The organism is Pontibacter ummariensis, from assembly GCF_900188175.1.
GTDB classification, from domain to species: Bacteria; Bacteroidota; Bacteroidia; order Cytophagales; family Hymenobacteraceae; genus Pontibacter; species Pontibacter ummariensis.
Genome location: NZ_FZOQ01000002.1, coordinates 287,643 through 345,313 on the forward strand (window position 1 = coordinate 287,643; position 57,671 = coordinate 345,313).

Below are 57,671 nucleotides of genomic sequence, written 5' to 3' on the forward strand. Positions count from 1 at the left end.
TGTACGTGTTACTGGATAAAGCAGGGCTGAAGTTCTATGAGGACTACGGCAAGATGGAGCAACTGGCCAAGGCCTTTGCCGAAGGATTTGTACACAGTGGCGAGTTCGTAAAGTTCCGGAAGCGCACCTTCGGGGCCTCCTCTGCCGGCGTGCCCGGCGATTGTTTTGTGGCCTTTACCCAGAACCACGACCAGGTGGGCAACCGCATCGAGGGCGAGCGCCTCACGCAGCTTGTTGGCTTTGAGCGTTTGAAGTTAGCTGCCGCAGCCCTGCTCGTTTCCCCCTACATCCCGATGCTCTTTATGGGCGAAGAGTACGGCGAGGAAGCCCCTTTTCTCTACTTCGTAAGCCATTCAGATAAAGAGCTGGTCAAGGCCGTGCAGAAAGGGCGCAAAGAGGAGTTCGCGAATTACAAGTGGGAAGGAGACCCACCCGACCCGCAGGCGGAGCAAACGTTTAAGAAATCGAAGCTGAACTGGGAGCAGCGTGGACAAGGCAAGCATGCTCTTTTACGAGACTGGTACCAGGCGCTGATCGGCTTGCGCCGCCGGGAACCCGCGCTATCGAACTACAACAAAGCAGACGTACAGGTGCAGACCCTGGGACAGGAAGGCCTCGTACTGCTCCGTCAGGACAGAATCGATGATCAGGAGGTATTGTGTCTATTTAACTTCTCGGAGCAGACCATCCCTTTCAGCATGCCCCAGAGTAGCACCACCTGGCATAAACTGCTGTACTCAAAAGACCAACAGTGGCTGGAGCAAGAAGGTGCTGAGGCTGCCCCTGCAGAAGAGACCCTAACAGCCGGGCAGCACATAGAACTACCGGCCCTTGCTGTACTGTTGTACAGCAATTATACCAGTATGTAAACGCTTAGAGGGTTTTGGGCTGGTTTACCCGGAACCACCTGTAGCCATAGCCGTTGAGCTTGACATGGGTAGTATCCTCTTTGGTCGGCTCATACAGCTCGTCAGAGAAAAAATCGACAAACTGGCGGGGATGGATGTCCTTGGACTGCACCTCCGCTTCACAAGGCTCTCCTGATAAGTTATGCGCGAAAACCAGCATGCTCTCATCCCACTCCACGGTATGCAGTAGTACCTGCGGGGTATCTGTCGGGATAGCGTTTGCCTCACCCCAGCCGATCTCCTTGCAATGTTTGCGCATCTGGATCAGGCGCTTCATCCAGGACAGCAGGGAGTCTTCGTCTTTGTGTTGTTCCACCACATTCACCTTCTTATAGCTGAAAGGGCCTGAATCAAGCATTGGCCACACGACTTTATCGGAGGGTGCCGTGGAGAAGCCCCCATTCTGCCCGGCATTCCACTGCATGGGCAAGCGTACGCTACCTCGTCCCTGCTGCTTCAGGTCCTCCCCCATGCCAATCTCGTCGCCGTATACCAGCATCGGCGAACCGGGCATGGTGAACATCAGGCTATACGCCATTTCAATGTGCTTCCGGTCCCCCCCCAGCATAGGTGCCAGGCGGCGCCTGATCCCACGGTTAAAGATGCGCATGTTCTCATCAGGGGCAAAGCGTTTAAAGACCTCCTGCCGCTCTCCTTCCGACAGCCGCTCCAGGTCCAATTCATCCAGGTTACGGAGGAAGTTTACCCATTGGCACTGTACTGGAGGCAAAGGTTCTTTTAACCAACTGGCAATGGACTGTGCATCCTCTCGGGCTAGTCCCAGGAAGATATAGTTGTCCAGGATAAAGTTAAACAGCATGTTTATGCGCTCTCCTTTGCCAAAGTATAAGCTGATCTTGTCCTGTGGTACATCGGCTTCGCCCAGAAGTACCGTTTCCTCACTTTTCTGAGTTATGGTATCACGCAACTCCTGGAGGAATTGAGCTGGTTTTTTAACGCGTGTTCCTTCCTTGTCCTTGCCATCCAGCAGGTGTGTGGCAGCATCTATGCGAAAGCCGTCCACGCCAAAGGCCAGCCAAAAATCAATAATAGACATAATCTCGTGCTGGACATCCGGATTGGCGATATTCAGGTCCGGTTGGAAGCTGTAGAACTTGTGATGGTAATAAGCCCCTGCGCTTTTCTCATAAGACCAAACGCTGTTTTCCTGCCCCGGGAACACGTTTTGGGCAGACGCCTCTGAAGGGCGGTCCTTGCGCCAGACGTAATAGTTAAAGAATTTAGAGGTAGGATCCGCACTGGCCGCCTGGAACCAGGGATGTTCATTAGAGGTATGGTGCACAATCAGGTCTACCAGTACCCGCATCCTACGCTGCTTTGCCGCCCTGACAAACTGGGAGAAGTCGTGCAGCGTCCCCAGCCTACCATCCACCGACATGTAGTCCTTCACATCATAGCCATTATCCCGGTTTGGTGTGGAGTAGAAAGGAAGTATCCAGATGCAGTCCACGCCCAGGTCGCGCAAGTAGTCCAACCGGTCGATCAAGCCCTGGAAGTCCCCTACCCCGTCGCCATCCGAATCCTGGAAACTCTCTACATCAACGGCATAGAAGACGGCGTCTTTGTACCAAAGTTCATTCTTATTGGGGGTGGTTCTAATGTCTTCTACGGTCATACAACGATCTTTTGTGTGCTTCAGATACTCTACAGAAGTCAAACGAAAAGACCAGTTTAGGGGTTAAAAGAACTTTATCCTTTAGGTAACCGCAACATTAAGGTAGTTAACTCGCCCTACTTCGAACTTGGTTATCGACCCATAAAAAAAAGGCGGCACAGGTGCTCCTGTACCGCCTTCTGTTCCTTTGCTAAATAAGCCTGCTAATCTGCCAGCTTTGTCTCGATATCCTCTGCTTCCAGCATTAACTCTTCCCACTCCTCCTGGGCTTTGTCCAGCTTTTGCTTGATGGCTTCAAACTCCTGCGTTTTCTCCTGAAGCAGCTCCACGTTCCCGAACACCTTCGGGTCGGCCAGCTGGGTCTCGCAGGCAGCCAGCTTTTGTTCCAGGGCCTGCACTTTTTGCTCTACCTCGCTCACCTGGCGGTTAACCTGCTTCAATTGGTTCGTAAGCTGTGAGAATTCGCTCTTATCTTTTGGCTGTTTCTGCTTCACTTCGGTTTTCTGCTCTATGGCAGCTTCCTTTTTAGCCTCCTTCTCCCGCTTCTCCTGCCAGGTCTCATACTCATGGTAAGTACCCGGGTACTCCTTCAACTCATAGTCCTCAATAAACCAGATCTTGGTGGCCACGTTCTCCACGAAGTACCGGTCGTGCGAGATCACGACAAAGGTTCCTTCGTACTGCTCCAGTGCCTGTATCAGGATGTTCACTGATTGTATGTCGAGGTGGTTGGTCGGCTCGTCGAGCATCAGGAAGTTGGCCTCCGAAATCAGTGTCTTCGCCAGGGCCACGCGGCTCTTTTCCCCTCCCGAAAGCACCTTGATCTTCTTGAACACTGTATCACCGGTAAACAGGAAGGAACCCAGCAGCGTGCGCAACTCCACCTCCGTTTTGCCCGAGCCTGCCTGCTGCAACTCCTGTAAGATCTCATTATCTACCGTCAGGGCCTCCAGCTGGTGCTGGGCGTAAAAAGACATAATCACATTATGGCCGAGCTCTCGCTTGCCTTTGATGGGCTCGGTACCGGCAATAATGCGTAGCAGCGTGGACTTACCCTTCCCGTTCGCACCGATCAGGGCAATCTTGTCACCCCGCTCGATGTGCACGTTCGTGTCTTTAAAGATCACCTTCTCACCATAGCTCTTACTCATGTGCTCGAGGCGCAGGATATGGCGTCCCGGCTGGGTATTAAAGCGGAAGCTAAAGTTTACTTTGGCTGCGTCCGGGGCAACTTCTTCGATACGGTCCATGCGGTCCAGCATCTTCTGGCGGCTCTGTGCCTGCTTGGCCTTGGTCGCCTTGGCCTTAAAGCGCTCGATAAAACGCTCTGCCTGCCGTATCTGGGCCTGCTGGTTCTCGAAAGCGCCTTGCTGTATCTCGTCGCGCAGCACTTTCTCCTCCATATAAAAGCTGTAGTTACCGGCATAAACGATCAGCTTGCTGTTAGAAACCTCCACGGTGATGTTGGTGGTGCGGTCCAGGAATTCCCGGTCGTGCGACACAATGACCACTGCCCCTTCAAAACGCTCCAGGTAAGACTCTAGCCATTTGATGGAAGGCAAGTCCAGGTGGTTGGTTGGTTCGTCTAGCAGCAGCAGGGAAGGCTTCTGTAAGAGAATCTTGGCCAGCATTACGCGCATGCGCCAGCCTCCCGAGAAAGAAGCCAGGGGTTGCTGCAGTTCTGCGGTGCTAAAGCCCAGGCCTTCCAGTATAGCCTCCGCCTCTGCCTGCATGGTATAGCCACCCAAGGCTTCAAACCGGTCCTGCAGGTGCGCCAGCTTATCTACCAGGCTGTCATGGAAGTTATTCTCAAACTCCACCAACACCTTATCAATTTCCTTTTGCAGGTTGATGGCCTCTTCAAAGGCCTGCATCGCCACAGAAAGAATGCTTTCGTGTGTCTCGTAGCTCAACAAATCCTGGTTCAGAAAGCCAATGGTCGTATCCTTGCTCATCTGCACGCTACCGCTGTCCGGCGTATACTCCCCCACAATAATGCGAAGCAAAGTAGACTTGCCTGTGCCGTTCAGACCAATCAGGCCGATCTTGTCCTTTGGTTTGATGTGCAGGTTAGCGTCGTCGTACATCGGCCGACTGCCAAAATGAAAGCTGAGGTTGTTTATGGAGATCATGTGCGCTGAAATACTATTGTCGCAAAGGTACTTATTTTTGGACGTCTCTTAAAAACACTCAGAAGCCCGAGATGGTGCACTACTTTATAAAATTATGCCACATCCACCTATAGTCTTGTTGTTGCTAAGAATATTATAATTTAAGAAAATAAAAGGATAGGGAAGCCTGTACGTGAACAATAATAAATTCCTCTCGTTTCATAGATTTACGTGTTAAACCTACGGCATCTAACCGGCAGGTAAATTTGTACTTAATACTTTCCCTATGATTGCGATTACTTCGCTTCTGGATAAGAAGACTTCAGCCCGCGTGACTGAGCTCACGGAGCACCTGGAGGAAAAGTTTGGCCTTGCCGGCGTTAAGGTTACTCCTTACCCCCACCTGACCCTGCTTACAGCCGAGATTCCCGACATGGAAGAGCTAAAGCAGTACCTGGAGTCGGTAACTTTTGAAACAGAGAACTTCACCATACGCACTACCGGTCTTGGGGTATTCCCGGGACCAAACCCGGTGGTGTACATACCCGTGCTGCGCACGGCACCCCTGAACAACCTGCACGGCACCCTGCACCGCGATATTGCTGAGATGAGCACCGAGATGGGCGTTTACTATAACCCGAACCTGTGGCTGCCTCATATTTCGCTTGCCTTGGGTGATACCTCCCCGGAAATACTGGGCCCCATGTTTACCTTTTTGTGCCAGTACAACTTCAACTGGGAAATCACCCTCGACAACCTTACCATTTTACAGAAGTGTGGCGATTACTTTTTAAAGGACGAAGAGTTTCATTTCGGGAGGCCTGAGCTGAAAACAAACCGAAAGCAATCCCTAAAAGGCGACACCATATAAATTAAAAGGCCTGCAGCTTAACACTGCAGGCCTTTTAATTTATCGTCTTCCGACACTTACATGTCTAACACCATCGCAAAGATAAGCGGCGCCACGATTGTAGCATCCGATTCGATCACGAACTTCGGCGTATCTCTGCCCAGCTTACCCCAGGTGATCTTCTCGTTCGGTACAGCACCGGAGTAAGAACCATAGCTGGTAGTAGAATCAGAGATCTGTGCAAAGTACCCCCATAGCGGCACATTCGTGCGCTGCAGGTCCTGGTGCAGCATCGGTACCACGCAGATCGGGAAGTCACCGGCAATACCGCCTCCAATCTGGAAGAAGCCAATCTTAGATTCTTCTGTTGCTGTTTCGGTATAAAAATCGGCCAGCTCTATCATGTACTGAATACCCGTTTTCATGGTATGTACGTTCTTGATGTCGCCGCTGATCACGTGGCCGGCATAAATGTTACCCAGCGTAGAATCCTCCCATCCTGGTACAAAGATCGGCAGGTTCTTCTTAGCTGCCTCCAGCATCCAGCTGTTCTTCGGGTCGATCTGGTAGTACTGCTCTAACTCACCTGATAACAGGATCTGGTAGAAGAACTCGTGCGGGAAGTAAGACTCCCCGGCTTTGTCTGCTTTCTCCCAGTATTTCAGTACCACGTGCTCTAAACGGCGCATCGCTTCTTCTTCCGGAATACAAGTATCTGTCACACGGTTGAGGTGACGGCTCAGAAGCGCCTCCTCATCAGCAGCTGAAAGTTCGCGGTAATGTGGTACGCGCTCATAGAAGTCGTGCGCTACCAGATTAAAGATATCTTCCTCCAGGTTGGCCCCTGTACAGGAAATGGCATGCACCTTATCCTGACGGATCATTTCGGCCAAAATGATGCCGAGCTCTGCTGTCGACATGGCACCTGCCAATGTGATAAGCATTTTTCCACCTGTGTCGAGGTGTGTTTTATAAGCTTCGGCAGCATCCACCAGAGAGGCTGCGTTAAAATGCTTGTAGTGTTTCTTAATAAAATCTGTTACCTGCATAGTTGATAATTTTGTCCCAATACCTGCTTTTTGTGCAGCTTGGCACGGCAATTTATTAAATTTTTACTGATTTATACCTTACGGCATATATACAGCAGCTGTTCGAACACCAGACGTATGCGGGTGGAATGATAGCCGGTTAGCTATATGACCTCCAGTTTCAGTAGCATAACATAAATTCTGCAAAAAAATTCATGTGCTATCCCCCTTTTCTATATCCGAAAAGCGTGCGAACCAGGCTTATTGTGCCGGTTTTTCTATAATCAGGTTATGGTTGGTATAGATACAAATATCGGCTGCAATGTTAAGGGCCTCGCGTACCATCTCTTCTGCAGAAAGATGCGGCGCATGCTTTTTAAGTGCCAGCGCAGCGGCATGGGCATACATACTACCAGACCCAATGGCTGCAATCTGATTATCCGGCTCCAGCACATCGCCGGTGCCTGAAATGATCAGCAACTCCTCTTTGTTAGCCACTACCATCATGGCCTCTAGCTTGCGGAGGTACTGGTCTTTGCGCCAGTCCTTGGCCAGCTCTATGGCGGCGCGCTTCATATTGCTTTGGTAAGCATTCAGCTTCTCCTCAAAACGCTCCAGCAGCGTAAAGGCATCAGCGGTGGAGCCAGCAAAACCTGTCACAATTTTGCCATCCAGCAACTTCCGGATCTTTTTGACATTGCTTTTTGCGATATGCTTGTCCATGGTCGCCTGCCCGTCGGCTCCTAAGGCCACCTCTCCGTTATGGTAGATGCCACACACAGTGGTTGATCTGATTTTCGTCATTCGTTTTATCTTTTGATTTCGCTATACGAAAAGCAAAGGTTTAGGCTCCGCTTTTCTATGAACACTTAAAGCTATGGGATCTTCAAAGAAAAAGCCAAAGGAGGTGCAGGTGACAAATTGGCTGAATAAACAGACGACGGAAAGGTCTTTTACACAGTGGCCTACTAGTCCTGTTAAGGCATACTGCAACTTCAAGCATTAGTTAACTAAGCTATCGTAGTGGCTGCTTCGCCAACGGAAAGCTGGGTAGTTTTTTTCTTCGGCTAGCAGGACAGTCCTGTTCTATCATCCACAACCACTGTATCATCTCAAACTTTTTTTCATTTGATGCTTAACGAAAAATCTATCGGTGATTCCCCAAAATTTCTCTCCCAAAGGTCGAGATGATGGGATAGCATAAGCAACTTTCTTTCTTCTGTTTTTAGCGCGTGAAGCAAAGCCTTTACAGGTTTTGCTAGCTACAGGGCAAACAGGAGGGCCAAGTGCATTTAATGACACCCCACTGTTGAAGCATCGAGTGGGAGTAAGGAACCTCTAGTGGGAGGCTCTTGATTCTTTAGCCAGCTTGGGGAGAAGGCTCCCTCGAATCTCCAGGCGGCCTCTTAGCCTATCCAGGAGAAACGCAGGCCCAGCCAGCGAGGCGAAAACATGCCAAGAACCTGAACAGCACGAACTGTAGCAAGTCTTTTTACACCCTCACATTGGCTTTTTAAAAGCATAAAAAAACCTCTCCTTTTCAGAAGAGGTTTTCCTTTTATCTATTCTCTTAGATTACACCAGTATTCTCACTGGGTTCTCCAACAGGTTCTTGAATGTTTGCAGGAAGGCGGAACCAACGGCGCCGTCCACTACTCGGTGGTCGCAAGAAAGGGTTACTTTCATCACGTTACCAACCTTGATCTCACCGTTCTTCACTACCGGCACTTGCGAAATACCGCCTACTGCGAGGATACATGCATTCGGTGGGTTAATGATGGCTGTAAACTCATCAATACCGAACATGCCTAAGTTCGAGATAGAGAAGGTGCTGCCTTCCATTTGTGCTGGCTGCAACTTCTTGCTCTTTGCTTTGCCCCCAAGGTCTTTCACCTCAGCAGAAATCGCGGAAAGAGACTTGAAGTCAGCGTTGCGTACCACCGGCACCAACAAGCCCTCCTCAACCGCTACGGCCACACCAATGTTGATGTGCTTGTTGTAACGGATCTTGTCGCCTAACCAGGATGAGTTAACCGCAGGATGCTGTCTAAGGGCAGCAGCAGCAGCTTTGATTACCAGGTCGTTGAACGAGATTTTAACCGGAGAGATCTCATTCATGCTGGCACGTGCTTCCATCGCTTTGTCCATATCAATCGACATGGTCAGGTAGAAGTGTGGTGCCGTGTAAAGGCTTTCCGACAGGCGACGTGCAATGACCTTGCGCATCTGCGAAACGTTCACTTCTTCGTATTCCTCTGTAGGAACTCCCTGGAAAGCAGCAGGAGCAGCCTGCGGCGCAGCTGTCTTGCTTGCCTGTTGCTGTGGCGCAGCGGATGGGGTGAAGTTCTCGATATCGCGCATCACGATACGGCCACCTTCGCCAGTACCTTTGATCTGGGCCAGCTTATAGCCTTTCTCCTCGGCCATTTTCTTGGCGAGCGGAGACGCTTTGATACGACCTCCGTCAGCCGAAGCACCCGTTGTGTCCTGCTCAGCGGCCGTTTGTCCGGGCACCTGTGTCTCCTCCACTTTATCAGAAGTAGCAGGATCTGCCGCGTTCTCTATAGCCTCGTCTGTCTTCGCGTTTTCCTGGCGGTTCTCCTTGTTAGAAGAAGCAGCCTTCAAGAGCGTTTCGTAGTCTGCTCCTGCTTCCCCGATGATCGCAATGATGGCATCAACGGCTACCGAATCGCCTTCTTTTACGCCAGTATACAGCAATACGCCGTCTTCATAAGACTCCAGTTCCATGGTCGCCTTATCGGTTTCTACTTCTGCCAGGATGTCCCCGGATTTCACTTTATCGCCTGTCTTCTTCTGCCAGCTCACCAGCACACCCTCTGTCATGGTGTCGCTCATTTTCGGCATTCTGATCACAGAAGCTTTGATGTTGCTCGTATCTATTGCGACATTCGCCGGTGCCTCTTCTCTGGATGCAACCGTTTTTGTCTCTTCTTCTTTTTTCTCTTCTCTAGCAGCAGGCTTCCCTCCTCCTTTTGCTTCATCCAACAGGCCAGAGATATCTTCTCCCTCCTTACCGATGATAGCTATTACGGCATCCACAGGAACAGAATCCCCTTTTTTAGGACCAATGTACAAAAGTGTACCATCCTCATAAGATTCCAGTTCCATGGTAGCTTTGTCAGTTTCTACCTCGGCCAGGATGTCGCCGGAGCTCACCTTATCGCCTGTTTTCTTAAGCCAAGATGCAATCACCCCCTCCGTCATCGTGTCGCTCATCTTGGGCATTCTTATCACTTCAGCCATAAATTTCGTCGTTGTTTTGTTCGCCCAATTGGTCTAGTATATCCGCCCAAAATTAGATTTAAAAATATTTTATTCAAACTATATGCTTCTAATTTGTTCGTATTTGCTGTGCCGCCCTTTCTCCTTCCTGCACTTGCTTCAGGTGGTCCACATCGCAGAACTTTTTCACGACAAACATGCTACCGGTATAATCCAACTGGTACAGGCACAGGTTCTCGTGCGGAAACAGGTCCATGCAGTGCAAAGGGTAGCGCAGGATGTGGCACAGCAATATACGCATGGCTCGCCCGTGCATGCAAATAAGCACATTTTTCTCCTCCGGCCGGCTTAGCATTAACTCTACAAAAGGCTTTTGGCGCTCGTATACCAGCTGCGGGCTCTCCCCCCCTTCTATGCAAATGTCAGTCCCTCCATTGTTCCAGGTTTGCAGCATGTCCCGGTAGTACTCATCTACATCGGTTGTAATACGCTTGCCTTCGCGTACGCCCCAGCTGATCTCGTTCAGGCCTGGATGCTTGTCATGTGGAATGCCTAAATCTATAAACCCCTGCACAGACTCTATGCTTCTTTGTAGGGTGGAAGTATATACCTTATCAAAAGGCACCTCCTTGTACTTCTCAAAAAAAAGAGCCGACTGGTGCTGGCCTTTTGCATTTAAGCTGGTGTCCACGCCGCTCCCCTGCATGATGCTCTGCAGGTTATAATCTGTCTGTCCGTGCCGGATGAGGTAAACTTTCTTAATACTCAAAATTCTTATACTTTTGCCTTTTCACATCAGAGAAGCCCAAATTCAGGCATCGCAATCCCATGAACAAAGATACTAATACGTTAGAGCAGGTAAAACAGTGGTGCAAAAATACCATGATGGAATACCTGGGCATTGAGATCACAGAAGTGGGCGGCGACTACCTGTGCGCCAGAATGCCTGTTGACCACCGCACGCACCAGCCCATGGGCCTGCTCCACGGAGGCGCCTCTGTGGTACTGGCAGAATCGCTGGCCAGCATGGGTGCTGCCTTACAAGTAGATCTAACCAAAAAGGCCTGTGTTGGTTTAGAAATAAATGCAAACCACATAAAGGGGGTCCGCGAAGGCTGGGTGCATGGCAATGCCAGGGCGGTGCATGTGGGCCGTAGCACACAGGTCTGGGAAACTACTATTACCACCGAAGCCGGGGACCTGGTTTGCATCAGCCGCATGACGGTAGCTGTAATCGATAAAAGATAACTTAAAGCGAAAGGCTGTTGAGCCTTAGGAGATAAAACATGGGTAACCGTACCCTCTCGTACACCATAGAAGAAGTTTTTAAAGCCGCTGTGGCCGGAAACCGGGCCGTGGCGGTGTGGAGACTACCCGAATCGGAGAAGCTACAGGTTTGTGTATCGCTTCAATCAGGCCATGAGGTGGGACAGCCGCACCTGGAGCAGAGCCCCTTTGGATTCCTGTTCTGCCCTTTTCAGCCGCAAGACCACCCGAACATCTTTATCAAGGCAGATGTGTATCTGGACGATGCCTCTGGAGCGGTGATTGCCGCCCCGGATGCCCCGCTGGCAGCATTGGAGCAGTTCTATGTGCTGCTAAGCCAGCCCCTTACCGCCCTGTGGCACTTGCCCCCTCCCATGCCCCCTGCCTCCGAACAGACAGCGGCGAATTACATCAAAGCAGTAGCTGATGCCATAGAGGCCCTGCAGCAAGGGGAAATGGAGAAAGTAGTGCTGTCGCGTAATACCAGGCAGGAGTTAACCGAAGACTTTGACCTGCTGCAGGCGTTTAAAAAGCTTCAGCAGACTTACCCTCGCGCTTTTGTCTCGCTCGTTTCGGTGCCAGGCTTAGGCACCTGGCTGGGTGCCTCTCCGGAAATCCTCGTCAGCATAGATCAGCAAAACCATTTCCGGACTGTAGCCCTGGCCGGTACACAACCCGCCGCGAATGCCGAGTCGGTGGCTTCAGCCATCTGGCGCCAAAAGGAAATTGAGGAACAGGCCATGGTGGAGCGGTATATTTTGAGCTGCTTTAAAAAGCTGCGCCTGCGCGAATATTCGGAGGTTGGGCCGCGCACGGTGGTGGCTGGCAACTTAATGCACCTGCGCACAGACTTTAAGGTAGACCTGGAGGAGGTAGACTTCCCGACGCTAGGATCGGACATGCTACAGCTGTTGCATCCCACTTCAGCAGTCTGCGGCTTGCCTAAGGAGCCTGCCCTGGCCTTTATTCTGGCCTCCGAAGGGTATGACCGCAGCTATTACAGCGGTTACCTTGGCCCGGTGAACAGCGGTGCGGGAACCCACCTTTACGTAAACCTGCGTTGCATGCAGCTGCTGGCAACAGAGGCCATCCTTTACGCCGGTGCCGGCATTACGGCTGCATCTACCCCGGAGCACGAATGGTACGAAACAGAGCATAAGATGCAGACCATGACTCATATTTTGCAACAATTCTAAACGCTTTAAATTTAAATCCCTGAGGTAGCAGGGAAAATAACTGCGTAGTGCTGTGTGCAAACAAGCAGCCATTCATTTACTTAAAATTCACAAGGTGATCCTACAACCTGTTGTTAACATCGCAGAAATTTGCGCCCAAAAAGGCGTGGAGCAAGTCGTGCTATCGCCCGGGTCGCGCTGTGCTCCGCTGACGATAGCCTTTGCCCGCCATCCTAAGCTGACGGTACGAACTGTCACAGATGAGCGCTCGTCGGCCTTTATAGCACTGGGAATGGCCCTGACAAGCGGCAAACCAACCGTGCTGGTCTGCACTTCGGGCACAGCTGCCCTGAACTATGCCCCGGCTGTTGCAGAGGCATATTTTCAGCAGGTGCCCCTACTGGTACTGACGGCAGACCGCCCGCCGGAGTGGATCGACCAGCTGGACGGCCAGACGATCCGGCAGCAGAACGTATATGGCCTGCATATCAAGCAGAGCTACTCCTTCCCTGCCGGCTTTGCGCACCCCGATGCGGCCTGGCACGCAGAGCGCATGGTATCCGAAGCACTAAACGAGGCCCTTGCTTTCCCCGCCGGGCCAGTGCACATCAACGTGCCCCTACGGGAGCCCTTCTATCCTGCTCCAGATGAGGAAGTAACGTTTGACCAGCAGGTAAAGGTCATCGAAGAAGTAGCCAATAACTTTGCCCTTAGCCAAACGCAGGCAGTGCAACTGCAAGAGGAACTACAGCAGTACAAAAAAATACTGGTAGTGGCCGGACAGGATGTCTTAAAGCCTGACTTGCTCGATAGCTTGGAGAAATTCAGTGCAAACACAGGTGCAGTAGTTGTCGGCGATATTATAAGCAATGTGCAACGAAGCCCTGGGGTAATTCGCTACCAGGATGCGATCTTCTCCTCACAGGACGAAAGCCTGCTACAGCAGTTGCAACCGGACCTGCTGCTGACGTTTGGGAAGTCGATCATCTCGAAAAGCCTGAAGCTGTACCTCCGCAAATTCAAGCCGAAGGCACAGTGGCACCTGCAGCCGGCAGGGCAAGTGGCGGACACCTTTCAAACACTCACCAAAATTATCCGCTGTGCGGCCCCGGACTTTTTCTCAAGCCTTGGGGAAAGAGAGTGGGCTGATAGGGCCTATGCTGAAATCTGGAAGCGTACCGATGGCAGGGCTGGTCGCTTCCTAAAAAGCTACACGGCAGAGGCTGGGTTTAGTGAATTAGCCGTAGTAGCGCAAGTACTACAGCAACTGCCCCAGCAAAGCCATTTACACCTGGCCAACAGCATGTCGGTACGCTATGCCAACATCCTGGCTTTGGCTCCCGGACAGCAGGTAGCGGTGTTCGCAAACAGGGGTACGAGCGGCATTGATGGCAGCAACAGCACCGCCGTAGGTTGCGCCTTAACAAGCCCGGGCATCACCACCCTCCTGACCGGTGACCTCGCTTTTTTCTATGACCGCAATGGCTTGTGGCACAATTACCTGCCGCAGAACCTGCGCATCGTGTTACTGAACAACCATGCAGGGGGGATATTCCGACTGATCGACGGGCCTAAGCAGCAGCCGGAGTTAGAGCCATTCTTCGAGACAAAGCAGGCGCTGAACGCAGCGAATACAGCCAGCGATTTTGGCCTAAACTATTGGGCCGTTCGCAACTACGAAGAACTGACAGAGGCATTGCCGAAATTCTTTGCCGCGGATGCCGGCGCGGGCATCTTAGAAATTTTTACCGATAGCAAGGAAAACGCTGCGGCTTTCGCCGCTTACAAGCAAGCGCTTGTAAAAGCCCTGAGCTGATACTTTTTGGACCAAGCAGCACAAAGCCTGGCCATGCCTCCACATGGTCAGGCTTTTTCGTGTTCAGCCCCAGGAGCAGAGGGTGATCTTCTGCTCCTGGGGCAAACAAAGAGCGTGTTTGAGCCGGGTGTGCTGAAAAAGTATTTCCCCCAATACTGTTTCCACTCTTTTGCATAGCTCCCCCGACAAGTGCTGTTCTGATCAGGAAGAGTCGCGCATACTTTCTATACTCCTCGGCTGCACCTACTTATATCCTGGTAAACTGGTCTCAATTAATGCAATTTTTTATGGCCTCTTCCGGCTCAAAGGCGTTTATATAATTATATATCAGGATGTTTCACAAAACGTAAGACTGCCATGGATATAACACATAACGCCAGCCGCTCCCGTCACAAAACCAGTGCCAGCAACCCTGTCTGGATGGACAGCCTTCGCATCCTGCTTGGCCTCTTCCTCTTTGTTAAGGGCATCTTGTTTTTAGAACATACCTCCGATGTGTTCTATATTTTTAGCCAGAGCCAGGACATCATCAGTTTGCGCAAAGCCTCGGTAATCACCAGTGGCGTGCACATTGTGGGAGGCCTTATGATTGCCTTTGGCTGCTTAACACGCCTGGCGATCCTACTGCAGATACCGGTGCTTTTAGGTGCTGTGTTGGTCGTGAACCCCCAACGCGGCGTACACCTGGAAAACACCGAGCTATGGGTGTCCTTCGTGGTATTATCACTCCTGCTGTTTTTTATGATCGTTGGTCCTGGTCGCTACTCTGTTGACAATAAGATACTCCGGCAGCGGCGGCCGAAAGCGCAAGAGGACAGGCACACCTAACTCGAGGAGCCTTTAACTGGACTAAAGCGCAGTCTTTAACGCACAACATTTTAAGTAGTTAAAACAAGACGTCAGAAGTGCCCGATTCATCACAAAACTCGTTTAAGTTATTACCTATCAGTTTGTTTCACTTAACCGTTTAAAGTTATGAACCTGACACATGACATGCACCGCATAGAGCGTTGGGCCGACACACACCACCCGCTCTGGATTGATTTTCTGCGTGTTGCCCTGGGGATCTTTCTGCTCGTTAAAGGCATCATGTTTGTACAGGACACGGAGGCACTGTATAGCATTATGCGGAAAAGCCAGTTCCCCTGGGTATCTATCGGGTTGGCCCACTATGTTGCCTTTGCCCATTTAGTAGGCGGTATTCTCATCGCTATCGGCTTAATTACCCGCGTGGCTATCCTGTTTCAACTGCCTATCCTACTGGGAGCGGTTTTCTTCGTAAACCCAGAGCGGGGATTTTATTCCGAGAACACAGAGCTATGGGCATCTGTCATTGTACTGGCACTGCTGATCTTTTTCCTGGTTTTCGGCTCGGGTCGTTTTTCAGTGGACCACAAGATGCGTGAAAAGGATGTTGTGTAATTAAGCTTAGCACACGCTCTTTACCAGCAGGACAACTGATGCAGGCCTTGCTTTACGAAAGGTAAAGCAAGGCCTATGCATTAAAGCTCCCCCTACCACAGCTTAAAAAGCAGCTCCCCCACTTTAAACAAAAGCGGCAATGCCTTACTTTTACAGGCAAAAATGGTATGTTGCCTCCGGCCTCGCCCCAACTGTTTCATAGACCACAGCTAATATCCGGAGAGTGCATACATCCGGAACGCTTAAGCAGGCAAAGGGAGTTACCTTTGCCTGCTTTGCTTATTTTAGAGTTGTGGGGGCCCCTTTTTATAGAATAGCTCGTAAATTTCCAACGTGCCGTGCCGTCAGCCGTCCTTACAGGCAGTGGCCGGGTTTAATGCTTCTTAAACATGACAGACAAGTACCTCCTCCTCAACGGAAAAAAGTTTTACTACGACGAGATTGCGAATTACTCTTTCCGCAACAGTATACCGATCAACGGCTATGAAGCCAAAACGCTGGAGTTCTGCCGCAACTGGCTAAACGGCGTGCAGGAATTCCCGATCCAGACCTCCGGTTCTACAGGGGCACCCAAGAGAATCGTGCTGACCCGCCAGCAGCTTGAGGCGAGTGCCCGCCGCACCATCCGGCTGCTGAACCTACAGCAGGGAGATACGACGCTTGTTTGCCTCAACACTGAGTATATTGCGGGCATGATGATGTTGGTGCGTGGCTTTGAGGCAGACCTGCAAATGCTCATTGTGAAGCCCATCAGCAACCCGCTGACCTTAGTGGACCGCGAAAAAGAGATTGCCTTTGCCTCGTTCGTGCCCATGCAACTGCAGACCATCTTGCAGGAAATGCCGGACGCCCTGCCACGGCTCAACAAAATGAAGGGCATTCTGGTGGGGGGTGCCCCCTTAACCCCTAGCCAGCAACGGGACATGCAACTGATCGCAGCACCTATTTATCATACTTACGGCATGACGGAGACGGCCTCTCACATCGCCCTGCGCAAACTAAACGGTGCTGACGCCGCAGACTATTACGAGGTGCTGGACAACATAGAGGTTGGCCTGGACAAGAGGGGTTGCCTGACGATCAAAGGGGACGTCACGAACAACGAGCGCCTGGTAACAAATGACATTGTAGAGCTTTTGACCGCTACCCGCTTTCGCTGGATTGGGCGTGCCGATAACACGATCAACACGGGCGGTGTGAAAGTACAGGTAGAGAAAGTGGAGCAGGGCATAGCGGAAACTTTTGTTGACTTTGCAGATTCCCCGCGCTTCTTTATCGCCCCACAGCCGGACGAGCTGCTCGGGGAAAAAATTGTGCTGATCATAGAAGGACAGCCCTTTAACACGGCAACGGAAGACGAGCTCCTCTACCGTTTACGCAGCCACCTCGATAAGTTTGAAGTACCCAAGGATGTCTACTACAGTACTGCTTTTTCAGAGACCAGCACGGGTAAAGTATCCCGTAAACGCACCTTGCAGAAGCTAGGTCTGTACACCGCCTAACCCGGGAAAAAATAACAGCAAAGCAGCCCAGCCGTAAAAAGTATAAACCAACATTCAAAATAATGCGGATTATACTTACCCGAATTTTTACACTAATGCTTATTGTTAGCCTGAGTGGCTGTGCCGGCGGGCTCTTTAGTTCCAGGCCCCCGGTAGAACTGGAACAGGCGTGGGCCTCTGACAACGTGTTCAAAACACCGGAATCTACCCTGTACGATCCACAGCGAAACATCATCTATGTCTCTAACCTGAACAAGAGCAACAAGAACAGAAAGGATGGGGATGGCTTTATCTCGAAACTGGGAACAGATGGCGAAGTAGAGGAACTGTACTGGGTAACGGGCTTAAACAACCCAAGAGGCCTGGCCCTTTACAACAACGTGCTTTACATAGCGGACATAGATGAGATCGTAGCAGTCTCGACACAGTCCGGCGCTATTCTGGGGCGCTACGCGGCAGAAGGCGCAGAGTACCTGAACGACGTCGCGATAGACGAAGAGGGCAATGTTTTTGTGACTGACACGGAGCAAAAAAGAGTTTACCAGTTGCGGAATGGCCGCGTGAGTACCTGGCTGGAGAACACGGCCCGCGAAAAGCCGAACGGCATTTTCATTAACGGCGACCGTATGCTCGTGGCCTTTATGAGCAATGGCGAAGTGCGCTACCTGGATCCTCAGACAAAAGAGTTTTATGACTGGGTGGAAGGTATTCCTTCTGCTGACGGCATTGCTAGAATGGCAAATGGGGGCTACTTTATCTCGAGTTGGGATGGCGAAGTGTTTTACGTGAACGAGGATGGCAAAAAGTGGAGCCTCCTTAATACAAAAGGGCAGAAAATAAATACCGCCGATATTAGTTATACAGACAGGCTGGACCTGCTTTTGGTACCAACCTTTAACGACAACAGGGTTGTAGCCTACGATGTATCCCTAAGGTAATTTTATCGACTAGAAGTGAGGCAGCTCATACCCTGGGTATAGCTGCCTTCATATTTTACAGTACATGCTATGAAAAAACTGCCTACCCTACACATCCTGAACGGAGATGAAACAGTGAAGGCCTTTGCGGAGGCAAGCATACCGGGTAACACCTTGGTATGGCGCGAGGTACTATCAGAAGGACCGGCAGTAAACACCATCCCCGAAAAAGAGTTCTGGGAAAAAAGGCAGGAGTTTGTAACCAATGCATATCCCGGCGCCAGCGAAGAGGATTACAGGCAAAAAGTGTTGGAGGAGCTGTCGAAACTGGAAGGACTAAGTGCTTTCTTTGAAGTAGTGCTTTGGTTCGATGCAGATTTGATGTGCCAGCTAAACCTCCTCTACCTCCTGCACCGGCTCCAGCAAAATCCTCCCAGCATGATATCAGTTTGTACGCCTGCCCCTGAGACAAACATAGCACATCTCAGCCCCTCAAAGCTAGACGAGTTGTTCCAGAAACGGCAGCAGCAAAGCGCGGAGCAGTTAAACCAGGCGCACGACCTGTGGGAACTGTACGCCGGCCCTGACCCGCTCCGCCTGCAACTGTACCTGGAGCAGTTTAAAATCATTCTCCCTCACATGGAGGCTGCACTTAAACTCCACGTCCTGCGCTTCCCTGATTGCCAGACAGGCTTAAGCTACCCGGAGCAGGCCTTGCTTGAACTGGTAAACGAGGGAGCCAACACAAAAGAGCTTTTGTTACAGGAGTTTTGGCATCAACTACCGGAATACGGCTTTGGAGACGCCCAGATACTATACCTGCTGAACCGCCTGCAACCAGACCTGATACAGGAAACAGCGCACTTAAGGCTAAGTTTCTTTGGCGACAGGGTGCTGGAGGGAATTGGCGCCTTTATGCCTAAGCCTCATTGGCTGGGTGGCGTAAAAGTGGATGCCCACACGGCCTGGTGTTATAACAAATCCACAAAAAGGCTGGCGCTTAACGGGAACAGTACGAAGCGGAAGTAGGTCTGGCCCCAAATGTGCAGTGGCTTCTGGTACTTACTTCTTACTAAAACGCACATGAAACCTAAATACGCGCAATTTGTACTAGCAAGCCTGCCCCTCGGATTGATGCTGGCCTTTACCGCTGCTGCACAAACCACTCCGCTTCCCAAACAAGAAAAAACCCATATCCTCGTCCGTGCCGATAGCCTCGAAGAGACTCTATCCGGTATTCATCTGCGCCCGGATAAAAAAGGTACCTTTTACCTGGATTTTTCGCAAGACCTAGAAGAGGATGCCACCCTGCAGGTAAAGAATAAAGCAGGTCTTGTCGTGTTTCAGCAGCCCCTTCTCCTTGCAAGCAAAAAGAACCGCTGGGGCTATCATTTGGGGCGACTAAAGCCGGACACTTACCTCGTCGAGGTCAGAACGTCTGACACCACGTATTGGACGAAGTTCAGGGTAAGCAAGTAGCTTATAAAATAAAACAAACAAAAAGGCGTAGTATAAGTCCTGTAGGTGCTTTTGCTACGCCTTTTTTTAAAGAAACGCGAAGCCATGGTTGGTGAGACGAAAGTAAAGAAGACCGACCAACTATAGTCGGCTCCACCATTTTACTGCGTGATAGATTATTCCGGCTCCTAGCTTTGCCGTATGGTTATCTATGTCCTGACCCGGGTTGAGCTCAGCGATGTCCAGGCTCAGCAGCTTGCCACTCTGTACTACTTGCTGTAATAAGCAAAGAACAATGTCGGGTTGAAGACCCAGCGCATTAACGGCACTGACGCCAGGTGCATAAGCGGCGGCAAAAACATCCAGGTCTATGGTCACGTACACCGCGTCTACCTCCTCCAGGAAGCTTTGTACGCCCTGGAGCACCTCAGCGAACTGAGCGCTCTGCATCTCCTCCGCCAGAGTATAGCGTACCCCGAGCTTCTCTGCCACCTGAAACAGCGCCTGGGTATTCCCCTGCTCCTGTACCCCGAGCACTTGGTAATGGAAGTCCCGCCCTTTCGCCTGTAGCCTGTCCGCCATTTGCAGAAAGGGAGTACCGGAACTCGCTTGCTGCGCATAACTACGCAGATCGAAATGGGCATCAAAATTCAGGATGCCTAAACGCTGTTGGGAGGTTACCTGCTCAAGGCCCAGCAAGTGGCCATAGGCTGTTTCGTGTCCGCCCCCCAGCACAAGGGTGCTATAGCCCTGTTGTTGTAGGTGGGCTACTTTCTTGCCCAGCTGCTCTTGGGCCTCCTCCAGGTGTTGCCCTGTACAAAGCACGTCCCCGGCGTCGTAGAGCGTTACGTGCGCCGGCAGATGGTAAGCAAAGGAAGCCATGGCCGCACGAAGGACTGCAGGACCTGCGATGGCCCCTACTCTCCCCTGGTTGCGCCTGACCCCTTCATCACAGCAAAAGCCGAGAAAGGCAAAGCCGCGCTCCCCCTCCGCTACTGCCGGTACCGTACCTGCCATATCTAACAAATGTACTGCCTGGTGCCAGCGTGAGCCAAGGGAGCCATCCTGTGCATCTACTCTCCCTTTCCAGTATTCTTTTGTAGCGGGTCTATACATGTATTTCTGCTTAATCTTACTGCAGTCCTTCCAAAGGCTCTAGTAAAGCCGATCTGCTTTTTGGCTTTTAACCGTGATTTTTCCTTTCTTCCAGATAACGGCTGGCTTCATCTTGCCCTGCAAGTACAGCACTTCCCGGTAATCGGAGGTAGGGAAAGCGATGAAATCCGCTAATTGCCCCTGCACAATCCGGCCTCTGTCTAATAAGTTCAGGGCCCGGGCAGCACGCACGGTGATAGCCGCCAGTGTTTCGGCAAGGGTAAGTTTTTCTGCTGCCCCTAATAAAGCGGCCTGCAATAAAAGGTCTCCCATGGGAGCTGAGCCAGGGTTCCAGTCTGTGGCAATAGCCAGGCATAACCCGCCATCCAGCATTTTACGGGCCGGGGCATAAGCCATGCCCAACCCCAAAGAGGCACCCGGCAGGACCGTCGCCACCACATCAGCCTCCTTTAACAAGGCTATTTCTTCGTCTCCGCTCGCCTCCAGGTGATCGGCACTCAGCGCCCCAGCCTCCGCTGCCACCTTACTGCCATTTGTGCTAAACTGATCGGCATGCACGGTGAGCTCAAAGCCTTGTTCTTTGGCTGCCAAAAGGTACTCCAGGGCCTCCTCCTGTTTGAAGGCCGTGTCTTCAATAAAAATATCGACCCGATTCGCCAGTCCCTGCTCTTTTACCTGGGGCAGCAGTTCTTCCAGTACGTGCTGCAAGTAGGCGTTGGCGTCAGCATGCTCGGGTGGCCGCATGTGCGCTGCCAGACAGGTTGGCACCAAGTCTATCACGTGGTGCTTGTGCACCAGATGGATCGCCTCCAGCATCTTTAACTCCTCATCCACTGATAAGCCATAGCCACTCTTTACTTCTGCCGTTGTGATGCCTTCCCGCAAGTGGCGATCACAACGCTTTTTCAGGAGGTCTACCAGTTCCACTAAGGTGGCCTCGCGTGTTTTGCGAACGCTTTCCAGTATCCCGCCTCCCTTACGGGCTATATCCAGGTATGATTTCCCGGCTACGCGCATGGCATAATCTGCCGCACGAGAGCCTGCAAAACACATGTGGGTATGCGCGTCAATTAAACCAGGCATCAGCACCATCGGCTGGTCTATCTTTTCCAGGTCGTAGCCCTCTTCGCTTGCCAGTTGAAGTAAGGCACCATAGTCACCGACCCGGACGATCTCTTCTCCCTGCACCAGCACGCCCGCATGCTCAAGTACCTGCAATTCCTCATCCTGTATAGGACCTGCCTCCGGCAGCGCCGCCATGGTAAGGAGTTGGCTGAAAGGACCAATTAAAGTATAGTCATTTTGAGTTGCTTCCATATTCTTGCTTTTGTTTATCTCCCTGTACCCGGTTTAGAAGGTAGGAGTTTTGCCAGAGGGGAAGTGCGCCAGTGCAGCTGCACTGGGACACAAGGCATGACTGGGTAGCTGCCCCAGCACTAAATTAGCCTGTCACCAGACACAGAGTACGCTTAGGTACTATCCACCCTATAAGAAAATCCCTGCCAAAGCCCAAGCTGTGCCTACCCGGCTATCGCTCTTAAGAATTGTGGTTTACCCCTCTTTCCTAATATATCTTGAACTTAGAGAACAGAACCTTGTAGTTTACCGCTACTTACAAGGTTAAGCCAAACTTCCGGGCATTTTCCTGAGCCGTTTCATATCCGGCATCCGCATGACGGTAAATTCCCATGGCTGGGTCATTGTAGAGGACCCGTTGCAGGCAGCGATCCGCCCGGTCAGTACCATCGGCCACTACCACCATACCAGCATGCTGGGAATACCCCATCCCGACACCACCGCCATGGTGGAAGGAGACCCAGGTAGCCCCACCGGCCGTGTTGGCCATCAGGTTGAGCAAAGGCCAATCAGATACCGCATCGGAACCGTCTTTCATGCCTTCTGTCTCCCGGTAGGGAGAGGCTACTGAGCCGCAGTCCAAGTGATCACGGCCAATCACGATCGGCGCTTTTACTTTCCCTTCCCGCACCAGTTGGTTAAACAGCAAGCCCGCTTTCTCGCGCTCTCCCATCCCCAGCCAGCAGATACGGCACGGAAGTCCCTGAAAAGCGACCTTTTCTTCTGCCTGCTCCAGCCAATTGATCATGTGGGTGTTCTCGGGGAACAGCTCCTTTAATGCTTCATCCGTTACCCGTATGTCCTCCGGGTCTCCTGAGAGCGCAGCCCAGCGGAAAGGGCCTTTGCCCTCACAGAACAGGGGCCGCACATACTCCGGCACAAAGCCCGGGATGTTAAAGGCATCTGCCTCCCCACCCTGCTTGGCAAACTCCCGCAGGTTGTTGCCATAATCGAAGGTACGGCTGCCACGGCGCTGCAATTCCAGCATAAAGCCCACATGCCGGGCCATGCTCTGAAGGGCCTGCACTTTATAGGCAGCAGGATCGCTCAACCGCAACAAGGCCGCTTCTTCCAGGGAGAGGCCGTTGGGCACATACCCATTGATCGGATCATGTGCAGAGGTCTGATCAGTAAGGATGTCCGGCGTGATATTGTCTTTTAGTAAGCGCTCCAGCACATCGCCGATATCTCCTACCAGTCCTACTGAAATCGCCTCACCCTGCTCCTTCGCCTCCAACACCCACTTTTTAGCCTCCTCGTAATTGTACGTCATGCGGTCGATGTAACGGGTCTCCAGGCGCTTTTTGATGCGCTCCGGATCAACGTCCACCCCCAGAAAGGTAGCACCCGCAATGGTGGCTGCTAAGGGTTGTGCGCCTCCCATCCCGCCCAGGCCTCCTGTCACCAACAGTTTGTGGCGCAAGTCCCCGTTAAAATGTATCCGCCCACAAGCCGCAAAGGTCTCGTAGGTGCCCTGCAATATCCCCTGCGTCCCGATGTATATCCAGCTACCTGCTGTCATCTGCCCATACATCATCAGTCCCCGCTCCCGCAACTCATTAAAGTGCTCCCAGGTAGCCCAATGCGGCACCAGGTTGCTGTTCGCGATCAAGACCCGCGGAGCTTCCGGGTGCGTCCGCACCTTGCCCACAGGCTTGCCAGACTGTACCAGCAGGCTCTCATCCTCCTCCAGGGTTAAGAGTACCTCTATGATCTTGCGTGCGTCTTCCGGAGTGCGGGCAGCCTGCCCGATGCCTCCATACACGACCAGCCGTTTTGGGTCTTCGGCCACTTCATCCGTTAGATTGTTCAGGAACATGCGCAGGGCCGCTTCGGCCTGCCAGTTCCTGGCATGCAGCTGGGGGCCCCTGGGCGGGATATAAGTGGGATGATTGGCGTACTTCTGAATGAACTCGTTTACAGACAGGCCTGCCTGAGCAGGTGCAGGGGTGTTGTTCATAGTTTTAGGGTTTAGGTAAGCATCTACTCAAGTATCCGAAATTTTTAGAAAAAAGTATAGAAATTCTGTTATAAATTGAAGGCGTCGCATCACAAAGCATATGCCCCATGACTGTACCCTCCCTTTCTACCTTACCCTCTCTTTTCGGTAACATAGACCTTTACCTGTTCGATCAAATATTGAAAAGGCGCATCAGCGAAGGCATGTCTGTGTTAGATGCGGGTTGTGGCACCGGAAGAAACATAGAGTACCTGATGCAGGCAGGCGTGGCGGTACATGGGGTAGACAGTTCAGTAGCAGCTATAGAAAAAGTGCGGGAACTGGCAAAGCTACTGGCACCGCAAAATCCTACAAACCATTTTATCTTAGCAGACATAGCAGATTTGCCTTATCCGGATGCTTCTTTTGAAGTCGTACTATGCAGCGCGGTACTCCATTTCGCTAAAAATGAAAACCACTTCAGAATGATGGTACAGGAATTATGGCGTGTGCTACAACCTGGCGGTATGTTGTTTAGTCGCTTTAGCACTACCATTGGCATGGCCGGGAAATTACAGCAAGCAGGAGAACACCTTTACCAGATGCCGCATGGACAGGTCTGGTTTTTGGCAGATGAGGCCATGCTTGTGGAACTACAAGGGTCTCTGGCTGCTACCATGCTGGAACCGCTGAAGACGGTCTTAGTGGGGCATGAAAGGAGCATGACGACTTGGGTACTGCAAAAACCGGATACCTTCCTTAGCTAAGGCATTCGCTCTATCAGTAGTTCTCATTATAACAAAAAGCCCCTGTACTTCTTTAGTACAGGGGCTTTTTGTTATAATGAGACAGGCAAAAAACCTGTCCTCCTCTACCTAGCTTATTGCAGTAAGGTCTCTGTTACATAGTTCTGGCTCTGGCGAATGCTCTGGTACGGATCCATGTTAGGCGCGAAGTTCTCCTGCTCTACATAGATGTGCTCCACGTCCGCTGCTGCCTTCTCGAAAAGCGACTTATAATCAATGCTGCCGCTACCGATTTCAGTGTTCAGCTTCGGATCGTTCTTGTCCATGTCCTTCACGTGCCACATTACAAAGCGGCCCGGGTTCTCCTGCATTAAAACAACAGGGTCTTTACCTGCTCTGTAAGCCCAGTAAAGGTCAAGCTCCATCTTCACTAACTCCGGGTCTGTCTCCTCCAGCAGAATCTGGTAGCCTGTCGTGCTATCGTAATTCTGGAACTCGAAGTCGTGGTTGTGATAGGCGAGTTTTAAGCCTTCTTCGTTAACTCGCTTGGCAGCCTGGTTGATTGCCTGTGCTACCTTACGGTAATCCTCCGGGCTCTGACGTAGGTTGTCGCCCAGGTAAGGAACCGTAATATAGGTCTGGCCAATTGCCTTGGCAGCATCGATGTAAGAAGTAAGGATTTCATCGTTTCCTCCTGCTATGATCTGGTCAAAGCCGTAATGACCGCTTGGGCTTGTCAGGTTGTGCTTCTTCAGCAATTCGCTGAACTGCTGCGGGCTAAGGCCCCAAAAACCATTCTCTTTGGAGTAGCCGTAGGTCTCAACTTTCTTATACCCCGCATCAGCTACTTTGGCAATTACGGACTCTATTCCCTCTTGCCCAATCTGCTCTCGCAATGTATAAAGCTGTATGCCTAGTTCTTCTTCCGCGTCATTTACAGCAGTTACTGTCTCTACGGCAGCATCTTCTTGAACTGCCTCGGTGTTAGAACTACAAGAAGTAAGCGATGGTGCCAGGAAAACACCGGCTAACAGGAAACCCGCAGCTTGCAGGAAAGATCGTCTTTTGTTCATTAGTTTTTAGAAAGATAAATGGATAGTTTTTTTCTGTTTAATGGTACTGTTTACACGTCACAAATCTGTACGGCCTTGCGCAAGGAAGCCATCTTGTCTGGTTGCAAGGGCATGAACTCCTGGGCTACATACCCTTTAAAGCCCGTTTCCTTAATGGCTTTCATAATGGCCGGATAGTACAGTTCCTGTGAATCGTCTATTTCATTTCGCCCGGGTACGCCGGCCGTATGGTAGTGCGCAATGTATGGATGGCTGTCCCGGATGGTCTGGATCACGTTTCCCTCGTCGATCTGCATGTGGTAGATGTCGTACAGCAGCTTGAAGTTTTCGGAACCCAAGCGCTTGGCCAGCTCCACGCCCCAGGCAGTTTTGTCGCACTGGTAATCCTTGTGGTTCACTTTGCTGTTCAGCAATTCCATCACCAGTGTTACCTTGTGCTTCTCAGCCACGGGCAAAAGCTTTTTCAGGCCTTCGGTGCAGTTCTGCAGTCCCGTCTCATCGTCCATGCCATTGCGATTTCCGCTAAAGCAGATCAGGTTTTTATACCCTGCCTTGGCTACCAGCGGTATCATCTCGGTATAGTTTTTCAGGAGGGTAGCGTGGTACTTAGTAGTGTTCCAGCCCTCTGCCAAGCCGATCTCAGCCCCATTGCACATCGTAGACTCAAGACCATACTTTTGCAACACAGGCCAGTCTTTAGGGCCAACAAGGTCTATCCCTTTTATGCCTATGGCTTTTGCAGCAGCGCAGAGCTCCTCCAGGCTCATTTCATTAAAGCACCAACGGCAAACAGCATGGTTAATGTTTCCCTTCAACTGGTTAGCAGTTTCAGCCATCTGCGCGCAGGCTTCGATAGAAGAAAGCATGCCCGTTGCAGTGATGGTGGCCGCTCCAGCAAAAATGCCTTTCAGTGCGGTTCTTCGTTTTTGTTCAAATGCCATCGGTAAAAGTTTAGAATTATGAAGCTTTTGCGGAATCGGCTGTATTTGGTGCACTTGATTTATAGCTCAGGTGATAAGTACAGATCTCCAAAGCCGAAAATCAGGCCACCCGGCATGATACGAGCTTGCTCCTGCTATACTAATTCCCCCTAGCCCGCTTCAAAAGGACTAAGAGGTCAGAAGTATGGGCTTGCAAGCTTTTATAGTTAAGTAACCTCAACCTATAGCATGATTTGCCTCGCTTCCCTGGCTATAGCCTTTTGATCATAATGTTGCGGTACCACACGTTATCCCCATGGTCCTGCAAGGCAATCTTACCGGAACGGAACGTGCCGAAGTCAGGCATGGAAGCAAACTTGCTACCGGCAACCAACTTCTTCCAGTTGTCATCCCAAAGGGTCGTGTTTACTACTTCTACCCCGTTCTGGATGAACTGCAGCTTACCGCTGTTGCTGATCACCTCTACCTGGTTCCACTCCCCTGCTGGCTTTACTGTTTCCTGGCTGCTTGGTATCAGGTCGTATAAGTCGCCGGCCCTGTGCTTATGGATTTTAGCGTCCGGATGCCCTTCGTTGTCCAGCACCTGCATCTCCAGACCCGTGCTCCACACATAGTCGTACTTCGTGGGGTCCTCCTTCACGAATAAGATGATCCCACTGTTCCCGTTCTGTGCAATTTTCCACTCCAGCTTCAGGTGAAAATTGTCAAATTCTTCCTCTGTCACGATATCGCCTCCGCCGTTTGTCTGCCAGTCTTTTTTATCAGAGGCATCCAGGCGCAACATACCGTCTTCCACTTTCCAGGCTTTACCCGTTACCGTTTTGCCATAGCTATGCCAGCCCTTGGTGGTTTTACCATCAAAAAGGGGCAACCAGCCCTCTGCATCGGCTGCGGCTGTTTCTGTTGCTGGCACCATAGAAGCTTCTGTTGTTACGGTCTCGGACTGTTGCGACTGGCAGGACATTAGTCCGGCCAGCAGCAACACAGAAAGAAAATGATGTTTCATGTGCTTACTTTTTTAGAGCTAAGATATACCGCGCCATGGCTTTGGCTTCTTCTTCATTCAGGTCAGGATGCGGCGTCATCGGGATCTCTCCCCAAACACCTTTCCCTCCTTGTATGATCTTGTTTGCCAGGAGCGTTACATTCTCCTCGTTAAACTCATACTTTCCGGCCACTTCCGCATAAGAAGGTCCTACCAGCTTCTGGTTTTCCTGGTGGCAGGTAAGGCAATCAGAGAGCGCAATAAGCTTTTTGCCCTCCTCATAGTTTTGCTCCTGCGCTACGTCACTTGGGGTGGCAACGGCATCCGCGTCTTCTGTTTGTATGGGTGTTACTTCTTCCACAGCTTCCGTTTCGGCTGCTTCCCGGTCATAAACATCCGCGTATTCCGACTCTGAGTTGCCACAGGCAGCCAGAAAAGCAACGCAACTGGCAAACATGAATATCTTTTTCATTTCTTTTCTTTGATTCTTATGCTAATCCTAAAATTCTTTTGTTGGCTTCGTCGTCCACGCCAGAAGCGGCGAAGTCGTCAAAGGCTTTCTCTGTTACCCGGATAATGTGATCCTGAATGAACTTGGCTCCCTCGCGGGCACCGTCTTCCGGATGCTTCAGGGCACACTCCCACTCCAGCACGGCCCATCCTTTGAAATCGTAAGCGGAGAGCTTGCTGAACACAGACTTGAAGTCTACCTGCCCATCGCCCAGGGAGCGGAAACGCCCGGCACGGTTTACCCAGCTTTGGTAACCACCGTACACGCCTTGTCTGCCCGTTTGGTTAAACTCCGCGTCTTTTACATGGAACATGCGGATACGCTCGTGGTAAATGTCGATATACTCCTTATAGTCCAGACACTGCAGTACAAAGTGAGACGGATCGTATAGCAGGCAGGCACGCGGATGGTTGTTTACTTCTTCGAGGAACATCTCATAGGTAACCCCATCGTGCAGGTCCTCGCCTGGGTGTATCTCGTAACAAAGGTCCACGCCCGCCTCATCAAAGGCGTTCAGGATGGGAGTCCAGCGCTTGCCCAGCTCCTTAAAACCAGCGTCTACCAGACCCGCAGGGCGCTGAGGCCAAGGGTATACAGTGTGCCAGAGTAAAGCACCACTAAAAGTACCGTGTGCGTTCAGTCCTAAGTTCTGAGAAGCCTTGGCAGCATTCTTTAGTTGCTGTACGGCCCATTCTGTCCTGGCCTGCGGGTTGTTACGGTACGCTTCCGGGGCAAAGCCATCAAACAGCGTATCGTAAGCAGGGTGAACAGCTACGAGTTGCCCGTGCAGGTGACTCGACAATTCAGTAATCTTCAGACCCTGTCCTTCTACAATGCCCTTTATTTCATCAGCATATGTCTTACTTTCCGCAGCTTTCTGAACGTCAAAATACTTGGTGTCCCAGGTAGGTATCTGCACCCCTTCGTAGCCGAGGCTTTTTGCCCAGCTACAAATGTTCTCTAAGGTGTCAAAAGGTGCCTGGTCGCCTAAAAACTGTGCTAAGAAAAGAGCTGGTCCTTGTATCGTTGTCATAGTTCTATTTAAATCGTGAAGTCAATCCATTTCTTGTCTGATTTACCGGAAGCAATCACCTGCTCAATAAAGGCCATGCCACGCACGCCATCCGCTACACCCGGATAGTCTTTCGATTCCGCTTTCGCCTCTTTGCCTTCTATCTGCGCCCTTACGGACTGTGCGAAATTGCGGTACAGGTTGGCAAAAGCCTCCAGGTACCCTTCCGGATGCCCAGCCGGTGTGCGGGAGTTGTGTTGGGCATAAGAGCTTACATAACCAGTGCCGGTACGGTAGATCTCCGCAGGCTTGCTCAGCCATTTCACCAGCAGGGTATTCTCATCGCTTTGCTGCCATTCCAGGCCACCCTCCTCGCCGTATACGCGGATCTTGATGTTGTTTTCTTCACCGGCAGCCACTTGTGTAGCAAAGAGCACACCGCTGGCGCCATTGTTAAACTTCAGCAGTACGGCACCATCGTCATCTAACTGCCGGCCTTCAACCACTACATTAATATCAGCGCATAACTGAGTTACTTCCAGGCCACTAACATACTCTGCCAGGTTGAAGGCATGGGTACCGATGTCGCCCATGGCACCGGCAATACCGCTTTGGCTCGGGTCTGTTCGCCAGGAGGCCTGCTTGTTGTCGCCACCCTCTTCAAACTTGCTCAACCAGCCCTGCGGGTACTCTACATATACCTTGCGGATCTTGCCCAGCTTACCGGAGGCAACGAGCTGCTTTGCTTCCTTTACCATCGGGTAGCCTGTGTAGGTATGGGTCAGGCAGAACAGTTTGCCGGACTTCTCCACTACCTCGCGAAGCTCCAGCGCCTCCTGCAAGGAGAAGGTCATGGGCTTGTCTAGCACTACGTGGAAGCCACTCTCCAGTGCCAGTTTAGCCGGTTCGAAGTGTACGTGGTTTGGCGTTACAATACTGATCACCTGTACTCTTTCCTCTTCCGGCAATTGCTTTTCTTTCTCAAACAGCTCCTTATAGGAACTGTACACCCTCTCAGGGGCTAAACCCAGCAGTGTACCACTGGCTTTAGACTTTTCAGGATTGCTACTAAACGCGCCACATACCAACTCATACTCTCCGTCTAATTGCGCAGCAATGCGGTGCACAGCGCCAATAAAGGCTCCCTGTCCACCGCCTATCATACCTAAGCGTAACTTATTTGACATTATTATTAGTGGTCTTTTAGTTCAGCAAGCCAGTGCCGACCTTCGGCCGCCTTCTGAACCCGCATTTAATATAGGAATTTTATTTTATTTTACCGGAATGCGATCAGGTCGCCCAGGCTCTCTCCCCTTTCTTATAAGGAGCATTGCCATCGTACCGGCCCGGAACAGCCACATAGCGAAGCGCCTGTGTGGCACCCACTTCGGAGGTAAAGAAGCCCAGTAGGGTCAGCTCTTTCATCATCCGGAAATAATGGCTCGGCTCGCCTTCTTTTTTTTCAGCCATATACGCTTTCTGCTCTGCATCAAGCGTTGTAAGCAGGGCTGTGCGCTGGCTTTTGTCCAGCTTCATAAATTTCTTGCTGTACTTTTTGTTGCTGATCTCATCCAGTTGAGAAATACCTTTGAGGAACACCGCCTGGTCTTCCGGTGTATAGCAGTCCTTTACCATCACGGCCATAAAGTCTCCTACTTTGGCGGCTTTAGCGCCCGGTGTGCTGGTAGCCGGCAGGATCGTCTCAGCTACTTCGTCCAGAAACGTAACCTGGTCGATGTCGAACAACTCATTTACCTGGGCTGGCTTTGATGTACAGGCCACCAGGAGGTCAGCGCCCACAATCGTGCCGCCCAGCAACCAACTCACAGCCGTAATAGCTTCTCTTCTGTTCATGTTTTCTACTTAACAGGTATGGTTAACAATCTTTGCTTTATTACTTTTAAAATACTTTAAACCTTGGCCGCTATACACCTAGCGACCACCCACTTCTGTATTCCCGCTTCACAAACTGATTCACCTCGTCGAGATTGGTGATGCGCATGTTCTGGTTGTCCCAAAGCAACTTGATGTTGCGGCCTAGGTAATCGAAGCCATTCCCCTCGGCTCTGGCTTTTCGTACATCGTTGCCCCGGATGGCGAGGTTGGCCATGAGCAGGGCTTCTGTCAGCGGACCGGAGATCTCGAAAGGGGCACTCAGCTCTTTTTTGCCGTAACCTGCCAGGCAGCCCTCCACCCATTGGGCATAATGTCCCGCCGAGCTATTGGGCACGCGCGCCAGCTTCTGCTTTACCTGTACTTCTGCTGTGCGGGAAGTAGGTAACAAACGGGGGTTCTCGGCATAAGTACTGGCCATCATCTTGCCTTTCGTACCGACAAACAGGATACCGTTCCCCCCATCGCCAAACACTTCGTTTGGTCCCAGTTCTTCGGGGCGCTCCGGCTGTATGCCGCCATCCATCCAGTGCAGCTTTACTGGTCCCTTTGTTTTAGGGGTCTTGGGGAAGTTGAGGGTCACATGGCTGGAAGGCGGGCAGCTTTCCGGGAAATAACCACGTTTGAATTCATCCACGTACACGCTTCCTACGCTGGCCTGCACATCGGTGGCGTGCTGCAGCCCTAATACACTGAAGGGCGCCTCGATCAAATGGCAGCCCATGTCGCCGAGCGCTCCGGTGCCGTAGTCCCACCAGCCGCGCCAGTTAAAAGGCACTAGCTTCTCTACATAATCTTTATAAGGGGCTGTGCCCAACCATAGGTCCCAGTCCAGTTCTTTGGGCACTTCCGCCTTGCCGGCCGGCCAGGATATGCCCTGTGGCCACACAGGACGGTCGGTCCAGCAATAAACGGTATGCACATCACCGATCACGCCGGCATCGTACCACTCCCGCAACTGTCGCACCCCGTCGCCGGAGGCCCCCTGGTTGCCCATCTGGGTGACCACCTTGTAGCGCTTGGCTGCCTCCGTTAGGGCACGGGCCTCGTAGATGTCATGCGTGAGTGGCTTTTGTACATACACATGCTTGCCCAGCTGCATGGCAGCCATGGCCTGCACGGCATGGTTATGGTCTGGCGTGGAGATGGAAACAGCATCGATATGCTTTGCTTCCTTGTCCAGCATTTCCCGGTAGTCTTTGTAGTACTTCGCTTTCGGGAACTTTAGCCTGGAGTTGGCGGCCCTTCTGTCATCTACATCGCATAGATAACCAATATCGGCCTTACCACTGTTGAAGAAACTCGCAATATCACTTTCGCCTTTGCCACCCACACCGATACCTGCGATCACTAGCCGGTCACTAGGAGCCAGGAAGCCGGGTCCTCCTAGCACGTGGCGTGGCACAATCATAAAACCGGCAGCGGCGAGTGCACCTGCTTTTAGAAAGTCTCTTCTGGATTTACCGGGTACGCTAGAGGACTTATCCTTTTCGGACATAGGGTCTAATGTTAAAGTGTTATAGGAATACCAGCGTCTGCAAGCAGCGCCTAGACGTTCATTTTCTTCAATTCACTTACAGCGTGATCTACGGCACGGGCCGTCAGGGCCATATAAGTCAGCGAAGGGTTCTGGCAAGCAGCCGAGGTCATACAGGCGCCATCCGTCACGTACACGTTTTTGGCATCCCATACCTGGTTGTGCTCATTCAGCACAGAGGATTTCGGGTCGCGACCCATACGCGCAGTGCCCATTTCGTGTATTCCCATCCCCAGCGGGCTGTCTGTTTCGTAGCCTCTTACATTCTTGAAGCCGGCTACTTCCAGCATCTCTACCGCATCGGCCTGCATGTCTTTGCGCATCTTCCACTCGTTGTCTTTCAGTTCGGCATCAATGGCCAGCACCGGAAGCCCCCACTTGTCTTTCTTATTTTTGTCCAGCGTTACCTTGTTCTCATGGTATGGCAAGGTTTCCCCAAAGCCGGTGAGACCCATGTTCCACTGCCCTGGCTCGCAAAGGGCGTCTTTAAAGTCACCGCCGATGCTCATTTCCGCTATCTCACGGCTCCAGTTTTCGCGGCTGGCACGGCCCTGGTAGCCAAAGCCGCGTATGTAATCCCGCTTCTCCCCGTTCATGTTGCGGAAACGCGGGATATAGATCCCATTCGGGCGACGGCCGTAGTAGTACTTGTCTTCGTACCCTTCCATGATGCCCGTAGCCCCTACCCGAAGGTGGTGGTCCATCAGGTTGTGTCCCAGTTGTCCGCTGCTGCTACCCAATCCGCCTTCCCATACATCAGTGGCCGAGTTCATCAGAACCCAGGTTGTGTTGAGTGTTGAGGCGTTCAGGAACACTACTTTGGCAAAGTATTCATAGGTTTGGTTTGTCTCCGCGTCGAGCACCTCTACCCCTTTTGCCTTTTTGGTGTCCTTGTCATAGATAACTTTCGTGACAATAGAGAAAGGGCGAACGGTTAAGTTACCTGTGGCCATGGCAGCAGGAAGCGTAGCTGATTGCGTGCTGAAATAACCTCCGAAAGGACAGCCTAACCAGCATTTGTTGCGGTACTGGCAGTTCACCCGGTCATGGTGTGGCGTAGTAAGGTTCGCCACGCGACCAATGATCATATGACGGTTTCCGGCATAGTGTTTCTTCAGACGGGCTGCCACGTCTTTTTCTACAATGTTCAGGTCCATTGGCGGCAGAAACTCCCCGTCCGGCAGGTGCGGGATACCCTCCTTCGAGCCGCTGATGCCGGCAAATTTCTCGACGTGACTGTACCAGGGAGCCAGGTCCTTGTAGCGGATCGGCCAGTCTACCGCAATGCCTTCTTTCGCGTTTGCCTCAAAATCTAAATCGCTGAGGCGATAGCTTTGGCGCCCCCACATGAGGGAACGCCCACCCACGTGATAGCCCCGGTACCAGTCGAAGCGTTTTATTTCTGTATAAGGGCTTTCCTTTTCGTTTACCCAGTAGTCCAGGTTGGTCTCGTTCAGCGCGTAATCACGTTTTAAAACGGGATAGTCTTCGATCATCTGCTGCGTGCGGCCCCCTCGGTGCGGGAACTCCCAGGGATGTTTATTCGCATTCACGTAGTCCTTCACGTGCTCAATATTCCGCCCGCGCTCCAACATGATGGTCTTTAACCCTTTTTGAGTAAGTTCTTTGGCAGCCCAGCCACCCGATATTCCGGAACCTACGACAATTGCATCATAAACATTTTCGGCCATAAAAGAGATGGTATAATTTAAAACAGTACAATATTTTCTTTAAGCAATTTCAATACTCGTCTATAAGAGCGAAGCGCCCGGCAGTGCAGCAGCAATCAGGCACAGTTCAACCATTACAAGGCGCACCAAAAGCGCTGTAAGGTGTTTCTTTACTGATTCAGATGGAGCTGTCCTCCTTGATAAGCTAAGCGAAAAAGGTATGAGCGACCCGGCTACAGGCATGAAAAAGAGCAGCTTTTGCTACCCCTGATTTCTTAAAAAGCCTCATACTTTAATTCAATTAAAATGGTTGCATAAACGTGAGCGCCCACTCAATTAACAACCAAGATAGGCACTCGTTCCAAAAATGTCAAACATTTTTTTATTCTGTTGTGTAAACATCAATGTAGGTGGATTTTAAATTTGGTTTAAATTCCTGTACAAATCCCCAAAATGCTTCGCCGTCCTCTATCCTGTGTTTATTTCCTAAACAGAGACAGCGAAACCCGAAGGCCTGCTCCTCTCCTTTCGTAGAAGCTGGCGGCTTACTTGTTTCCCAGGCAGTTTCGATCCTCGGTGGTTATTGCTGCGGAAGCTGTTTCTGGGATCCTACAGAAGACCTTTCCCCTTACCGCCACCTGCACTTAGGTTTATTCCCGGCTTCGCTTTATCTTACAGTTTAAACGCTAACCTTAATCCCAAATAAAAAAACATGACAACACCCTTCCCTAAAAGGTGGTGGCTGCTTTTGCTGATTCCCTTGCTTTCGGCAAGCGCGGCTATCGCCCAGAAGCTTCCCTCTATTGCTTCCAAAACGGCAGGCATGAAAAAGTACCCCGGCTACTTCACCTATTATTATGATGACGAGACAGGTAAAGTCTGGCTGGAGATAGACAAACTGAATCAGGAATTCCTGTATGTGAACTCTTTGTCGGCAGGACTGGGCTCCAATGACATCGGGCTGGATCGCGGACAGCTAGGTGGGGAACGCATCGCGTACTTCAGCAAGCAGGGGCCGAAAGTGATGCTGGTACAACCCAACCTCGCCTACCGCGCCACGACGGACAACCCAAATGAAAAACGCGCGGTAGAGGAGTCCTTTGCCCAGTCTATCCTGTGGGGCTTTAAAGCCGAAGCCGCAGACGGGAACAAGGTGCTGGTTGATGCCACAGACTTCCTGCTCCGCGATGCCCATGACGTGATTGGCAACATTAAGCGCACCAGGCAAGGCAATTACAGGCTCGATGCCAGCCGCTCTGCGCTCTACCTCCCCCGCACGAAGAACTTTCCGAAGAACTCTGAGTTCGAGGCCACCCTTACCTTTACAGGGGGCGAAGATGCGGGACGTTTTGTACGCGAAGTGGCCCCGGATGTGCAGGCCCTGACGCTGCGCCAACACCACTCTTTTATACAGCTGCCCGATAATAATTATAAGCCTCGTGTAGCTGACCCCCGTGCCGGCTATTTTGGTATCTCCTACCTCGACTATGCCACCCCTGTTGGCGAGAACATTGAAAAGCATTTCATTGCGAGGCACCGGCTACAAAAGAAAGACCCTTCTGCCAAAGTATCTGAGGCCGTGAAGCCGATCGTTTATTATGTAGACAACGGAGCGCCGGAACCGATCCGTACTGCCCTGGTGGAAGGGGCCCGCTGGTGGAACCAGGCCTTTGAGGCGGCTGGCTACAAAGATGCTTTCCGGGTAGAAGTGCTGCCCGACTCGGCAGACCCCATGGACGTGCGCTACAATATAATTCAATGGGTGCACCGCAGCACGCGTGGCTGGTCTTACGGTGCCTCTGTTCAGGACCCGCGCACTGGCGAGATCATCAAAGGGCACGTATCACTGGGCTCTCTGCGCGTGCGCCAGGACTACCTGATTGCGGAAGGATTACTGGCCCCTTACGAAGAAGGAAAGCCGGTAAGCAAAGCGATGATGGACATGGCCCTGGCCCGTATTCGCCAACTGTCTGCCCACGAGACAGGTCACACCCTGGGCATCATGCACAACTATGCCGCCAATAACAATGCCTCTGTGATGGACTACCCACACCCACAGGTAAGCCTGGACCGCGCAGGCAAGATCGATATCAGCCATGCCTATGACACAGGTATTGGGGATTGGGACAAAGTGGCCGTCACCTACGGCTACCAGGACTTCCCGAAAGGAGTAAACGAGAAAAAGGAATTGGATGAGATCCTGGCCAAAGGCAGAAAAGACGGACTGTTGTTTATATCTGACCGCGATGCCCGTGCGCCGGGTGGTGCCCACCCGGTCGCCCACCTGTGGGATAATGGTGCTAGCGCAGCCGAGGAATTACTGAATGTGCTGCGCGTACGGGAAAAGGCCCTGCAAAATTTCTCCGAAAAGAACATTAAACCCGGTGCTGCCATGAGTACGCTGGAGGATGTACTGGTACCTGTTTACAATTACCACCGCTACCAGACAGAGGCAGCAGCCAAACTCATCGGTGGCGTTAACTATACGTATGCCGTGCGGGGCGACGGGCAACTGGTAACGGAGGTACTGGACCAGCGTGAGCAACAGAAAGCACTGGATGCCTTGCTCAAGACCATCTCCCCGGAAACACTGACCCTACCGGAGCACATCATCTCGCTGATCCCGCCACGTGCCCCTGGCCTGCGCAGCAGCCGCGAACTGTTCGAAAAGCGTACCGGCCTTACTTTCGACCCATTGGCGGCTGCCGAGGCCTCAGCTGATTTCTCGGTATCCTTTCTCCTGCACCCTGAGCGTGCCTCCCGGTTAGTAGAACTGGGCGCCCGCGGCAACAGCCTAAGCCTGCTGGATGTGACCAAACAGTTGGTAGACAACACCTGGAAGAGCCCGCGCCGGAAAGGCTTACAAGAACAGGTACAGTTACAGACCGAACAGGTAGTTCTTACACACCTGTTGGCACTTGCTAACAACGAAAATGCATCGTACGGCGCCCGTGCCGTGGCCACTGCCGCTCTACAGGACCTGAAGGGCTATATCGAAAGCAGGCAGCGCAGCTACAAGCAGGATGCCTACCAGGCCCACCTGACCTTCGCCCTGGACCGCCTTACCCGGCCCGGGTCTGAGGAAGTAAAACCAAGCCGTGCCCTCGACCTTCCTCCTGGCTCCCCGATCGGTAGCGGCGAGGCCTTAGGATGCGAGTAGTACCGAGCCTCCTAAAAAAGAATGCCCCTGCTAGATCAGTTCCGGCAGAGGTATTCTTTTTCACAGAAGGGTCTCAAAGAGCAGGATAAGGTCCCAATTACTAATAACCGATCCTAGTCATAGACACCGGCACTAAGTGCTCTTGCAGCAGCAAACGGCAGTTTTACGAGGTACCTGAAGAAGACTCGCAGAGCCGTGCTGTCAAGACCATGAGCTATACTCATTCATCGATAATTTCTGCTTGATGGCCTTGATAGTCCTGCCGTCTGTAGAAAGGAATTTTAAAAACCAACTCGACCTCTTAGCTTTATGAGGCTAAGACACAATCTAGTGCTTGTTTAAGGTGAGATGTAAGTAAGACACATACAGTTTTAGCTGTGAAGCCTCGCTCCTTCGGGCGGGGCTTCTGTTGCTTAAACCCTAGGGCATCCCGCTTCTGCCCCGGCGCATGCCCATTTTAGGTGACACGCATAGGTGCTGTCTCCACGCCTCAGTGCCAGTTACTTTTAGTGCTCCAAAAGCACATCTATTACTGAAGGAGCAACGTATAGGTATTTTATATATATAAATTAAACCTCTCAGCCTTTTCTTCTTGAGCTACTTGATACTTTTCTGCCTACTGCTTTTCGCCGGTGCCGTGAACCTGTTGGAAGACACGCCCGAGCAGCTACCGGAGAACCGGACAAGCGAGTAGCAGCTTTTCCGTTAGCTGAGGCAGTGTTTCCTCTGCTATCCCTTCCTACGATTATCTTATTTAAAGAGAACAATTCGGCCGAATTAGCGTGATAGAGATAGTGCCAAGCTTTAACAGGATAGGAAATGGAACATACCGGAGAAGAAGTCAGAATAGCGGTTTTCGACCTGAACGGTACTTTTTATAACAAGCACTCGAAAGACGAGTTCTTTAAATTTATCTGTGCGAAAGAGCCCAGCAAGGCCCCGTACTTCTTTCAGATGGCTTATTACGAGATCCTGAAGAAGTTGCACCAGATTAGCAAAACAGAGTTTAAAGAGAACTTCTTTAATTACTTAGACCACCTTTCACCCGGACAAGTGCATGCCTATGCAGAAGAGTTTTGGGCACAGGAATACCCTGCCAATTTCAACCAAGCATTGCAAAACCGCTTTGCCGAACTAAAAAAAGACAGCGTTCAGGTTTACTGTGCTACAGGAGCGCTAGAACTGTATGTCAGTCCTTTATTTAGGCTATACCCTGTTGATGGCCTTGTCGGAACAAGGGTCAAGTATGAAAACGAAACCTATAAAGTGATTGGCAAAGCCTGTAAGGACGAAGAAAAGATACTCCGGTTGGACGCACTATTTCACGGGAAGCCATACAGGATTGTAGAAGCTTACTCCGATAGCAAGGAGGTTATACTTAACGAAGCAGAGAAAGCCTACCTCGTAGAGGACAAGGAGCTGGTGCCATACAAAGAGCAGTTAGAGGCTTAGCCCGATCGTCTACCAATCCACAAACGCCCCCCCTGCACGGAACGCCTCCACAAAAGGATGCTCTTGCCCCTCCCCCCAATCGTCACGATCCAAACTCCTCTCAGAGGCTACAAAGACACCGGGAATTGGCTGCATGTAACCACTATGCATAAGAAAGTTAACAAAGATCACTTTTCCTGCTGACACAGCGCATCCCTTTTGGCTGTGCTGCAACTTAATTTTATAATGTAGTCCGGTTTCAATAACTAAGGCCGGGCACATGTACAACAAAACTCGCGCAGCCATGAAAGCCATTTTAGTACCTGTTGATTATTCAGATAACGCTCGGAACGCCTTTTCTTATGGGCTAGAGATAGCCAAGGTTACAGGTGCCGAAGTAATCTTGCTACATGCCTTCTTCCCCATCATGTCTCCTCCTGCTTCTTACGATGCAGCAGACGTCGTACTGGCAATGGAAACAGGCAAACTAAAAGAACTGCAACACTTTGCTGACATAAGCATGAAGGCTCTTTCTGCCACTGCCGAGGATTGCCCAGGCCGTGCAGCTAAGCCCTATGGGAGCATTAAAGTTAGCTGTGTTACGAAAATGGGAGGCTCATTCGATCAGATCATGGAAGCTATCGAAGCTTACCACGTGGACTTGGTTGTAATGGGCATGCAGGGCGGAAACGCAATCAGTCAGGCTATATTGGGTAGCACTACCATTTCCGTTATGCAGGAGAGTCCTGTTCCGGTTTTAGCGGTGCCAAAGGGCATTCAATACAAGGGCTTCCGGTCTGTGGCTTTTGCGACCAACCTCAGCAAGCTTCCTGAAAACGCTGACCTACACATGCTGCGGGACTTTATTAAGGTCCTTAAAGCAAAACTACAGGTGTTGCACCTCTACCAGACAGACAGCCAATTCAGGATGTTTGATGCACGGGATGCCCTGGCCACCCTCCAAAGAAACTTTCAGGATGTTGACTACGACTTTTCTTTCGACTTCCGCAAGGATGTGGCTGCAGGGATACAGGACTTTATTCAGGAAGAGCAGGTCGACCTGTTAGTTCTGATTCCACAAAAGCACAATGTAATTGAAAGGTTGCTGGATCAGAGCATAACAGGCAAGATAACGGCTCATCCACTAGTGCCCCTGTTGGCGCTACCGTCTTACCTTTTAGAGGACAATGAAAGCATTGACGAAGCGGTGACAGCCGCTGAGTAGCCAGCAGCGAGGCATTCTTTCTTATAAAATAGAACAGTAGTTCAAGAATCCGTGCACCCAGTAGGGCCGTTTTTCTGGGCTACTGTTTTTGTTATTCAAGTCCCGTTCTTTCCAAAGTCTGTAGAAGGACTCCTGTTAATAAATCCGCAAACTCTTTCCTCTTTTTAGTATCTTGGTCTAGAATACCCTCATACTTAATTGGTCAGCACAGAAGGTAATTCCTTTTTTCGGGAAGCAGCTTCTTTAACAGCACAACATGAATAGAAAGCTTTTATGGGCTATCCTGCTTTTAGCCGGCTCCCTTTCCATCTCCTGCGTCAGGCAACTTGCCTCGGAAGAGGAAGGCCAGGACAAGTACAGCGGGTGGCGCACCTATGCCGGCAGTAAAGAAGGAAACCGCTACTCCTCCAACACCCAGCTCACACCAGAAAATGTAGCCCAGCTAGAGGTAGCCTGGCGTTATAGCACAGGCGATAAAGACCCTGAAGATAAGTCGCAAATCCAGTGCAATCCCATAATGGTGGATGGCGTGCTGTACGGCACCTCTCCCTTTCTAAAGCTTTTTGCCTTGGATGCTGCTACCGGCGCGCAAAAGTGGCTTTTTGACCCTGCAAAAACAGGAAGCAACCCCAACGGCGACATGGCCTGGTTCCACCAGATAAACCGGGGCGTGGTGTACTGGGAAAGTGAGGAAGGAGAAGAAAAGCGTATTCTTTACAGTGTTGGGCCTAAACTTTTTGCCGTGAATGCCGAAGACGGATCGCTGGTGAAAAGCTTTGGAGAGGGCGGTGCTATCAACTTATCGGAAGGGCTGGACCGGGAAGGAAGTGAGGATGCCTACATCGCTGGCACCACACCGGGGGTGATCTACAAAGACCTACTCATTATGGGGATGCGTGTAACAGAGGATGGTGATGCTGCCCCTGGTCATATCCGGGCTTTTGACGTACGGACGGGGGAGCGCAAATGGATCTTCCATACCATTCCGCACCCGGGAGAAAAGGGGTATGACACCTGGGAAGACCCGGATGCCTGGAAAAAGATTGGGGGCGCCAACAGCTGGGCCGGGATGTCGTTGGATGAAGAACGAGGCATTGTCTACGTACCAACGGGTACGGCCGGTCCAGACTTTTATGGGGGCGTGCGCAAAGGCCAGAACCTCTTTGCCAACAGCCTGGTGGCACTGGATGCGGCATCAGGCAAGTACATCTGGCACTACCAGGTGGTGCATCATGACCTGTGGGACCGGGACCTCCCCGCCAACCCGAACCTGGTCACCATCACCAAAGACGGGATAAGAATAGATGCCGTAGCACAGATCACCAAGCACGGCTATGTGTTTGTGTTCGACCGGGATACCGGAGAGCCAGTTTTCCCGATAGAAGAAAAGCCTGTCCCAACCAGTGGCTTGCCAGGCGAAAAGGTATGGCCCACACAACCGATCCCCTCGCTCCCCGAACCCTTTGCCCGGCACAAGTTTGACGAAGAGGATGTATCGGACCTGACGCCGGAAACATACCAGGACATGCTGACCAAATACAGGGCCGTTAAGCATAAAGGCATGTTTGCGCCTCCCAGCAAAGACGGGAGTTGGATCTTCCCCGGCTATGATGGCGGGGGCGAGTGGGGCGGCGCAGCCGTAGATCCTGAGTCTGGCATTCTCTACGTAAATAGCAGCGAGATGCCCTGGATCCTCACGATGATGGACGTACCCAAAGAAGCAGGTAAAGACCTGTCGGTAAAGGGCATTGGCAAAACAATCTACAACAAGTACTGTATTGCCTGCCACGGGCCCGAAATGAAAGGCAACGGCACCTCCATCCCTTCTTTAGTTGCGCTTAACCAACGAATGAAAGAGGAGCAGGTTAACAGCATCATCACAGGAGGCCGTAACATGATGCCTGCTTTCCGGCAAATCCCCGAAAGCGAACGCACCGCGCTGATCGCATTCCTGCTGAACACGGAGGAGAAAGAGGCGCATGCCAAACTGGAACTGGCAAAGGAAGTGGGCGGCGCGGAAGCCGACAACATTGCCGGGGCAAAGAACATCCTGGACGAGATACCTTACGTCTCCACAGGCTACCACCGCTTTCTGGATAAGAACGGCTATCCAGGTATCAAGCCTCCCTGGGGGACCTTGAACGCGGTGGACCTGAGCAGTGGAAAGTTACTGTGGAAGGTGCCTTTGGGAGAGTATGAAGAACTGACAAAGAAAGGAATACCGCCGACTGGCACCGAGAATTACGGTGGTCCTCTCGTCACCAAAGGAGGACTGGTGTTTATTGCCGCTACAAAAGATGCTAAGCTCCGGGCCTTTGACAAAAAGAGCGGAAAAGTGCTGTGGGAAGCACAGCTGCCTGTTCCTGCCTATGCCACCCCTGCTACCTATCTGTTAAATGGGAAGCAGTATGTGGTTGTTGCCTGTGGCGGCGGCAAAATTGGAAGCCCTTCCGGGGACCAGTATATTGCCTTTGCCTTGCCCGAAAAGAGCAGGTAGTACACGCATCATGAAAAAGCGTGCAATGATACGGTTCAGCCAGTTGCTACAAGGTGGCAGGTTAGCCGGAAACTCATACTTACACTGCCTGTTCATAATCTGAAATATTTTCAGAAAGGTGGGAGAAATCCTGTCAGAAAAGCTGTCAACTTTTCAAGTTTTACCGATTGGCAAAGCCCTTGCTATGTACCAATTAGAGCTTTTAACTCATAGTTTACTACAATACCATAACAGAAAGGAGGGTAACATTATGGGAACATTAGCTAAAAACAACAGCGGTTTATTTCCAGCTATTCCGTCCTTCTTGGATGACAACATGCTGCGCGATTGGTTCAGCTGGCCCATGAACAGAAACACTGAGAATGGATCTGTTCCGGCTGTGAACGTGAGAGAATCCAACGAAGCCTTTGAACTGGAAGTGGCTGCTCCGGGCATGAACAAGCAGGACTTTAAAGTGGAGCTTGATAACAACATGCTCGTAATTTCTGCCGAAAAAGAAAACAAGCAGGAAGAGCAGGACGAAAAGGGCAACTATACCCGCAGAGAATTCAGCTACCAGACCTTTACCCGAACTTTCAGTTTGCCTGAAAGGTTGGTGGAAGGCGACAAGATCTCTGCCAAGTATCATGATGGTATACTGCATATAACCGTACCCAAAACTGAAGAGGCTAAAATAAAGCCTGCGAAACAGATTAAGATCTCATAATAAAAGAGGCGGTGTTTGCGCACCGCCTTTTTTATTACGCTACCCGCCCTCCCCTTTAACGCTTCTCTCACTCTGCGGCCAATTTCCGCCTGAAAGCACGCCCTGGATAGGTAAAGCAATCCTTTTCCCGTACTTTCGCCAATTCATTTAAGGAGGCGCAACAAAAGGGTGTAAAGTATACTACACTTAAAGGAATAGCGCGAAGAAGATAACATGGAACCAAAGCGATTAAATAAGTTTATCAGTGACTCCGGTTTCTGCTCCAGAAGGGAGGCGGACAAGTTAATAGAAGAAGAACGGGTAACAGTAAACGGCAAGCTACCTGAGCCGGGCACGAAAGTGACTACCAAAGACAAGGTTAGAATAGATGACCAGCTGTTGAACGTGCGCGAAGAAGCGCCAGTGTTCCTGCTGCTCAACAAGCCTTCCGGTATGTCGGCCACGGCTGACATGGGTGTGCGGGATAATGTGGTGCGCGCAATCAACCATACAGCTACGCTGCAGCCCATCGGGTTCCTTGAAAGAGACTCCGAAGGGGTGCTCTTCTTAAGCAACGACACCGACCTGGTACGCCGCTTAACCAAAGCCGACAACAAGTTCGAGAAAGAGTACATTGTAACGGTAGACAAGCTGATCAGCTCTGATTTTATTGCGAAACTGATTGGGGGAGAAGACACAGAAGAAGGAGAAAAAACACAGAAGACTTTCATTGCCAAGGAAGGCTCTACCCGCTTTCGTATCATCCTGAAGCCCGGCACAAATCATAACATCAAAATGCTCTGTGAGCGGCTGGGTTACAACGTAGTACACCTGCAACGCATTCGCATCGAAAGCTTTACCCTGGCAAAGCTCCCCCCTGGCCACTGGCGCGCCTTAACACCAGCAGAGGTTGACAAATTGCGAACTGTAGCGAGCAGTGCCGTAAAAAATAAAGTAAGCGGCTTCAGCGAAGATTACCGCTCGTACAGCAGCGGTCCTGGGAAACGCATCGGCAAGAGCCGGCCGGCCGGGGCACCAAAAGGCGGACCAGGCAGGAAAGCAGGAAGGGCTGGGACTGGTTCCGGTACTACCCGCAGCACAAGAAGCGGTAGTAGAACCGGTACGGGCAGAGGTTCCTCCGGACCGAAGGGTACAGGCAGACGCGGAGGCCGCTAAGTCCTCTTACAACAAACAAAAGCCGCAGTTGCCATGGCAGCTGCGGCTTTTGTTATCCCTTCCCCATGGCTTGGTGTTAGCAGGACAACCTGTCGGGACAAAGAACAGGCGGGGGTATTTAAAAGAAAAGAGTAGAGCTGTTTCCAACTCCACTCCTGCCTTATTTCTCACATTCCTTCGCTTAGCCTTCCCATCTACCCATTTTACCAAGTTGGTAATCGCGGAAAGCCTCCTGTATTTCCTGTTCGGTGTTCATCACAAAAGGACCATGCGATACGACGGGTTCATTAAACGGCTGCGCATGGCCAAAAAGGATATAGCTGTTCTCCTGTGCTTCTACCTCTATCTTCTCCCCTTCATTCGCAAACTCAACTAAGGTCAGTTTTTCGGCTGTTTCCCCGTTAACTTTCACAGTTCCGCGCACCACGTAGAAGAAGATGTTGCGCTCAGCAGCAATACTTGCTGTAAGGCGCCCTCCCCCTTGCAGTTCGATACTCGTCATATGGATGTCACTTAAGGACGGGATAGGTCCTTTGATATCGCCCCAGTTACCGGAGATAACATTTACCTTCACTTTGCCATCGTCCTCTTTTGCCGTGGGAATCTGGTCTTTCTGTAGGCCAACGTACTTTGGTGCCGTCATCTTATACTTGGCTGGCAGGTTAAACCACAGCTGCAAAATCTCCAGCGGTCCGCCTTCCTTCTTAAACTTCTCCGAAGAGACCTCTGCATGAATGAGCCCGCTTCCCGCTGTCATCCACTGCACGCCTCCTGCTTCGATCACATCTTTGCCGCCGCCTGTGTCCTGGTGCATGATATCGCCATCCAAAATAAACGTCAGGGTCTCAAAACCACGGTGCGGGTGCGGCCCGAATGGTAGCCCCCGGTTTCCCGGTTTGTACACTTGCGGGCCGTGGTGATTCAGGAACAGGAAGGGGTCAATGTATTCTACTTCGCGCGTAGGCATGGCCCGATAGGTTACCAGATCATCCATGGGCGCATAAGCTGCTTTGTGCTTTTTCTTTATCTTTCTCACAGTTTGTTCTTTTATTGTCTCTTTATTAATGTAGGTACATATAAAACTACGAAGCTCCTTTAAGGTTTACAAGCTGCCATAGCCGATTGCTCAAACTTACAGAAGATTCAAGCAGCTCTGTAGTTTGGGCCTACCTCTTAATTTACTGCATTCTAAAGTTTAGGATTCAACTCTTAAAGCGATAACGAACGAATGCAGTGAAAGGGGCGGGACAGTAGGCTTCTTAAATGTAAAAAGGCACTTACCACTGTTTTCAAGTGACAAGTGCCTATTCCGCTAGCGGCGCAGCAATTCAGCCGCAGTCCTTTTACTTTTCTTCGGCAAAAAGGTCGGATGACAGGTAACGGTCTCCCCTATCGCAGATAATGCACACCACCACGCCTTCCTCCAGGTTTTCGATCAGCTTGGTGGCCACATGCACAGCCCCGCCACTACTCATCCCGGCAAATACGCCTTCTTCCCGGGCCAGCCTTCTGGTCATGGCCGTTGCCTCTTCCTGCGATACGTCGATTGTCCGGTCTACGCGCTCCGGCTCAAAGATCTTGGGCAAGTACTCTTTCGGCCAGCGGCGGATGCCGGGTATCTGCGAGCCTTCCACTGGCTGTGCGCCCACGATCTGTACCTGGCTGTTCTGCTCTTTTAAATAACGCGATACCCCCATGATAGTACCCGTGGTCCCCATAGAAGACACGAAATGCGTTACCTGCTGATGGGTGTCCCGCCAGATCTCTGGTCCTGTGCTATGGTAATGGGCCATGTAGTTATCCGGGTTAGCGAACTGGTTGAGCATCAGATAGCCCCCCTGCGCTACTTTGTCGTGCACATAGTCAATGGCTCCTTCCATAGACTTTTCTGCCGGTGTAAGGGTTACCCTGGCTCCATAGGCTTCCATCGTCAGCACGCGCTCCTGGGTGGCATTGGCGGGCATTACCAGCTCAATTTCAACTCCAAACAGGCGTGCAATCATGGCCAGGGCAATGCCGGTATTGCCGCTGGTAGCCTCTATCAGTTTAATGCCCGGCTTGAGGTCGCCCCGGTCCAGGGCCCCTTTTATCATGCCATAGGCAGCACGGTCTTTCACGCTCCCGCCCGGGTTATTACCTTCCAGCTTGGCGTACAATTTTACGCCAGGTTTGGTGTTTATATGTGTCAGCTCTACTAAGGGTGTATTGCCAATAAAGTCAAGTAAAGTAGCCATTATACGCTTGCTGTATGATCTATTTTGAATTTATTAACCGCAAAAGTAAGCTTATTGTTAGAGAAGACCTGCTTTTGGCGGCGAAAGGTGTTATGGTGGCAAAAAGTAAGCCCTGTTTTTCCAGTCTAAGCGTTTTAACTACGCCCTTGCTTACTTAACATAAATAACCCACCAGAAACAACTCGGTCCCTGATGGGTTATATCTGCCTTTTGCTGTTGCTTTACTTTTGTAGTAGGCTGAGTAGCTCCTTTGCAGCCCCCTCTGAGGAGGCGGGGTTCTGCCCTGTAATCAGCATCCCATCGCGCACCACGTGCGGATGCCAGTCCGCCACATGGGAGTACTCTCCGCCAAGGGCTATTAGCTTTTCTTGTACCAGGAAAGGAACTACCTCGGTCAGGTCGACTGCCTCTTCTTCTGTATTTGTAAAGCCGGTCACTTTCTTACCTTTCACCAGCGGCTCCCCATTAGGGGCTTTTACATCGGCAAACACGGCAGGAGCATGGCAAACGGCAGCAATGGGTTTGTTCTGCTTCGCGAAATCCTCTATTAACCTGATGGAATCATTGTCGTTTGTCAGATCCCACAGCGGCCCATGGCCCCCGGGGTAGAACACGCCATCGTAGTCCTCTGCCTTTACCTCGCTCAGTTTTTTTGTGTTTCGCAACCGCTCCTGCAGCGCCTTGTCCTCGTCGAAGCGCTTGGTTGCCTCGGTCGCAGCCCCCGGGGCCTGGCTGCTTGGATCAATCGGCGGCGTGCCTCCTGCCGGCGATGCCAGGGTAACCTCTACCCCTGCATCCGCTAGCACATAATAGGGAGCAGCGAACTCCTCCACCCAAAAGCCCGTCTTCTTTCCTGTAGCACCTAGTTCTCCGTGAGATGTTAAAACAAATAATACTTTCATAGTTGATATGGTTTTAGATCTTATACCTCCTATACCCTTTTTCAGGGTAAAAGGATAAATAAATGCGACACCAGCAACTGATCTAAAAGAAGCCTTTACGCTTCAGGGATTTACGTCCTGACCCATCAAAGCAAAACAACAAGGGGACAGGCATTACCGCCTGTCCCCTATATGCTTATTTAACTGCTATCACCTAAAACTCTTTAAAGTCTCACCTTTGTGCAGCTACCCGCCAGATGGTATTCCCCTCGTCATCTGCCACCAGCAGGGATCCGTCTGGCAATTCGGCTACCCCCACAGGGCGCCCGTACACCTCGCTCTCTTCCGCATTGGCAATAAAGCCCGTCAGAAAGTCCTCGGGCTCACCGGAGGGGCGCCCGTTCTGGAAAGGGACAAAAACGACCTTATAGCCTACAAAGTTCTCGCGGTTCCAGGAGCCATGCTCCCCCACAAAGGCGCCGTTTTTATACTTTGCCGGAAAAGCATCCCCCTCGTAAAAGGCAAGGCCAAGGGCTGCCACATGCGAGCCAAGCGGCACATCCGGCACGATCGTCTGCTGCACCAAATCGGGCCGCTCCCCTACCCGGCGGGGATCGATGTTGGAGCCATAGTAGGCAAAAGGCCACCCATAAAAGGCTCCTTCCTTTACCCCTGTTATGTAATCCGGCACCAACTCATTGCCTAAGCCGTCACGCTCGTTCACGGCTGTCCAGAGCGTACTGGTCCCCGGAGCCCAGTCCATGCCTACGGGGTTGCGGAGGCCGCTGGCATAGATGCGTTCTCCTGTGCCATCCGGGTTTATCTCCAGGATATTGGCCCTGCGCTTTTCTTCGTCCATGCCGTACTCTCCCACGTTACTGGCAGAACCCACCGATACGTAGATCTTAGAACTGTCTGCATTCGTAATGAGGTTGCGCGTCCAGTGGTGGTTGTAGCCTCCCGCCGGCAGGTCCAGTATCTTCTCGCCCGGTCCTGTTATCTTTGTCTGGCCCTTTTTATAAGGAAAGCGCACGACTCCATCTGTGTTGGCCACATAAAAGTATCCATCGAGCACCAACATCCCAAAGGGTTGATTTAAACCGGTTAAAAAGGTTTCGGTTACTTCCGGGTCCCCGTCCTGGTCTGTGTCGCGGAACAGCTTAATACGGTTGGCACTCTTGCCCTCGTCGTTCGACTCCACCACAAACACGTCCTTATTCGGCGCTACATAAATCCAGCGGGGATGCTCCAAGCCGTCCGCATATTTAGTAACGGTAAAGCCCGCGGGGGCTTGCGGTGTTCTGCCTTCGGGCCAGCCAATGGTTTCGCTGAACTTCTCCCCTTCAAAGGTCGAATCTGGTGCCGGAAGATAGAGCCTCCCGATAGCGGTCTCTACCGTGTCTGCATCTGGCTCGTAGTTGAGCGGGGTTTCGGCTTTTGCCTCGCTCACAGCATTCTCATCGCTCACCACCTGTTGCACTTTACTACACCCCCAAAGGGCGGTGCCGGCTAGCAAAGCAAGCAGAGGCGTCTTGTTAAGTATTGATTTCATATTAGTTGGTTTAAAGGTACAAGAACTCATCTTTAATCTGTAAAGGAGGTAGGACCGGCTTTGGCTTCCCAGGCACGCAAATCCTGTGCTACCTGTTCCAGCTTAGCACGTACGGCGTCTATGGCGTACTGTCCTAAGGGTAAGCGCAAGGGCGGGTTGTCCGCGTTTACCACATCAATGATCACACGGGCGGCCTTCAGCGGGTCGCCTTCCTGTTCCCCGTTTTGGGCACTCATCCTGCGTTTAAAAGCACCGGCTGTACCGGCATAGGCTTCCATTTCTACGGTAGCATGCTTGATGCTGGAGCCACCAAAGTTAGTTCGGAAAGGACCTGGCTCTACAATGGTTACCTTTATGTTGAAGGGTGCCACTTCCATGGCCAGGGCTTCGCTCATCCCTTCCAGCGCAAACTTACTGGCATTGTACACGCTGAAGCCCGGAGAGGAACGGAAGCCGGCAATGGAGGACATCTGAATGATATGCCCGCCCCCCTGCTCCCGCATATAAGGCAACAGGCGCTGTGTCACCTGCAAGGCCCCGAAGAAGTTGGTTTCCATGTTATCCCGGTAGGCTGCGACCGGTGCCTCCTCTACAGCGCCCACATACCCAAAGCCTGCGTTGTTCACCAGCACATCTATTCTTCCCATCAGCTTACAAGCAGCTTCTGTTGTGGCCTTTACCCCTTCTGCGTTTGTTACATCCATCAGGTAGGCAAAGGTGTTGCCCGGCGATATGGCGTTAAACTCCTCAAGCTGCCTTACCTGTCGGACGGTGCCTATCACCTTATCCCCTAGTTTAGCGACTTCCTCCGCCAGCTTACGGCCAAAACCACTCGATACGCCTGTTATAAACCACACTCTTTCTGCCATATTACTCTTGTTTTTTTAGGATTACTTCTGCTTCAGAGTTTATACGGTGACTTAACGGGATGGTCGTGTTGCTTCTGACTACGCTCTAATAAGCTGTACTCGATCCTGCCATTTGCTGTACTTATTTGTAACTTGCCTGCCGATCAACGCTTAACCGTTTGAGCTTACCGCCCCGCAAGATCATACACGTGGACATGGACGCTTTTTTTGCCTCCGTGGAGCAGCGCGATAACCCTGCATTACGCGGAAAGCCTGTTGCTGTGGGAGGTTCCAGGGAAAGAGGCGTGGTGGCGGCAGCCAGTTACGAGGCCCGGAAATTTGGGGTCCATTCGGCCCTCTCCTCCAAAATTGCGGCACAGCGCTGCCCGCAGCTTATCTTTGTGAAGCCGCGCTTTGAGGTGTATAGTGCCGTATCGCGACAAATCCGGGAGATCTTTCATTCCTACACAGACCTGGTAGAGCCCCTCTCGCTGGACGAGGCTTACCTTGACGTAACAGAGAACAAGATCGGAATGCCCTCAGCCAGCATCATCGCCAAAGAGATCAAACAGCGTATTTGGGAAGAAACAGGCCTGACAGCCTCGGCTGGGGTATCCTTCAATAAGTTTCTGGCCAAGATCGGATCAGACATGAACAAGCCAAATGGCTTTACGTTGATCACGCCCGACATGGCCGAGGAGCTGGTAGCCGGGCTGATGATAGAGAAGTTTCATGGTATCGGGAAAGTAACAGCGGCCAAAATGCAGGGAATGGGCATCGTGACGGGGGCTGACCTGCGGGAACGGCCAGAGGACGAGTTGGTGCGCAACTTCGGCAAAGTGGGGCGCTACTACTACCGCATCGCACGTGCTCAGGACGACCGGGAAGTACAGCCGCACCGCATCCGGAAGTCGATTGGCTCGGAGCGCACCTTCGATGTAGACCTGACCGAAGAGCAGGACATGCTCGAGCGCCTGGAAGAGCTGGCAAAAGAGGTAAGCATAGACATGGCCCGCCTGCAGGCTACTGCCAAAACCGTTACTCTCAAAATCAAGTACTTTGACTTTACCCAGAATACCCGCAGCAAGACTTTCCTGAGTGAGTTCAGTTCGGCAGATGCCATCTATACGATTGCGCGTGACCTGCTGCGCACGCCCCAGCTTCCGCACCAGCCCGTACGCCTGCTCGGCATCACCGCTTCCTCCCTGCTCTACCAGCACGACAAAATGGAGGGCTACCAACTGACCCTCGATCTCTGACCTTTCGTACGGGCATCGTACTTAGCTCCTCCTATACCCCTCAGTTTTGCCCCTTCTTACATTAACAGTTCCTCTTTAGACAAATGAGGCTAAATATACTTTTGCCAGCATGTTAAACAGTAACACACTGTTCCCTATACCCGGTCTCAAAATAGCTCTTTCTATCAATCAGAAAATACTTAAATTCGCCCCGGCTTACACCCTTTGCTATGCGTAACCTGTCTCTGCTGTTTTCCTTGTCTGTGCTGTTGCTGCTGAGCTGTAACAAGCCCTCTAAAATCACGGCCTCCGCTCCTCCTACAGACCATGAGGTGCTGGAGGAACCGCTGCCCCCCAAGGCAGGCAAACCCGCTACTGCAGCAGATGAAGATTACCACAGCCTTACCCTGGATACCACGGGCCTTTCTCCTGAGCCCAACACACCGGTGCAGCTCTTGCTGGAAGGCACGTTCCATAAGCAGGAAGTATGGCAAGGAGCAGAGAGACAGGAATGGCTGGGCTTGTTTTATGAGAATGGGAAATACGAGTTACGCCCTACGAAACTGAAAGTGCATGTGGTAGAGGACCCCACTGCCGATTCAGCTGGGGTGATTTCTGGCAGAGAGGTAATAGGCATAGCCCCGCATGTCGCCTTCTTTATACGGGGGCTCCAAGCAAAGGCCGGCGCAGTAGACTCTGCCTCCTTTAGCAAAACCACGGTGGCAGCCAACAAAGCCATTCCCTATACTTTTAAAGGACAGGACTACCTGATTAAAGCATACGGAGACAGCATACAGGAGGCAGACATGGAGTATGCGTACCGAAACTACGGCTGGAAAGTGGTGGGCCGAAAGCGTGGCAAGCAGATCGAGCAGGTATTGGCTGAAGATGAAAGCTTTGACGACTCTATCTATGTATTGCTGTGGGCCGGCGACCTGGACCGTGATGGCATACCGGACCTGCTGCTGGACCTGTCGAACCATTACAATGTATCGCGCTATACCCTCTTTCTCTCCTCCATGGCCGAGCGGGGAAAGCTGTATAAAAAGGTGGCCATGTTCGAAACGATAGGATGCTAACCCCCGCCTTTAAAAATATTCTTAGGCTCAAGTATTGCTTTAAATTGTACAAGGCTACACCTTTGCTACGATGAGAACAATAGCTGTGCTTTTGCTGAAGAAACTGAGCCTGTACCTGGCTGTTTTGCTCTGCGGAGTACTGGCTATCTCTGTAGGTACAACGGTCACGGCCGCCCCCTTCCCTACTCCTGTTGCGCAGGAAAACTTACACAGCGCAGACGAGGACACGCCCCCTTTTACCCTGATGGCAGGGGAAATGACTTCAGGAGGTTCTGAAGTCATGCTGCAGCTGGACAAGGCGCTGTTCATGGCACTTATAGCCACTGTGCTGCAGCAACTCTACGCTAACTCCGCTGCAACAGAGGCAATCCCTGCTTACCCCTACTTTAAACGCAACTGCGGCCTATACACCGTCCTGACCCAAGGTCCGTAACCTTCTCCTTTTCCCCCTCCCACAACTCTTTCCGGAGTTGTACCGATGCCCTGTGCCCTTTAAGTGAAGCGGAACAGCGGTCCTTTATCCTTTTTTTACATTTTTTACCCGCAAGGGCAGTATATGGAGCTATTACAGCACCTGTTCGACTTTATTTTGCACGTAGACCTCCACCTGGTAGAGTTGCTACGGCAGTACCAAACCTGGATTTACCTGATCCTGTTCCTGATCATCTTTTGTGAGACGGGCTTGGTTGTAACCCCCTTCCTGCCCGGCGACTCCCTGCTGTTTGCGTTGGGTGCCCTGGCGGCCCTGCCCTCCTCGGGCCTGAATGTCCTGCTCCTGATGGCTTTGCTCATTACAGCCGCCATCCTGGGCGATTCCTTTAATTACCTGACGGGCAGTAAGCTCGGGGGCCGGCTTTACCACAAGGACTACTGGTTTTTGCGGCAAGCGCATTTACAACAGGCAGAGCGCTTTTATGCCCGCTATGGGGGGCGAACCATTATCTATGCCCGCTTTATGCCGATTGTGCGCACCTTCGCCCCTTTTGTGGCGGGCATGAGCAAAATGGACTACAGCCGCTTTCTCTACTTCAACATTCTGGGTGCCTTGCTGTGGGTTGTATTTTTCGTGATGATCGGTTACCTCTTCGGGAATATGCCGCTTGTGAAGCACAATTTCTCGCTCTTGGTATTGGGCATCATCGGCGTCTCCATGCTTCCCCCTGTCCTCAATGTGCTGAAGCAGCGCCTGAGAGTACGCAAGCAGGCCTAGCCTTTCCTGTTTAGTTTTTACAAAGGATGAAACTTCAAACAAAAGCCAGCGCCGTAACCACGGCGGGCTTGCTGATCTCGCTCGGCATCATTTATGGCGATATCGGTACTTCGCCGCTGTACGTGATGAAGGCCATTATCGGAGATGCGCCTATTTCCCAAGCCCTGGTTTATGGCGGCATTTCCTGTGTTTTCTGGACACTGACACTCCAGACAACCGTTAAATATGTATTACTCACGCTGCAAGCGGATAACAATGGCGAAGGCGGGGTCTTCTCGCTTTATACGCTGATCAGGCGTAAGGCACCCTGGCTTATCGTTCCGGCCATGCTGGGAGGTGCCGCGTTGCTGGCCGATGGCATTATTACCCCGCCTATCTCTGTTTCCTCGGCAATTGAGGGCCTACGGATCCTGTACCCGGACATTCCCACTGTGCCCATCGTGCTGGCCATCCTCACGGCTTTGTTCCTGATGCAGAGTTTCGGAACGGAGATCGTGGGGAAAGCCTTTGGCCCCATTATGTTGCTGTGGTTTGTAATGTTAGGCTCACTGGGCGCTGTTTCGGTTGCACATCACCCGGAGATCCTCAAGGCCTTAAGTCCCTACTATGCGTACAACCTGTTGGCCCATTACCCGAGAGGGTTTTGGCTCTTGGGGGCTGTGTTTCTGTGCACGACAGGAGCCGAGGCACTTTACTCTGACCTGGGGCACTGCGGTAGACCAAACATACGGCTCAGCTGGCTTTTCGTGAAGACCTGTCTGCTGTTAAACTACTTGGGGCAAGGTGCCTGGTTGATGACAAAAGAAGGTAGCCTGCTGCAAGAGAACCCCTTCTATGGCATCATGCCTGCCTGGTTTGTCCTTCCGGGTATTGCCATTGCCACTGTTGCCGCTATCATAGCCAGCCAGGCGCTTATATCAGGTTCTTTTACGCTGATCAGCGAAGCCATTCGCCTTAACCTATGGCCAAGGGTGAGACTGGTATATCCCAGCAACCAGAAGGGGCAGTTGTATGTGCCTAGTATCAACTGGCTTTTATGGGTGGGCTGTGTGGGTGTGGTGTTGTACTTCCGGGAGTCGGAGCACATGGAAGCCGCCTACGGGTTGGCCATTACCATGGCCATGCTCTCTACCACTATCCTGATGAGCTATTACCTCTATACAAAGTGCAGGTCCATGACACTAGTATCCTTGTTCTTAACTATTTATATTTCCATAGAAGGAGCTTTTCTAGTCGCAAACTTAAGTAAGTTCCCACATGGAGGCTGGGTCTCGCTGCTTATTGCCGGGGCCCTGCTGGCAATCATGTACATCTGGCTCAACGCCTTTCATATAAAGCGGCGACTCACAGAGTATGTGCGGCTAAAGGACTACCTGCCCGCTTTGAAAGAGTTGAGCGCAGACGAAACAATACCGAAGTACGCCACCCACCTGGTGTTTATGACGAGTGCATCAAGTACAAAGGAGATCGAGTCGAAAGTGATCTACTCTATCTTTCAGAAACGCCCCAAGCGTACTGACATCTACTGGTTCGTGCACGTGGATATCTCGGATGAGCCTTATACAACGGAGTACAAAGTGTGCAAGATCGCGGAAGGAGACGTTATCCGCATCGACTTTACCCTCGGCTTCCGGGTGGAACAGCGCATCAACCTGTTTTTCCGGAAAGTAGTGGAAGAGCTTGTTGCCAACGGAGAAGTTGACATCACGAGCCGTTACCCGTCCCTGAACAGGCAGCACCTCATCGGCGACTTCCGCTTCGTGGTACTGGAGAAGTTCCTATCCTTCGAGAATGACCTACCGTTCCGGGAGCGTCTCATCATGGAATGGTACTTCAACATCAAGCGTTACGCTAGCTCGGAAAGCAAGTGGTTTGGTTTGGACAGCAGTTCAGTGAAAATAGAGAAAGTGCCGCTGATTATACTGCCTGCTGCTCTACCACAACTTAAACGTGTGCCTGCTTAAATTGTGGATGACAGGGCCCTTTCACTTTAACGTATACACAATACCAAAACCAACAGATGGCTGTATGACAGCCGGTTATGCGAAAGCTGTTTCAAAATTTATCCCGCCGAAAAAGTGCCACGGCACTGCTGGCTGACTACGAAAGGGATGGCAACATCCATGGAACTGATCTGGTGCGCACGCTCCGCCTGAAAGACCTGGTTTCCTTTGGCATCGCCGCCATCATTGGGGCAGGTATCTTCAGCACCATTGGCAATGCCAGTGCGGCTGGTGGCCCGGGTGTGTCGCTCCTGTTTATTTTTACCGCTATCGCCTGTGGCTTTTCAGCCCTGTGCTACGCCCAGTTTGCCTCCACCATTCCAGTGTCCGGCAGCGCCTATACCTATGCCTATGCTTCCTTCGGCGAGTTAGTAGCCTGGATCATTGGCTGGGACCTGTTGATGGAATACGCCATCGGAAACATTGCCGTAGCTATTTCCTGGTCAGACTATTTCACGGCCGTCCTGCAGGGAGTGGGCCTGGGCATTCCGGAATACCTCACGATGGACTTTCTTAGTGCCTCCCGGGGCTATGATGCTGCTTTGAAACTGCTGGCTCAGGGGCAAACCATGTCCCAGTTACCAGGTAACATGCAGGAGGCCTTCCTTGCCTGGCAGCAGGCTCCCAGCATCGGCGGCATAAAGCTGGTGGCGGATGTGCCTGCCTTAGGTATTACAGTCCTCATCACCTACCTCGTGTACATTGGCATTAAGGAGTCGAAGCGCACTGCCAACTTCCTGGTGCTGCTCAAGCTGCTCGTTATCCTGCTGGTGATTACGGTAGGTGCTTTATACGTAAGCCCGACCAACTGGACCCCTTTTGCCCCAAACGGCCTGGCAGGCATCATGAAAGGCGTTTCGGCAGTTTTTTTTGCCTACATTGGCTTTGACGCCATCTCTACAACCGCCGAAGAGTGTGAGAACCCTCAGCGCGACCTGCCCCGCGCCATGATCTTCGCCCTGGTCATCTGTACGGTACTGTACGTGATTCTCGCGCTTATCCTCACCGGGATGGTTCCTTTTCAGGAATTGGCCGTGGGTGATCCCCTGGCTTATGTGTTCTCCCGGGTAAACCTGGATGTCATTGCCGGGATTGTGGCTGTCAGTGCCATTGTGGCCATGGCCAGCGTGCTGCTGGTGTTCCAGTACGGGCAGCCCCGCATCTGGATGACCATGAGCCGCGATGGTTTATTGCCTGGTATTTTCTCTCGTATTCACCCAAAGTACAGAACCCCTTCCTTCGCTACGCTAGTGACGGGTTTTGTCGTGGCGGTGCCGGCCCTGTTCATGAACCTGACGGAGGTAACGGACCTGACCAGCATCGGGACGCTGTTTGCCTTCGTACTGGTGTGCGGCGGTATTCTGCTGCTGGAGGAAAAGCAGAAGGTAGCCACGGCGGCGCATAAGGGCTTCCGGGTGCCTTACATAAACGGAAAATACACGTTACCTCTTCTTGTGCTGCTTGGCGCTGTGCTCCTGTTTGTCTATAACAGGCCGGAGTTGAGTGCTTTCTTTAGTTTAGAAGGTGGTTGGGGAGCCATACAGCACAAACTCCCGATGCTGGGTTTCCTGCTGGTTACGACTGTGCTCACCGTCCTGACCGTTACCCGCAACCTGTCGCTGATCCCCGTACTGGGTCTGCTCACAAACCTTTACCTGATGACGGAACTGGGCATCACGAACTGGAGTCGGTTCCTGGCCTGGCTGATGCTGGGTTTAATCATCTACTTTGCCTATGGTTACCGCAACAGCAAGCTGCATAAACCGGAGGCAACTGCTACGATACACGCCCCTTAATCCAAGAAGCCTTTATAGTTTGAAACAGACGAAAGGTATATGCCACTTACTGCTCCTACTGCTGTGGGCAGCCCTGCTATGCCTTTCTGTTTCTTTAAGAGCGCACCGGGAGCCGTACCTGGTGCAGCAACCTAAGGAAAAAACAGCAACAGCAGAAATTAGCCAGGAGACGGGCGATTCTTTTGTTGCTTGGCTGGAGGAAGCTGGCCCACAGCTTGTGCCTCCCCCCATCAAACCGGCTCTTCCTGCCCTCATCCTGTCGCTTGGCCTTCTTTTTCGGATCTGCACAGGCAAATGCACAAAGCCACGTGAAGCGATACGGGCCAGCGCTACCCTGTCGGAACGATTCAGGATACTCCCCAATGCTCCCTAGGCAATGGTTCTTCATGGCATTTTCTAAGTTCTCTTGCTAAGACGTCTGGCAGCAAAACAGCTCATGCCCTTTGTCCTCTTGCAACAGGCACTTACAGGAACATCATCAAAAACCATTACCTAAACGAACCATTTTATGGCTAAAAATATTTTTGCGACTAAGTCTGTCGATA

General features: G+C 51.6%; 49 protein-coding genes (2 of these 49 cut by a window edge). 26 read left to right on the forward strand and 23 right to left on the reverse strand.

What is annotated here, in order from left to right; translation table 11 throughout:
• Positions 1 to 869, forward strand: the 3' end of a protein-coding gene (gene treZ, locus CHB92_RS03280; RefSeq protein ID WP_089317735.1) for a malto-oligosyltrehalose trehalohydrolase. The gene continues 982 nt to the left of window position 1, outside the view; only the last 869 of its 1,851 coding nucleotides appear in the window; the start codon falls outside the window, past its left edge; its stop codon occupies positions 867 to 869.
• A 4-nt stretch (positions 870 to 873) separates the two neighbouring features.
• Here the strand turns inward: treZ and CHB92_RS03285 are convergent, their stop codons facing one another.
• Together CHB92_RS03285 and CHB92_RS03290 are read right to left on the reverse strand one after the other, a co-directional pair.
• Positions 874 to 2,544: an alpha-amylase family protein gene (locus CHB92_RS03285; protein WP_089317736.1), complete on the reverse strand. Its 1,671-nt coding sequence runs from the start codon at positions 2,542 to 2,544 to the stop codon at positions 874 to 876.
• Positions 2,545 to 2,747: 203 nt separating this feature from the next.
• Positions 2,748 to 4,676, reverse strand: a complete 1,929-nt coding sequence (locus CHB92_RS03290) for an ABC-F family ATP-binding cassette domain-containing protein (protein ID WP_089317737.1) — start codon at positions 4,674 to 4,676, stop codon at positions 2,748 to 2,750.
• A gap of 265 nt (positions 4,677 to 4,941) precedes the next feature.
• Between CHB92_RS03290 and CHB92_RS03295 the strand changes: the two genes are divergently transcribed.
• Positions 4,942 to 5,526 carry a 2'-5' RNA ligase family protein gene (locus tag CHB92_RS03295; RefSeq protein WP_089317738.1) on the forward strand — a complete coding sequence of 195 codons (585 nt, stop codon included), beginning with the start codon at positions 4,942 to 4,944 and terminating at the stop codon, positions 5,524 to 5,526.
• 56 nt (positions 5,527 to 5,582) lie between these two features.
• Here the strand turns inward: CHB92_RS03295 and CHB92_RS03300 are convergent, their stop codons facing one another.
• From CHB92_RS03300 to CHB92_RS03315, 4 genes are all read right to left on the reverse strand, one after another.
• Positions 5,583 to 6,554 carry a deoxyhypusine synthase family protein gene (locus CHB92_RS03300; RefSeq protein ID WP_089317739.1) on the reverse strand — a complete coding sequence of 324 codons (972 nt, stop codon included), beginning with the start codon at positions 6,552 to 6,554 and terminating at the stop codon, positions 5,583 to 5,585.
• A gap of 240 nt (positions 6,555 to 6,794) precedes the next feature.
• Positions 6,795 to 7,337 carry an ATP-dependent protease subunit HslV gene (hslV, locus tag CHB92_RS03305; protein WP_089317740.1) on the reverse strand — a complete coding sequence of 181 codons (543 nt, stop codon included), beginning with the start codon at positions 7,335 to 7,337 and terminating at the stop codon, positions 6,795 to 6,797.
• A 771-nt stretch (positions 7,338 to 8,108) separates the two neighbouring features.
• Entirely contained in the window at positions 8,109 to 9,797 is a 1,689-nt protein-coding gene (locus CHB92_RS03310) for a pyruvate dehydrogenase complex dihydrolipoamide acetyltransferase (protein ID WP_089317741.1), read from the reverse strand.
• An 88-nt stretch (positions 9,798 to 9,885) separates the two neighbouring features.
• Positions 9,886 to 10,545 (reverse strand): histidine phosphatase family protein, encoded by a 660-nt coding sequence (locus CHB92_RS03315; protein WP_089317742.1) that lies wholly within the window; start codon positions 10,543 to 10,545, stop codon positions 9,886 to 9,888.
• A gap of 59 nt (positions 10,546 to 10,604) precedes the next feature.
• On the opposite strand from CHB92_RS03315, the gene CHB92_RS03320 reads away from it, so the two are divergent.
• The 9 genes from CHB92_RS03320 (at position 10,605) to CHB92_RS03360 (ending at position 19,353) form a co-directional block, all read left to right on the forward strand.
• Entirely contained in the window at positions 10,605 to 11,024 is a 420-nt protein-coding gene (locus CHB92_RS03320; RefSeq protein ID WP_089317743.1) for a hotdog fold thioesterase, read from the forward strand.
• 38 nt (positions 11,025 to 11,062) lie between these two features.
• Positions 11,063 to 12,238, forward strand: coding sequence for an isochorismate synthase (locus tag CHB92_RS03325; RefSeq protein ID WP_089317744.1), 1,176 nt, complete (start codon positions 11,063 to 11,065; stop codon positions 12,236 to 12,238).
• Between the two features lie 94 nt (positions 12,239 to 12,332).
• On the forward strand, positions 12,333 to 14,033 hold the full coding sequence (gene menD, locus CHB92_RS03330) for a 2-succinyl-5-enolpyruvyl-6-hydroxy-3-cyclohexene-1-carboxylic-acid synthase (protein ID WP_089317745.1): 1,701 nt from the start codon (positions 12,333 to 12,335) through the stop codon (positions 14,031 to 14,033).
• Positions 14,034 to 14,390: 357 nt separating this feature from the next.
• On the forward strand, positions 14,391 to 14,861 hold the full coding sequence (locus CHB92_RS03335; RefSeq protein WP_089317746.1) for a DoxX family protein: 471 nt from the start codon (positions 14,391 to 14,393) through the stop codon (positions 14,859 to 14,861).
• Positions 14,862 to 15,008: 147 nt separating this feature from the next.
• Positions 15,009 to 15,455: a DoxX family protein gene (locus CHB92_RS03340; RefSeq protein WP_179222945.1), complete on the forward strand. Its 447-nt coding sequence runs from the start codon at positions 15,009 to 15,011 to the stop codon at positions 15,453 to 15,455.
• Positions 15,456 to 15,844: 389 nt separating this feature from the next.
• Positions 15,845 to 16,957, forward strand: a complete 1,113-nt coding sequence (locus tag CHB92_RS03345; protein ID WP_089317747.1) for an AMP-binding protein — start codon at positions 15,845 to 15,847, stop codon at positions 16,955 to 16,957.
• A 62-nt stretch (positions 16,958 to 17,019) separates the two neighbouring features.
• Positions 17,020 to 17,895: an SMP-30/gluconolactonase/LRE family protein gene (locus CHB92_RS03350; protein WP_089317748.1), complete on the forward strand. Its 876-nt coding sequence runs from the start codon at positions 17,020 to 17,022 to the stop codon at positions 17,893 to 17,895.
• 69 nt (positions 17,896 to 17,964) lie between these two features.
• Positions 17,965 to 18,903: a DUF1835 domain-containing protein gene (locus CHB92_RS03355; RefSeq protein WP_089317749.1), complete on the forward strand. Its 939-nt coding sequence runs from the start codon at positions 17,965 to 17,967 to the stop codon at positions 18,901 to 18,903.
• Positions 18,904 to 18,957: 54 nt separating this feature from the next.
• Entirely contained in the window at positions 18,958 to 19,353 is a 396-nt protein-coding gene (locus CHB92_RS03360) for a hypothetical protein (protein ID WP_089317750.1), read from the forward strand.
• A gap of 120 nt (positions 19,354 to 19,473) precedes the next feature.
• Here the strand turns inward: CHB92_RS03360 and hutG are convergent, their stop codons facing one another.
• The 3 genes from hutG to hutU form a co-directional block, all read right to left on the reverse strand.
• Positions 19,474 to 20,448 carry a formimidoylglutamase gene (gene hutG, locus CHB92_RS03365; RefSeq protein ID WP_089317751.1) on the reverse strand — a complete coding sequence of 325 codons (975 nt, stop codon included), beginning with the start codon at positions 20,446 to 20,448 and terminating at the stop codon, positions 19,474 to 19,476.
• A gap of 39 nt (positions 20,449 to 20,487) precedes the next feature.
• The gene (gene hutI / locus CHB92_RS03370; protein WP_089317752.1) at positions 20,488 to 21,765 is read right to left on the reverse strand and encodes an imidazolonepropionase; all 1,278 of its coding nucleotides are present in this window, start codon (positions 21,763 to 21,765) and stop codon (positions 20,488 to 20,490) included.
• Positions 21,766 to 22,060: 295 nt separating this feature from the next.
• The gene (gene hutU / locus CHB92_RS03375; RefSeq protein WP_089317753.1) at positions 22,061 to 23,764 is read right to left on the reverse strand and encodes a urocanate hydratase; all 1,704 of its coding nucleotides are present in this window, start codon (positions 23,762 to 23,764) and stop codon (positions 22,061 to 22,063) included.
• Between the two features lie 107 nt (positions 23,765 to 23,871).
• Here hutU and CHB92_RS03380 point away from each other — a divergent pair, with 107 nt between their 5' ends.
• A complete protein-coding gene (locus CHB92_RS03380; protein ID WP_089317754.1) occupies positions 23,872 to 24,510 on the forward strand; it encodes a class I SAM-dependent methyltransferase in 639 nt (212 codons plus the stop codon).
• Positions 24,511 to 24,623: 113 nt separating this feature from the next.
• On the opposite strand, the gene CHB92_RS03385 is transcribed toward CHB92_RS03380, so the two are convergent.
• The 9 genes from CHB92_RS03385 to CHB92_RS03425 all read right to left on the reverse strand — a co-directional run bounded on the left by CHB92_RS03385 (position 24,624) and on the right by CHB92_RS03425 (position 34,132).
• Complete coding sequence (locus CHB92_RS03385; protein ID WP_089317755.1) at positions 24,624 to 25,562, reverse strand: sugar phosphate isomerase/epimerase family protein; 939 nt, start codon at positions 25,560 to 25,562, stop codon at positions 24,624 to 24,626.
• A gap of 50 nt (positions 25,563 to 25,612) precedes the next feature.
• Positions 25,613 to 26,503: a hydroxypyruvate isomerase family protein gene (locus tag CHB92_RS03390; protein WP_089317756.1), complete on the reverse strand. Its 891-nt coding sequence runs from the start codon at positions 26,501 to 26,503 to the stop codon at positions 25,613 to 25,615.
• 250 nt (positions 26,504 to 26,753) lie between these two features.
• A complete protein-coding gene (locus CHB92_RS03395) occupies positions 26,754 to 27,509 on the reverse strand; it encodes a 3-keto-disaccharide hydrolase (protein WP_089317757.1) in 756 nt (251 codons plus the stop codon).
• 4 nt (positions 27,510 to 27,513) lie between these two features.
• On the reverse strand, positions 27,514 to 27,960 hold the full coding sequence (locus tag CHB92_RS03400) for a c-type cytochrome (RefSeq protein WP_089317758.1): 447 nt from the start codon (positions 27,958 to 27,960) through the stop codon (positions 27,514 to 27,516).
• 16 nt (positions 27,961 to 27,976) lie between these two features.
• The gene (locus tag CHB92_RS03405) at positions 27,977 to 29,032 is read right to left on the reverse strand and encodes a sugar phosphate isomerase/epimerase family protein (protein ID WP_089317759.1); all 1,056 of its coding nucleotides are present in this window, start codon (positions 29,030 to 29,032) and stop codon (positions 27,977 to 27,979) included.
• Positions 29,033 to 29,040: 8 nt separating this feature from the next.
• On the reverse strand, positions 29,041 to 30,198 hold the full coding sequence (locus tag CHB92_RS03410) for a Gfo/Idh/MocA family protein (RefSeq protein WP_089317760.1): 1,158 nt from the start codon (positions 30,196 to 30,198) through the stop codon (positions 29,041 to 29,043).
• A 103-nt stretch (positions 30,199 to 30,301) separates the two neighbouring features.
• Positions 30,302 to 30,865: a gluconate 2-dehydrogenase subunit 3 family protein gene (locus tag CHB92_RS03415; RefSeq protein WP_089317761.1), complete on the reverse strand. Its 564-nt coding sequence runs from the start codon at positions 30,863 to 30,865 to the stop codon at positions 30,302 to 30,304.
• Between the two features lie 70 nt (positions 30,866 to 30,935).
• Positions 30,936 to 32,402 (reverse strand): Gfo/Idh/MocA family protein, encoded by a 1,467-nt coding sequence (locus tag CHB92_RS03420; RefSeq protein WP_089317762.1) that lies wholly within the window; start codon positions 32,400 to 32,402, stop codon positions 30,936 to 30,938.
• Between the two features lie 50 nt (positions 32,403 to 32,452).
• Positions 32,453 to 34,132, reverse strand: coding sequence for a GMC oxidoreductase (locus tag CHB92_RS03425; RefSeq protein WP_089317763.1), 1,680 nt, complete (start codon positions 34,130 to 34,132; stop codon positions 32,453 to 32,455).
• A 691-nt stretch (positions 34,133 to 34,823) separates the two neighbouring features.
• Here CHB92_RS03425 and CHB92_RS03430 point away from each other — a divergent pair.
• The 6 genes from CHB92_RS03430 (at position 34,824) to CHB92_RS03460 (ending at position 44,285) form a co-directional block, all read left to right on the forward strand.
• Positions 34,824 to 37,271: a zinc-dependent metalloprotease gene (locus tag CHB92_RS03430; protein ID WP_089317764.1), complete on the forward strand. Its 2,448-nt coding sequence runs from the start codon at positions 34,824 to 34,826 to the stop codon at positions 37,269 to 37,271.
• Between the two features lie 819 nt (positions 37,272 to 38,090).
• Entirely contained in the window at positions 38,091 to 38,723 is a 633-nt protein-coding gene (locus CHB92_RS03435) for an HAD family hydrolase (RefSeq protein WP_089317765.1), read from the forward strand.
• Positions 38,724 to 39,006: 283 nt separating this feature from the next.
• Positions 39,007 to 39,927, forward strand: a complete 921-nt coding sequence (locus CHB92_RS03445) for a universal stress protein (protein ID WP_179222946.1) — start codon at positions 39,007 to 39,009, stop codon at positions 39,925 to 39,927.
• A 256-nt stretch (positions 39,928 to 40,183) separates the two neighbouring features.
• On the forward strand, positions 40,184 to 42,424 hold the full coding sequence (locus CHB92_RS03450) for an outer membrane protein assembly factor BamB family protein (RefSeq protein ID WP_089317768.1): 2,241 nt from the start codon (positions 40,184 to 40,186) through the stop codon (positions 42,422 to 42,424).
• 250 nt (positions 42,425 to 42,674) lie between these two features.
• Complete coding sequence (locus tag CHB92_RS03455) at positions 42,675 to 43,130, forward strand: Hsp20/alpha crystallin family protein (protein WP_089317769.1); 456 nt, start codon at positions 42,675 to 42,677, stop codon at positions 43,128 to 43,130.
• A gap of 213 nt (positions 43,131 to 43,343) precedes the next feature.
• Entirely contained in the window at positions 43,344 to 44,285 is a 942-nt protein-coding gene (locus CHB92_RS03460; protein WP_089317770.1) for a pseudouridine synthase, read from the forward strand.
• A gap of 181 nt (positions 44,286 to 44,466) precedes the next feature.
• On the opposite strand, the gene CHB92_RS03465 is transcribed toward CHB92_RS03460, so the two are convergent.
• The 5 genes from CHB92_RS03465 to CHB92_RS03485 all read right to left on the reverse strand — a co-directional run bounded on the left by CHB92_RS03465 (position 44,467) and on the right by CHB92_RS03485 (position 49,821).
• A complete protein-coding gene (locus tag CHB92_RS03465) occupies positions 44,467 to 45,321 on the reverse strand; it encodes a pirin family protein (RefSeq protein ID WP_089317771.1) in 855 nt (284 codons plus the stop codon).
• A 307-nt stretch (positions 45,322 to 45,628) separates the two neighbouring features.
• Positions 45,629 to 46,519 (reverse strand): cysteine synthase CysM, encoded by an 891-nt coding sequence (cysM, locus tag CHB92_RS03470; RefSeq protein ID WP_089317772.1) that lies wholly within the window; start codon positions 46,517 to 46,519, stop codon positions 45,629 to 45,631.
• A gap of 221 nt (positions 46,520 to 46,740) precedes the next feature.
• Positions 46,741 to 47,421 (reverse strand): type 1 glutamine amidotransferase domain-containing protein, encoded by a 681-nt coding sequence (locus CHB92_RS03475; RefSeq protein ID WP_089317773.1) that lies wholly within the window; start codon positions 47,419 to 47,421, stop codon positions 46,741 to 46,743.
• A 211-nt stretch (positions 47,422 to 47,632) separates the two neighbouring features.
• Positions 47,633 to 48,952, reverse strand: coding sequence for a PQQ-dependent sugar dehydrogenase (locus CHB92_RS03480; protein WP_089317774.1), 1,320 nt, complete (start codon positions 48,950 to 48,952; stop codon positions 47,633 to 47,635).
• A 32-nt stretch (positions 48,953 to 48,984) separates the two neighbouring features.
• A complete protein-coding gene (locus tag CHB92_RS03485; RefSeq protein ID WP_089317775.1) occupies positions 48,985 to 49,821 on the reverse strand; it encodes an oxidoreductase in 837 nt (278 codons plus the stop codon).
• Between the two features lie 158 nt (positions 49,822 to 49,979).
• Here CHB92_RS03485 and dinB point away from each other — a divergent pair, with 158 nt between their 5' ends.
• The 8 genes from dinB to CHB92_RS03525 form a co-directional block, all read left to right on the forward strand.
• A complete protein-coding gene (dinB, locus tag CHB92_RS03490; RefSeq protein WP_258178985.1) occupies positions 49,980 to 51,059 on the forward strand; it encodes a DNA polymerase IV in 1,080 nt (359 codons plus the stop codon).
• Positions 51,060 to 51,268: 209 nt separating this feature from the next.
• Positions 51,269 to 52,117: a hypothetical protein gene (locus CHB92_RS03495; protein ID WP_089317776.1), complete on the forward strand. Its 849-nt coding sequence runs from the start codon at positions 51,269 to 51,271 to the stop codon at positions 52,115 to 52,117.
• A gap of 70 nt (positions 52,118 to 52,187) precedes the next feature.
• Complete coding sequence (locus tag CHB92_RS03500; RefSeq protein WP_089317777.1) at positions 52,188 to 52,550, forward strand: hypothetical protein; 363 nt, start codon at positions 52,188 to 52,190, stop codon at positions 52,548 to 52,550.
• A gap of 123 nt (positions 52,551 to 52,673) precedes the next feature.
• On the forward strand, positions 52,674 to 53,327 hold the full coding sequence (locus CHB92_RS03505) for a DedA family protein (protein ID WP_089317888.1): 654 nt from the start codon (positions 52,674 to 52,676) through the stop codon (positions 53,325 to 53,327).
• A gap of 26 nt (positions 53,328 to 53,353) precedes the next feature.
• Positions 53,354 to 55,291: a KUP/HAK/KT family potassium transporter gene (locus CHB92_RS03510; RefSeq protein WP_089317778.1), complete on the forward strand. Its 1,938-nt coding sequence runs from the start codon at positions 53,354 to 53,356 to the stop codon at positions 55,289 to 55,291.
• Positions 55,292 to 55,368: 77 nt separating this feature from the next.
• Positions 55,369 to 57,126: an amino acid permease gene (locus CHB92_RS03515; RefSeq protein WP_089317779.1), complete on the forward strand. Its 1,758-nt coding sequence runs from the start codon at positions 55,369 to 55,371 to the stop codon at positions 57,124 to 57,126.
• Positions 57,127 to 57,145: 19 nt separating this feature from the next.
• The gene (locus CHB92_RS03520; protein ID WP_089317780.1) at positions 57,146 to 57,499 is read left to right on the forward strand and encodes a hypothetical protein; all 354 of its coding nucleotides are present in this window, start codon (positions 57,146 to 57,148) and stop codon (positions 57,497 to 57,499) included.
• A 135-nt stretch (positions 57,500 to 57,634) separates the two neighbouring features.
• A protein-coding gene (locus tag CHB92_RS03525) for an amino acid permease (protein WP_089317781.1) crosses the window boundary here: on the forward strand, positions 57,635 to 57,671 show its 5' portion. The gene runs 1,457 nt beyond the window's last position; only the first 37 of its 1,494 coding nucleotides appear in the window; its start codon is at positions 57,635 to 57,637; its stop codon lies off the right edge, out of view.

Excerpts from the sequence above, each read along its gene's own strand:
- CHB92_RS03285 (WP_089317736.1), bottom strand. The coding sequence starts at position 2,544 with ATGACCGTAGAAGACATTAGAACCACCCCCAATAAGAATGAACTTTGG.
- CHB92_RS03290 (WP_089317737.1), bottom strand. The coding sequence starts at position 4,676 with ATGATCTCCATAAACAACCTCAGCTTTCATTTTGGCAGTCGGCCGATG.
- CHB92_RS03295 (WP_089317738.1), top strand. The coding sequence starts at position 4,942 with ATGATTGCGATTACTTCGCTTCTGGATAAGAAGACTTCAGCCCGCGTG.
- CHB92_RS03300 (WP_089317739.1), bottom strand. The coding sequence starts at position 6,554 with ATGCAGGTAACAGATTTTATTAAGAAACACTACAAGCATTTTAACGCA.
- hslV (WP_089317740.1), bottom strand. The coding sequence starts at position 7,337 with ATGACGAAAATCAGATCAACCACTGTGTGTGGCATCTACCATAACGGA.
- CHB92_RS03310 (WP_089317741.1), bottom strand. The coding sequence starts at position 9,797 with ATGGCTGAAGTGATAAGAATGCCCAAGATGAGCGACACGATGACGGAG.
- CHB92_RS03320 (WP_089317743.1), top strand. The coding sequence starts at position 10,605 with ATGAACAAAGATACTAATACGTTAGAGCAGGTAAAACAGTGGTGCAAA.
- CHB92_RS03325 (WP_089317744.1), top strand. The coding sequence starts at position 11,063 with ATGGGTAACCGTACCCTCTCGTACACCATAGAAGAAGTTTTTAAAGCC.
- CHB92_RS03335 (WP_089317746.1), top strand. The coding sequence starts at position 14,391 with ATGGATATAACACATAACGCCAGCCGCTCCCGTCACAAAACCAGTGCC.
- CHB92_RS03340 (WP_179222945.1), top strand. The coding sequence starts at position 15,009 with ATGAACCTGACACATGACATGCACCGCATAGAGCGTTGGGCCGACACA.
- CHB92_RS03345 (WP_089317747.1), top strand. The coding sequence starts at position 15,845 with ATGACAGACAAGTACCTCCTCCTCAACGGAAAAAAGTTTTACTACGAC.
- CHB92_RS03350 (WP_089317748.1), top strand. The coding sequence starts at position 17,020 with ATGCGGATTATACTTACCCGAATTTTTACACTAATGCTTATTGTTAGC.
- CHB92_RS03355 (WP_089317749.1), top strand. The coding sequence starts at position 17,965 with ATGAAAAAACTGCCTACCCTACACATCCTGAACGGAGATGAAACAGTG.
- CHB92_RS03360 (WP_089317750.1), top strand. The coding sequence starts at position 18,958 with ATGAAACCTAAATACGCGCAATTTGTACTAGCAAGCCTGCCCCTCGGA.
- hutG (WP_089317751.1), bottom strand. The coding sequence starts at position 20,448 with ATGTATAGACCCGCTACAAAAGAATACTGGAAAGGGAGAGTAGATGCA.
- hutI (WP_089317752.1), bottom strand. The coding sequence starts at position 21,765 with ATGGAAGCAACTCAAAATGACTATACTTTAATTGGTCCTTTCAGCCAA.
- hutU (WP_089317753.1), bottom strand. The coding sequence starts at position 23,764 with ATGAACAACACCCCTGCACCTGCTCAGGCAGGCCTGTCTGTAAACGAG.
- CHB92_RS03380 (WP_089317754.1), top strand. The coding sequence starts at position 23,872 with ATGACTGTACCCTCCCTTTCTACCTTACCCTCTCTTTTCGGTAACATA.
- CHB92_RS03385 (WP_089317755.1), bottom strand. The coding sequence starts at position 25,562 with ATGAACAAAAGACGATCTTTCCTGCAAGCTGCGGGTTTCCTGTTAGCC.
- CHB92_RS03390 (WP_089317756.1), bottom strand. The coding sequence starts at position 26,503 with ATGGCATTTGAACAAAAACGAAGAACCGCACTGAAAGGCATTTTTGCT.
- CHB92_RS03395 (WP_089317757.1), bottom strand. The coding sequence starts at position 27,509 with ATGAAACATCATTTTCTTTCTGTGTTGCTGCTGGCCGGACTAATGTCC.
- CHB92_RS03400 (WP_089317758.1), bottom strand. The coding sequence starts at position 27,960 with ATGAAAAAGATATTCATGTTTGCCAGTTGCGTTGCTTTTCTGGCTGCC.
- CHB92_RS03405 (WP_089317759.1), bottom strand. The coding sequence starts at position 29,032 with ATGACAACGATACAAGGACCAGCTCTTTTCTTAGCACAGTTTTTAGGC.
- CHB92_RS03410 (WP_089317760.1), bottom strand. The coding sequence starts at position 30,198 with ATGTCAAATAAGTTACGCTTAGGTATGATAGGCGGTGGACAGGGAGCC.
- CHB92_RS03415 (WP_089317761.1), bottom strand. The coding sequence starts at position 30,865 with ATGAACAGAAGAGAAGCTATTACGGCTGTGAGTTGGTTGCTGGGCGGC.
- CHB92_RS03420 (WP_089317762.1), bottom strand. The coding sequence starts at position 32,402 with ATGTCCGAAAAGGATAAGTCCTCTAGCGTACCCGGTAAATCCAGAAGA.
- CHB92_RS03425 (WP_089317763.1), bottom strand. The coding sequence starts at position 34,132 with ATGGCCGAAAATGTTTATGATGCAATTGTCGTAGGTTCCGGAATATCG.
- CHB92_RS03430 (WP_089317764.1), top strand. The coding sequence starts at position 34,824 with ATGACAACACCCTTCCCTAAAAGGTGGTGGCTGCTTTTGCTGATTCCC.
- CHB92_RS03435 (WP_089317765.1), top strand. The coding sequence starts at position 38,091 with ATGGAACATACCGGAGAAGAAGTCAGAATAGCGGTTTTCGACCTGAAC.
- CHB92_RS03445 (WP_179222946.1), top strand. The coding sequence starts at position 39,007 with ATGAAAGCCATTTTAGTACCTGTTGATTATTCAGATAACGCTCGGAAC.
- CHB92_RS03450 (WP_089317768.1), top strand. The coding sequence starts at position 40,184 with ATGAATAGAAAGCTTTTATGGGCTATCCTGCTTTTAGCCGGCTCCCTT.
- CHB92_RS03455 (WP_089317769.1), top strand. The coding sequence starts at position 42,675 with ATGGGAACATTAGCTAAAAACAACAGCGGTTTATTTCCAGCTATTCCG.
- CHB92_RS03460 (WP_089317770.1), top strand. The coding sequence starts at position 43,344 with ATGGAACCAAAGCGATTAAATAAGTTTATCAGTGACTCCGGTTTCTGC.
- cysM (WP_089317772.1), bottom strand. The coding sequence starts at position 46,519 with ATGGCTACTTTACTTGACTTTATTGGCAATACACCCTTAGTAGAGCTG.
- CHB92_RS03475 (WP_089317773.1), bottom strand. The coding sequence starts at position 47,421 with ATGAAAGTATTATTTGTTTTAACATCTCACGGAGAACTAGGTGCTACA.
- CHB92_RS03480 (WP_089317774.1), bottom strand. The coding sequence starts at position 48,952 with ATGAAATCAATACTTAACAAGACGCCTCTGCTTGCTTTGCTAGCCGGC.
- CHB92_RS03485 (WP_089317775.1), bottom strand. The coding sequence starts at position 49,821 with ATGGCAGAAAGAGTGTGGTTTATAACAGGCGTATCGAGTGGTTTTGGC.
- CHB92_RS03495 (WP_089317776.1), top strand. The coding sequence starts at position 51,269 with ATGCGTAACCTGTCTCTGCTGTTTTCCTTGTCTGTGCTGTTGCTGCTG.
- CHB92_RS03500 (WP_089317777.1), top strand. The coding sequence starts at position 52,188 with ATGAGAACAATAGCTGTGCTTTTGCTGAAGAAACTGAGCCTGTACCTG.
- CHB92_RS03505 (WP_089317888.1), top strand. The coding sequence starts at position 52,674 with ATGGAGCTATTACAGCACCTGTTCGACTTTATTTTGCACGTAGACCTC.
- CHB92_RS03510 (WP_089317778.1), top strand. The coding sequence starts at position 53,354 with ATGAAACTTCAAACAAAAGCCAGCGCCGTAACCACGGCGGGCTTGCTG.
- CHB92_RS03515 (WP_089317779.1), top strand. The coding sequence starts at position 55,369 with ATGCGAAAGCTGTTTCAAAATTTATCCCGCCGAAAAAGTGCCACGGCA.